Annotated in this window: 46 protein-coding genes and 3 tRNA genes (2 of these 49 running past the window's edge); 31 read left to right on the forward strand and 18 right to left on the reverse strand. The window is 65.8% G+C overall.

Going from position 1 to position 57,671, the window contains the following annotated elements; translation table 11 throughout:
* From VN706_22310 to VN706_22330, 5 genes are all read left to right on the forward strand, one after another.
* Nucleotides 1–1,301 carry the 3' portion of a M20/M25/M40 family metallo-hydrolase gene (locus VN706_22310; protein ID HXT18380.1) on the forward strand. It extends 883 nt beyond the left edge of the window, so the window shows 1,301 of its 2,184 coding nt (coding positions 884–2,184); its start codon lies beyond the left edge, outside the window; its stop codon occupies nt 1,299–1,301.
* A gap of 36 nt (nt 1,302–1,337) precedes the next feature.
* On the forward strand, nt 1,338–2,876 hold the full coding sequence (gene purH / locus VN706_22315) for a bifunctional phosphoribosylaminoimidazolecarboxamide formyltransferase/IMP cyclohydrolase (protein ID HXT18381.1): 1,539 nt from the start codon (nt 1,338–1,340) through the stop codon (nt 2,874–2,876).
* A gap of 110 nt (nt 2,877–2,986) precedes the next feature.
* Nucleotides 2,987–5,359 carry a DUF2723 domain-containing protein gene (locus tag VN706_22320; GenBank protein HXT18382.1) on the forward strand — a complete coding sequence of 791 codons (2,373 nt, stop codon included), beginning with the start codon at nt 2,987–2,989 and terminating at the stop codon, nt 5,357–5,359.
* A 78-nt stretch (nt 5,360–5,437) separates the two neighbouring features.
* Nucleotides 5,438–5,520, forward strand: a tRNA-Ser gene (locus VN706_22325).
* A gap of 41 nt (nt 5,521–5,561) precedes the next feature.
* On the forward strand, nt 5,562–6,107 hold the full coding sequence (locus VN706_22330) for a hypothetical protein (protein ID HXT18383.1): 546 nt from the start codon (nt 5,562–5,564) through the stop codon (nt 6,105–6,107).
* Between the two features lie 31 nt (nt 6,108–6,138).
* Here the strand turns inward: VN706_22330 and VN706_22335 are convergent, their stop codons facing one another.
* Both VN706_22335 and VN706_22340 read right to left on the reverse strand, forming a co-directional pair.
* Nucleotides 6,139–8,025, reverse strand: coding sequence for an ABC transporter ATP-binding protein (locus VN706_22335; protein ID HXT18384.1), 1,887 nt, complete (start codon nt 8,023–8,025; stop codon nt 6,139–6,141).
* Nucleotides 8,026–8,040: 15 nt separating this feature from the next.
* Nucleotides 8,041–11,064 carry a fused MFS/spermidine synthase gene (locus VN706_22340; protein HXT18385.1) on the reverse strand — a complete coding sequence of 1,008 codons (3,024 nt, stop codon included), beginning with the start codon at nt 11,062–11,064 and terminating at the stop codon, nt 8,041–8,043.
* A 179-nt stretch (nt 11,065–11,243) separates the two neighbouring features.
* Here VN706_22340 and VN706_22345 point away from each other — a divergent pair.
* From VN706_22345 to lexA, 3 genes are all read left to right on the forward strand, one after another.
* Nucleotides 11,244–11,334 (forward strand) — tRNA-Ser (locus tag VN706_22345).
* A gap of 130 nt (nt 11,335–11,464) precedes the next feature.
* Nucleotides 11,465–12,910, forward strand: a complete 1,446-nt coding sequence (gltX, locus tag VN706_22350; GenBank protein ID HXT18386.1) for a glutamate--tRNA ligase — start codon at nt 11,465–11,467, stop codon at nt 12,908–12,910.
* Between the two features lie 113 nt (nt 12,911–13,023).
* Complete coding sequence (gene lexA / locus VN706_22355) at nt 13,024–13,689, forward strand: transcriptional repressor LexA (protein HXT18387.1); 666 nt, start codon at nt 13,024–13,026, stop codon at nt 13,687–13,689.
* Nucleotides 13,690–13,770: 81 nt separating this feature from the next.
* On the opposite strand, the gene VN706_22360 is transcribed toward lexA, so the two are convergent.
* Genes VN706_22360 through VN706_22375 form a run of 4 tightly spaced genes read right to left on the reverse strand, consistent with a single transcriptional unit; the run spans nt 13,771 to nt 19,009 of the window.
* Nucleotides 13,771–14,616 carry a hypothetical protein gene (locus VN706_22360; protein HXT18388.1) on the reverse strand — a complete coding sequence of 282 codons (846 nt, stop codon included), beginning with the start codon at nt 14,614–14,616 and terminating at the stop codon, nt 13,771–13,773.
* Nucleotides 14,616–15,839: an aminotransferase class I/II-fold pyridoxal phosphate-dependent enzyme gene (locus VN706_22365; GenBank protein HXT18389.1), complete on the reverse strand. Its 1,224-nt coding sequence runs from the start codon at nt 15,837–15,839 to the stop codon at nt 14,616–14,618. Before VN706_22365 ends, VN706_22360 begins: the two co-directional genes overlap by 1 nt.
* A complete protein-coding gene (locus VN706_22370; protein ID HXT18390.1) occupies nt 15,839–16,456 on the reverse strand; it encodes a fumarylacetoacetate hydrolase family protein in 618 nt (205 codons plus the stop codon). Before VN706_22370 ends, VN706_22365 begins: the two co-directional genes overlap by 1 nt.
* A gap of 54 nt (nt 16,457–16,510) precedes the next feature.
* Complete coding sequence (locus tag VN706_22375; protein HXT18391.1) at nt 16,511–19,009, reverse strand: helicase C-terminal domain-containing protein; 2,499 nt, start codon at nt 19,007–19,009, stop codon at nt 16,511–16,513.
* A 116-nt stretch (nt 19,010–19,125) separates the two neighbouring features.
* On the opposite strand from VN706_22375, the gene VN706_22380 reads away from it, so the two are divergent.
* Nucleotides 19,126–20,100 (forward strand): hypothetical protein, encoded by a 975-nt coding sequence (locus tag VN706_22380; GenBank protein HXT18392.1) that lies wholly within the window; start codon nt 19,126–19,128, stop codon nt 20,098–20,100.
* Here VN706_22380 and VN706_22385 read toward each other — a convergent pair.
* The 7 genes from VN706_22385 to trxA all read right to left on the reverse strand — a co-directional run bounded on the left by VN706_22385 (nt 20,089) and on the right by trxA (nt 29,679).
* Complete coding sequence (locus VN706_22385) at nt 20,089–21,336, reverse strand: hypothetical protein (protein HXT18393.1); 1,248 nt, start codon at nt 21,334–21,336, stop codon at nt 20,089–20,091. The two genes, VN706_22380 and VN706_22385, sit on opposite strands and share 12 nt — an antisense overlap.
* A 36-nt stretch (nt 21,337–21,372) precedes the next feature.
* Nucleotides 21,373–23,100, reverse strand: coding sequence for a hypothetical protein (locus VN706_22390; GenBank protein HXT18394.1), 1,728 nt, complete (start codon nt 23,098–23,100; stop codon nt 21,373–21,375).
* Between the two features lie 24 nt (nt 23,101–23,124).
* Nucleotides 23,125–26,622: a hypothetical protein gene (locus VN706_22395; protein HXT18395.1), complete on the reverse strand. Its 3,498-nt coding sequence runs from the start codon at nt 26,620–26,622 to the stop codon at nt 23,125–23,127.
* Nucleotides 26,619–27,320, reverse strand: a complete 702-nt coding sequence (locus VN706_22400; protein HXT18396.1) for a DUF4159 domain-containing protein — start codon at nt 27,318–27,320, stop codon at nt 26,619–26,621. Before VN706_22400 ends, VN706_22395 begins: the two co-directional genes overlap by 4 nt.
* Nucleotides 27,317–28,222: a 16S rRNA (cytidine(1402)-2'-O)-methyltransferase gene (rsmI, locus tag VN706_22405; protein ID HXT18397.1), complete on the reverse strand. Its 906-nt coding sequence runs from the start codon at nt 28,220–28,222 to the stop codon at nt 27,317–27,319. The genes VN706_22400 and rsmI overlap by 4 nt, the downstream gene beginning before the upstream one ends.
* A complete protein-coding gene (locus VN706_22410) occupies nt 28,222–29,196 on the reverse strand; it encodes a hypothetical protein (GenBank protein HXT18398.1) in 975 nt (324 codons plus the stop codon). The genes rsmI and VN706_22410 overlap by 1 nt, the downstream gene beginning before the upstream one ends.
* A 156-nt stretch (nt 29,197–29,352) precedes the next feature.
* Nucleotides 29,353–29,679, reverse strand: coding sequence for a thioredoxin (gene trxA, locus VN706_22415; GenBank protein ID HXT18399.1), 327 nt, complete (start codon nt 29,677–29,679; stop codon nt 29,353–29,355).
* 152 nt (nt 29,680–29,831) lie between these two features.
* Here trxA and mce point away from each other — a divergent pair, with 152 nt between their 5' ends.
* Nucleotides 29,832–30,269: a methylmalonyl-CoA epimerase gene (gene mce, locus VN706_22420; protein ID HXT18400.1), complete on the forward strand. Its 438-nt coding sequence runs from the start codon at nt 29,832–29,834 to the stop codon at nt 30,267–30,269.
* Nucleotides 30,270–30,323: 54 nt separating this feature from the next.
* On the opposite strand, the gene VN706_22425 is transcribed toward mce, so the two are convergent.
* Nucleotides 30,324–30,773 carry a hypothetical protein gene (locus VN706_22425; protein ID HXT18401.1) on the reverse strand — a complete coding sequence of 150 codons (450 nt, stop codon included), beginning with the start codon at nt 30,771–30,773 and terminating at the stop codon, nt 30,324–30,326.
* Nucleotides 30,774–30,811: 38 nt separating this feature from the next.
* Between VN706_22425 and VN706_22430 the strand changes: the two genes are divergently transcribed.
* From VN706_22430 to ychF, 9 genes are all read left to right on the forward strand, one after another.
* Nucleotides 30,812–31,549 (forward strand): pyridoxine 5'-phosphate synthase, encoded by a 738-nt coding sequence (locus VN706_22430; protein ID HXT18402.1) that lies wholly within the window; start codon nt 30,812–30,814, stop codon nt 31,547–31,549.
* A 45-nt stretch (nt 31,550–31,594) separates the two neighbouring features.
* On the forward strand, nt 31,595–33,274 hold the full coding sequence (locus tag VN706_22435) for an Hpt domain-containing protein (GenBank protein ID HXT18403.1): 1,680 nt from the start codon (nt 31,595–31,597) through the stop codon (nt 33,272–33,274).
* A gap of 6 nt (nt 33,275–33,280) precedes the next feature.
* On the forward strand, nt 33,281–34,294 hold the full coding sequence (locus tag VN706_22440; protein ID HXT18404.1) for a lysylphosphatidylglycerol synthase transmembrane domain-containing protein: 1,014 nt from the start codon (nt 33,281–33,283) through the stop codon (nt 34,292–34,294).
* A complete protein-coding gene (ispE, locus tag VN706_22445) occupies nt 34,291–35,175 on the forward strand; it encodes a 4-(cytidine 5'-diphospho)-2-C-methyl-D-erythritol kinase (protein HXT18405.1) in 885 nt (294 codons plus the stop codon). Before VN706_22440 ends, ispE begins: the two co-directional genes overlap by 4 nt.
* Before the next feature lie 37 nt (nt 35,176–35,212).
* Nucleotides 35,213–35,283 (forward strand) — tRNA-Gln (locus VN706_22450).
* 132 nt (nt 35,284–35,415) lie between these two features.
* Nucleotides 35,416–36,369, forward strand: coding sequence for a ribose-phosphate pyrophosphokinase (locus VN706_22455; GenBank protein HXT18406.1), 954 nt, complete (start codon nt 35,416–35,418; stop codon nt 36,367–36,369).
* Nucleotides 36,370–36,558: 189 nt separating this feature from the next.
* Nucleotides 36,559–37,218, forward strand: coding sequence for a 50S ribosomal protein L25/general stress protein Ctc (locus VN706_22460; protein HXT18407.1), 660 nt, complete (start codon nt 36,559–36,561; stop codon nt 37,216–37,218).
* Between the two features lie 101 nt (nt 37,219–37,319).
* A complete protein-coding gene (gene pth, locus VN706_22465; GenBank protein HXT18408.1) occupies nt 37,320–37,895 on the forward strand; it encodes an aminoacyl-tRNA hydrolase in 576 nt (191 codons plus the stop codon).
* Nucleotides 37,896–37,919: 24 nt separating this feature from the next.
* Nucleotides 37,920–39,020, forward strand: a complete 1,101-nt coding sequence (ychF, locus tag VN706_22470) for a redox-regulated ATPase YchF (protein HXT18409.1) — start codon at nt 37,920–37,922, stop codon at nt 39,018–39,020.
* A gap of 20 nt (nt 39,021–39,040) precedes the next feature.
* Here ychF and VN706_22475 read toward each other — a convergent pair whose 3' ends face one another.
* On the reverse strand, nt 39,041–40,060 hold the full coding sequence (locus VN706_22475) for a hypothetical protein (GenBank protein HXT18410.1): 1,020 nt from the start codon (nt 40,058–40,060) through the stop codon (nt 39,041–39,043).
* 120 nt (nt 40,061–40,180) lie between these two features.
* Between VN706_22475 and VN706_22480 the strand changes: the two genes are divergently transcribed.
* A complete protein-coding gene (locus VN706_22480; protein ID HXT18411.1) occupies nt 40,181–41,908 on the forward strand; it encodes a chloride channel protein in 1,728 nt (575 codons plus the stop codon).
* A gap of 9 nt (nt 41,909–41,917) precedes the next feature.
* Here the strand turns inward: VN706_22480 and VN706_22485 are convergent, their stop codons facing one another.
* Entirely contained in the window at nt 41,918–42,532 is a 615-nt protein-coding gene (locus VN706_22485) for a hypothetical protein (protein ID HXT18412.1), read from the reverse strand.
* 105 nt (nt 42,533–42,637) lie between these two features.
* Nucleotides 42,638–43,297 carry a hypothetical protein gene (locus tag VN706_22490; protein ID HXT18413.1) on the reverse strand — a complete coding sequence of 220 codons (660 nt, stop codon included), beginning with the start codon at nt 43,295–43,297 and terminating at the stop codon, nt 42,638–42,640.
* A 200-nt stretch (nt 43,298–43,497) separates the two neighbouring features.
* Here VN706_22490 and VN706_22495 point away from each other — a divergent pair, with 200 nt between their 5' ends.
* Nucleotides 43,498–44,517, forward strand: coding sequence for a hypothetical protein (locus VN706_22495; protein HXT18414.1), 1,020 nt, complete (start codon nt 43,498–43,500; stop codon nt 44,515–44,517).
* Here VN706_22495 and VN706_22500 read toward each other — a convergent pair.
* Nucleotides 44,507–44,902 carry a hypothetical protein gene (locus VN706_22500; GenBank protein ID HXT18415.1) on the reverse strand — a complete coding sequence of 132 codons (396 nt, stop codon included), beginning with the start codon at nt 44,900–44,902 and terminating at the stop codon, nt 44,507–44,509. The two genes, VN706_22495 and VN706_22500, sit on opposite strands and share 11 nt — an antisense overlap.
* Before the next feature lie 222 nt (nt 44,903–45,124).
* Between VN706_22500 and rpsF the strand changes: the two genes are divergently transcribed.
* The 10 genes from rpsF to VN706_22550 all read left to right on the forward strand — a co-directional run.
* A complete protein-coding gene (gene rpsF / locus VN706_22505; GenBank protein ID HXT18416.1) occupies nt 45,125–45,493 on the forward strand; it encodes a 30S ribosomal protein S6 in 369 nt (122 codons plus the stop codon).
* A gap of 5 nt (nt 45,494–45,498) precedes the next feature.
* Complete coding sequence (rpsR, locus tag VN706_22510) at nt 45,499–45,720, forward strand: 30S ribosomal protein S18 (GenBank protein ID HXT18417.1); 222 nt, start codon at nt 45,499–45,501, stop codon at nt 45,718–45,720.
* An 18-nt stretch (nt 45,721–45,738) separates the two neighbouring features.
* Nucleotides 45,739–46,884 carry a DUF2232 domain-containing protein gene (locus VN706_22515; protein HXT18418.1) on the forward strand — a complete coding sequence of 382 codons (1,146 nt, stop codon included), beginning with the start codon at nt 45,739–45,741 and terminating at the stop codon, nt 46,882–46,884.
* Between the two features lie 84 nt (nt 46,885–46,968).
* Complete coding sequence (gene rplI / locus VN706_22520) at nt 46,969–47,412, forward strand: 50S ribosomal protein L9 (protein ID HXT18419.1); 444 nt, start codon at nt 46,969–46,971, stop codon at nt 47,410–47,412.
* A 159-nt stretch (nt 47,413–47,571) separates the two neighbouring features.
* On the forward strand, nt 47,572–47,928 hold the full coding sequence (gene rsfS / locus VN706_22525) for a ribosome silencing factor (protein ID HXT18420.1): 357 nt from the start codon (nt 47,572–47,574) through the stop codon (nt 47,926–47,928).
* An 80-nt stretch (nt 47,929–48,008) separates the two neighbouring features.
* A complete protein-coding gene (locus VN706_22530) occupies nt 48,009–51,047 on the forward strand; it encodes a hypothetical protein (GenBank protein ID HXT18421.1) in 3,039 nt (1,012 codons plus the stop codon).
* A gap of 29 nt (nt 51,048–51,076) precedes the next feature.
* Nucleotides 51,077–52,540 carry an SPOR domain-containing protein gene (locus tag VN706_22535; GenBank protein ID HXT18422.1) on the forward strand — a complete coding sequence of 488 codons (1,464 nt, stop codon included), beginning with the start codon at nt 51,077–51,079 and terminating at the stop codon, nt 52,538–52,540.
* On the forward strand, nt 52,537–53,886 hold the full coding sequence (locus VN706_22540) for a hypothetical protein (GenBank protein ID HXT18423.1): 1,350 nt from the start codon (nt 52,537–52,539) through the stop codon (nt 53,884–53,886). The genes VN706_22535 and VN706_22540 overlap by 4 nt, the downstream gene beginning before the upstream one ends.
* On the forward strand, nt 53,886–57,395 hold the full coding sequence (gene smc, locus VN706_22545) for a chromosome segregation protein SMC (protein HXT18424.1): 3,510 nt from the start codon (nt 53,886–53,888) through the stop codon (nt 57,393–57,395). The genes VN706_22540 and smc overlap by 1 nt, the downstream gene beginning before the upstream one ends.
* Nucleotides 57,392–57,671, forward strand: partial view of a hypothetical protein gene (locus VN706_22550; protein ID HXT18425.1) — the 5' end (the start) only. It continues 791 nt past the right edge of the window; the window shows 280 of its 1,071 coding nt (coding positions 1–280); the start codon lies at nt 57,392–57,394; the stop codon falls past the right edge of the window. Before smc ends, VN706_22550 begins: the two co-directional genes overlap by 4 nt.

Below are 57,671 nucleotides of genomic sequence, written 5' to 3' on the forward strand. Positions count from 1 at the left end.
CGCTTCCTGCGCTCGACGTCGGTGCGGTGCTCGGCATCGGCGTACGCACGCGATTCCATGGAACGCTCGCCGAGTCGATTGCGGAGAATGATCTGGCGGCATTGCATGGCGCGGTTGCGCGCGCAGCGGGACTCGGTGGCGAAACACTGGCGGCGGTGCCAGTCGCGCACGGCTGGGCGGCCGCGCCTCCGCTCGTCGTTCGCGATTCCCTCTCCCGCTACGCCGACATGCTCGGCAAGCTGGTCGACGTCTACGCGCCGTCGGGGCACGAGCAACCGATGCGCGACGCAATTCAGCCGCTGCTTCCCGCGTGGGCGCGCGACTCGGCGGTCGTCGACACGGCGGGCAACATCGTCCTCGCGATGGGCCCGGACCGCGACACGACGGTGTTCGTGGCACACATGGACGAGATCGCGTTCGAGGTCACGCGCATAAACCCCGACGGAACGGTCTCGCTACGGCCGCACGGATCGTTCTTTCCGTTTCTCTGGGAAGGACAGCCGGCGCTGTTGCACCGCGCGGACGACAAGATTCCGCCGCGCGACGGAAAGCTAGGTTGCTCCGCATCGCGCGAGGGACCGTTGCGGGGCGTGTTCACGGTTCGTGACAGCTCCACGCAGCGTGAACCGTCGGCGTTGACCGTGTGGTTCGGCCGAAGCGCCGCCGAGCTCGCGACATCGGGCGTGCAGCCCGGTGCAATGTTGACAGGATTCAAATGCTCGGCGCGGCTCGGCGATACGCGTATCACCGGCCGAGCGATCGACGATCGCGCGGGCGATACCGCGCTGTTGCTGGCGCTCGAGGAGATCGATCCCGCGAAGTTGGATCATAAGGTGATCTTCATGTGGTCGGTCCGCGAAGAAGGTGGATTGCTCGGCGCGAAGGCGGTCGCGGCGGCGCTTGGGCCAAGTGTGCATCGCGTGCATGCGGTGGACACGTTCGTATCGTCGGACTCGCCGCTCGAGAGTCATCGCTTCGGCTACGCGGCGCTCGGCACCGGGGCGGTGTTGCGCGCGCTCGACAACTCGAGCGTGACGCCGCCCGATGAGATCGAGCGCGCCGTTCGCCTCGCTCGCGCGAACGGCATTCCGCTGCAATACGGCGTCACGAACGGCGGCAACGATGGATCGGAGTTCGCGCGCTGGGGTGCGATCGATGTCGCCCTTGCGTGGCCGCTGCGCTACAGCCACTCGCCCGCCGAAGTGATGGACCTTCGCGATTTACGATCGCTGACTCGGATGGTGGCAGCGTTGGCCAAAGCGCCGACCGGCGCCGTGCCGCCGGCGCCGCGACGTCCGTAATTTCGTCCAACGCCCAACACCCATCGCCCAACGCCAATGCCCCGTGCTCTGCTGTCGGTGTCCGACAAGACTGGTCTCGCTGATTTCGCCCGTGGGCTCGCCGAGCTCGGATGGGAGTTGATCTCCACCGGCGGCACGTCGAAGGCGTTGCGCGAGGCCGGGCTCACCGTGACAGACGTCGGCGACGTGACCGGCTTTCCGGAGATGATGGACGGTCGCGTGAAAACGTTGCATCCCGCGGTGCACGGTGCATTGCTCGCCCGGCGCGACGTGCCCGAACACATGGAGGCGCTCGCCGAGCACGAGATCACGCCGATCGATCTCGTGGCGGTGAATCTGTATCCGTTTCGCGAGACGGTGGCGCGAAAGAACACGACGCCGGAAGAGGCCATCGAACACATCGACATCGGTGGTCCGAGCATGCTGCGCTCGGCCGCGAAAAATCATGCCTCGGTGTGGGTGATCGTCGACCCGAGCGATTATGGGCGCGTGCTGGCGGCGCTCCACGATCACGACGACGATCTCGACCTCCGGACGCTGCTCGCCGGCAAAGTGTACGCGCATACCGCCGCGTACGACGCCGCGATCGCCGCGTGGTTCGCCCAGCAGCGCGAGGACAAGTTTCCGCCTACGATCGTGGTCTCGTTCGAGCGCGCGCAATCGCTGCGCTACGGCGAGAATCCCGACCAGGCGGCGGCGTTCTATGTCGAACGGCCGGGCGGCGGCCTCGCGGGACTCGCGCAGCGCGGTGGAAAAGAACTCTCATTCAATAACTTGCTAGACCTGGAAGGCGCGTTGCTCGCGGTCGACCCGTTCGGCCAGGAGACCGCGTGCGCCATCATCAAGCACACGACGCCGTGCGGATTGGCGACCGGCGGCAGCGCGGTCGATGCCTACCGCAAGGCGCTGGCGTGCGATCCGGTATCAGCGTTCGGCTCCGTCATCGCGTTCTCGGTGCCGGTCGATGACGCGACCGCCGACGCCGTTTCGAGCTTGTTCGTCGAGTGCATCGTGGCGCCGGCGTTCAGCGCCGGCGCCGTCGAGATTCTCGGCCGCAAGCGAAATTTGCGCGTGCTCGAGGGACGCGCCCAGTGGGGCGACGGCACGAACAATTTGGATTTCAAGCGCGTGCGCGGCGGCGTGCTGGTGCAGGAGCGGGCACGGACGTACATCGATACCGAGGGCTGGACTGTCGCCACGAAACGCAAGCCAACGGACGTCGAGTACAAGGATCTGCTCTTCGCGTGGCGCGCGGTGGCCTCGGTCAAGTCGAACGCCATTGTCCTCGCGCGCGACGGCGCCACGATCGGCATCGGCGCGGGGCAGATGTCACGCGTCGACGCCGCGTTCATGGCGGTGCACAAAGCGGAATCGGCGGGACACGCAACACAGGGTGCCGCGCTCGGCTCTGACGCATACTTTCCGTTCCGCGACGGCGTCGATCAAGCCGCGGCGGCGGGCGTGACGGCCATCGTGCAGCCGGGTGGATCGGTGCGAGACCCGGAAGTCATCACCGCGGCGGACGAGCATGGGATTGCGATGATCTTCACCGGGCGGCGGCAGTTCAGACACTAGCAACCCAATTCCAACCTCGTAGCCGCCCCATTCCCTAAATCCTTCCAATCCATCATCTTTCCTGTCTCCCGCCCCGCGCCCCGTCGGGGCGGTTTGTTGTGTAACAACTCATGGATCGCATGGCGACCTCAACGATCACCGAGCTCGATTACCGGCCGTCGTATCGCGCCGCGTTAGCCGTTTCGCTCGCGACGCTCGTGCTGTATCTGCTCACGCTCGCCCCGTCGACCGCGATGTGGGACACGAGTGAATACATCGCCGCGGCGTACACCCTTGGCCTGCCGCATCCGCCGGGCAACCCGCTGTTCGTCATCATCGGCCGCGTGTTCTCGATTCTGCCGATCGCGACGACCGTCGCGGTGCGAATCAACATTCTCGCGGCGATCTGCAGCGCGGTGTCCGCGGGCATGTGGTTCCTGGTCACCGAACGCATTCTCGTCGCCTGGTTTCCGAAGTATTGGCAGCGCGTACTCGGCGCAGTGCTCGGCGCGCTGATCGGCGCCACCGCGTTCACCGTCTGGAACCAGTCCGTCGTGAATGAGAAGGTGTATACCGTCTCGCTGGTCGGACTTGCGGTCATCTCGTGGGTGATGATCCGCTGGTCGGATGATCCCGACGGAAGGAAGGCGGATCGCTTTCTCGTGCTCGTGGCGTACATCCTCGGTCTGGGGTACGCGAATCACATGGCCGGCATGCTCGCGGCGCCGGCGGTGGGCCTCGCCGTGCTGGTGCGGCGCCCGCGTACGATCTTCCGCTGGAAACTGCTGCTCGCGTGTGTGGGCGCGATCGTGCTCGGCCTCACGCCGTTCGCGACGCAGCCGATTCGCGCCGCCTACTTCCCCGCCATCAACGAAGGCGAACCGACTGCATGCCGCACGAAGCTCGAGCTCTCGTGCACGTTCTCGAAAGGCACCCTCGATGCGTTCGAGTACAACTTCAACCGCGGCCAGTACGGCAAGCCGGACTTGAGCGAACGGCAGGCGCCGTTCGTCGACCAGCTCGGCATGTGGTGGATGTACTTCAAGTGGCAGTGGATTCGCGACGCGCACGATCAACATCAGTTCATGCAGGCGTTGTTCGCGGCGGCGTTCCTGGTGCTTGGCTTGTTCGGCGGGTGGGTTCACTTCCAGCGCGATCGACGAAGTTTCTGGTACTTCGGTTCGTTGATGTTCACGATGACGCTGGCGCTGATTTATTACCTGAACTTCAAGCTCGGCGCGTCGCAGGATCCCAACTCGCAATTACCGCACGAAGTGCGCGACCGAGACTACTTCTTCATCTGGAGCTTCTCGGCGTGGGGCGTGTGGGCGTCGCTGGGTTTGCTCTTCGTGTGGGAGTCGCTCGCGTCGATGTTCGGCACCGAATCGGTGAAGGTTGGACGCGACACCGTCACGATGCCGCGGGACACCGCGTGGCGATACAGCTCGCCCGTGCTCCTGCTCGCGATCGTACCGCTCTTCGCGAATTGGCATTGGGCGTCGCGCGCGGGACATCGTGATACGGCGGATTTCGCCGCGGACATGCTCAATTCGGTCGAGCCATACGGTGTGCTGGTCACGGTGGGCGATAATGACACCTTCCCGCTCTGGTACGCGCAGGAAGTCGAAGGTATTCGGCGGGATGTCATCGTTGCGAATACGTCGCTGCTGAACACCGACTGGTACGTGCGGCAGATCATTCGCCGTCCGCAGTTCGACTACGATGCGGCGAAGGGGCCGGCGCTGTATCGCAATCAGCAGTGGGTGAAGCCGAAGGGTCCGCCGATCAAGATGTCGATGCTCGAGGCGGATTCCGTTCCGGCCTACTATCCGCTCAACAGCCCCATGTCGTTCACGTCGGGCAATCTCAAGGCGACGATCAATCCGCAGAACCTCGATCACGGCGTGCTGCAGCGCGCCGACCTGTTCGTGCTGCGCATGATTCAGGACGCGTGGCCGGAGCGGCCGATCTACTTCGCGCGGACGTCGGGCAGCTACGCGCGATCGCTCGGGCTAGGCGACAACACGTTGACGCAGGGTTTGGCCTCGAAGCTCATCATGCCGCCGGCTGCCGGTGCCGCGAAGGACACGGTGTATGTGCAGGGCGACGGTTGGCTCGACGTGCCGCGCAGCGACTCGCTGTGGCGGAGCGTGTTCAAGGGCCCGCAGTCGGTGATCAACAGCGGGGACTGGATCGATCGCCCGTCGGTCGGCATTCCGTATCTCTATGTCGCGACCGGCATCGAGCTCGCGGAAGCGCTCAAGTCCCAAGGGAAGCTGCAGGAAGCGCAGAACGTGTTCGGCATGTCGAAGCACATCGCGACCGTCGTGCGTCTCGACGACCTGCTTCGTCCGGCCGAAGCCGAGTTCTCGTTGCCGGTCGGCGATACGACGCGCTCGCAGCAACTGCCTGCCCCTGCCGCGCCGCCGGCGGCCGCCAAGACGGATTCGCTCAGCAAGCCCGGCGCAAAAGCGGGAACAAAGGCCGGCCCGAAAACGAAGTAGGATCGCCGTTCGAGGGCCCATGGACGATCGCCGCGCGGCTTCGCAGCTTAGCGCGGCGATCATTACATTTTGGCGGTGGGAGCGCTGGCAGAATGGCTATTGCACCGGTCTTGAAAACCGGCGTCCGCAAGGACTTGGGGGTTCGAATCCCTCGCGCTCCGTGGCTCGCGCACCTTCTTCCTCTCCCGAACCGGAGCTTCGCATGATCCGAAAGGCTCTCCTATTCGCCGCGCTCGTCGCGCTCCCCACTGCCTCCTTCGCACAGAAAGGCGGCCGCTCGCAGGCCGACAAGCACACGCCGCTCATGGACGACAAAGACAACACGCCGAGCGGACCCACGCTCCGCGTGCGCGACGTCGAAGACGTGAGCCCGATCAAGCGCCTGATCGACAAGCACAAGGATCTCAAGCTGAGCGACGAACAGATGAACGCGCTCAAGGAGCGCGAGAATGCGCTCCACAAGCAGAACGAACAGCTGCTCAAGTCCGTGGACTCGCTCGTGCACGAGATCAAGCAGGCTTCGCAGAGCACGTCGGATGAGTCGCGCGGCAAGGTGCGCGAAGCCGGATCGCTGCTGCACGCCACGCTGCAGCAGATCTCCGCGAACTACGACGCCTCGGCCACGGAAGCCACCGCGTCGTTCACTCCCGAGCAGCAAGCCAAGGCGAAGGAAATTCTGGCGAAGCTCAAGGAAGACACGGACAACATGATGCGCGAGCGTATGGGCGGCGGCGATCGTCGCGGCTGATGTCTCCCGTCTGATCGCGATCGATCAGTGCTCAGCGATACCCGGCGGCCTGCATGTGGAACAACTCCGCATACAGGCCGCCGTTCGCTTCCAGATCCACGTGGGTTCCCTGCTCCACGATCTCGCCGTTCTTCAGCACGATGATGCGGTCCGCCATGCGCACCGTCGAGAAGCGATGCGAGATGACGACGGCCATCCGGCCCGCCATCAGCTGATTGAATCGCACGAAGACGTCATACTCGGCGCGCGCGTCGAGCGCCGCGGTCGGCTCGTCGAGAATGAGCACCTGTGCATCGCGCATGTAGGCGCGCGCCAACGCTACCTTCTGCCATTCGCCGCCGGACAAATCCACGCCGCGCTCGAACCGGCGGCCGAGCATCTGGCGGTAGCCTCCGGCCAGACGCGGCAAGAGCGACGCGGCGAGCGACTTCTCGGCGGCAAGTGTAATCGGTCCCGGCGGCGGTTCGTCGGTGGACGTCGTCTCCGCGTCGAGATAGCTGCGCACCGCTTCGACTTCGCCGACGCCCACGTTCTCGTCGAAGCGCATGTCGTAGCGCACGAAGTCCTGAAAGATGACGCCGATCGCCTGGCGGACGGTCGCGAGGTCGTACTCGCGCAAATCGACACCGTCGAGCAGCACGCGACCTTCGCTCGGGTCGTAGAGGCGGGCAAGGAGCTTGGTGAGCGTCGTCTTGCCGGCGCCGTTCTCGCCCACCAGAGCCACCCGTTCACCGGGACGCAGGGTGAACGTCAGATGCCGAACCGCCCAACGCTCGCTCCCCGGATACCGGAAGCCGACGTCCTGAAACTCGAAGCCCTGACGAATCGGCCGCGGCACGGCTGGCGCACCGGGGCGATTCACGACGGTCGGCCGCATTTCAAAGAAGTCGTATAAGTCTTTTAGATATAACGTTTGCTCATAAATACCACTGGCCGACATCAACAGACCTTGAATCAGGTCTCGGCTCTGGCGGAACGAGGACGCCAGAAACGTGAGCGTGCCGATCGAGATCGCACCCGCCACGGCCCGCACGAGCACGATCACGTACGCGCCGTAATAGCCGAGCGTGCCGATCAGCGACAGCGCGGAGCCGACCAGGGCCCGCTGAACGGCCAGGGATTTATTCTCGTCGTAAAAGCGATCGGCGAGAGCCCGATATCGCGCGATGAGCCACGGCGCGAGCCCGAAGAGCTGCACCTCCTTTGCCGTCTCGTCGCTGGCGCCGACGTAGCGCACATAGTCCAACTGCCGGCGCGCCGGCGTACGCCGAAACATCAGCGAATACGACATCGCCGCGAATCGTGTCTCACCAATGAAACTCGGCATCACGGCGACCACCAGGAGCGCCAATAACCACGGCGCCTGCGCCGCGATCGCCACGCTCAACGACGACAGCGTGAGGAAGCTCTGCGCCATACCCAACAACTGCGCCAGGAGCGCCATGCGGCCGGTTGTCCCCTGCCGCGCGCGCTCGAGATGGTCGTAGAACTGCGGATCCTCGAACTGATACAGGTCGAGCGTGGCCGCATGCTCCATGATCCGAATGCTCACGCGATTCGTGAACAGATCGCCCAGCAACCCTTCGATCAGTCCCGACAGGCGTGCGAGCAGCTCGCTGACCACGACAATGCCCATCTCGAGCGCGACGAGCATCCACAAATGCCGCGTCGGGCCGCCGCGCTGCGCGAGCATGATCACTTCGTCGATGATCAGCTTCGCCACCCACAGGTTCGCCACCGGCACCGCCGACCGAACGAGGCGGAGCGCGATCATCGCCGCGGTGTACGGCCGATGCGTCTCCCACACCAGTCGCAGCAGCCACGGCACGAGACGCAGCGCCTTGAGCCGCTCGCGCAACGCGGGCCGCGGCGCGTTGGGATCGCGCGGCGGCCCGAAGAACACTGCCGGATGTGCCATGCCGAAACATAGAGACTACCGCTGCGCCACCGTCGACGCGCTGGTATCGGCGATGTACGAATAGAGCAGCCGCGTTCGCAAGTCCGTAATGCTTCGCGACGAGCTCCGCATCAACAGCTTGAACGCGTCGGCCGCCGCGCGGCGATTGCCGACGCGCAACTCCGAGATCACGACCCCGTCACGCAGATCGTCGGGATTGAGCCAGAGATCGCCGTTCGCGGCGGCGGGCATCAAGACATCAGCGGCGCGCGCCGACTCCGCGAAGTCCCACACCGCCAGTCCGTGGAGGAAATCGACCGCGGCGCGCGGGGGCGGCGGTGCGTTGGTGCGCGCGAGAAAGGCCCGCGTCCGAGCGTAGAACGCCGAATCTGCGACACCCGCCATTCCGCCGTGCACGGCCGCTTCGACTTGCTCGAAGGAGGCTGTCCACGCACGCCAGTCGAGCGGCACCTGGCCGGCGGCCATGGCCTCGTCGAACGCTTGCAGTCGCGATGCCGCGGCCGACGCGAGTGGGCCCGCACGCGGATCTCGATTGCGCATGGCCGCCGCGATCGCCATCGCCTGGAGGCGCGGCACGCCATCCACCACGGCGTACGAGTCGCCGAGACCGATGCGCCGGCGGTCCACCATCGCCGCGATGTTGACTCGGCCCGCCGGCAATCCGGCGAACCCCGTCGCCTGACTCTCCATGAACCGCGCGCGCTCGGCATTGAGATCGAGCGTCGGATAGAAATCCGAGTTCGCGTCGCCGGCCTCGCGCACGAGTGGGGCGAGCGAGTGTTCGTCGGCCATGCGCAGTGTCTCCATCGTCAGCGGCGTGATCGGCCACACGTGACGAAGATCCTCCTGCACCATCGGAAATTTGAAGATCGACCAATCGGGCGCCGGCAGCTGCTTTTCAGTCGTCGCCACAATCAGGATGTCGCGGCCCGAGATCTGAAAAATCGAATAGGTCGGGAAGTGCTGCGATAGCGCCGTGAGCACGCCGAGCACCAAGCCGTCGTCGATCTCGTAGAGGTGCAGCCACTGCGCGAACACGCCGCCCTTCGCGAGGTACGTGCTGATGCGGCCGTAAAACTCCGTGGTGAACAGCCCGGATACGCCGGACACCCACGGGTTGGACGGCTCGGAGACGATGAGATCGAACTTGCGGCCGCTCGCCGCGAAATAGGCGCGCGCGTCATCGATCGCGAACGTCGAACGCGGATCGTCGTACGCGCGGTGATTCGCGCGATAGAACTCGCGCGAAGCGTGAATCATCTCGGGCTCGATCTCGATCGTTACGACCTGCGTGAGCGCGGGACTGCCAAGCAGCGCGTGCGTCGTCATCCCCGTGCCGAAGCCGATCACCGCGGCGGTGCGTGCCCGCGGTGCGTGCGCCAGCGCAACCAGCGGAACGAACAGCTGCGTCGGCGCATCGTGCGTGAACGGACCGATCGGATATGTTCGCGTCGTGTCGAGCCACTCGGGCCCCAGCGAGCCGTCCGGTTTTCCATTCGTGCCGAGCGTGTAGCCGCCCGTCTCGGGAATGCGGCGTACGCTCACCGTCGCCGTGCGTCCGTCCTTGTAGAAGAGAATCGTGCGCGAGTGCGGCGCCTGCACGCCGCCGTAGCGGTACACGCCGCTCGTCAACATCGTCGGATCGAAGTCCGCGCGCACCGCGATCGCGACGAGCGCGAGCGCGGCCGCACCCGCCAGCGCGATCCTCGGCATCCACGTCGCGCGCGCGGTGCGCATCATCCCGCGCCACTCGGTAGCCAGCAGCACCACGCCGAGCGCGAGATCGATCGACGCGCCGGCGACCAGCAGCCACTTGAGGCCGAGCAGCGGCATCAGCACCAATCCCGCGAGGCCCGCGCCGACGATGGAGCCGAACGTGTTCACACCATACACCTGGCCGATCGCGCGCTCGCCCACGCCGACACCAACGAGCAAGCGCGTGATGAGCGGCAGCGTCATGCCCGCGCAGAACGTTGCCGGCAGCATGACCGACAGACACAGCGCGTACCGCGCGATGCTGAAGAACGTGTATCCCTGCGGCGTCTTCGCGAACGCGGCGATGAGATCCACCATCCAATAGAACGAGTGCAGATACACCGGCAGCGTCGCGATCGCGAGCGACCCCATCGCCAGTTGCACCATGCCGAGCAGACGGAGCGAATTTCCTCCCGCGTCCGCGCGGCGACGCACCCAGAAGGCGCCGAGCGCGAGCCCGAGAATGAACGCCGACAGCATCAGTTCGAACGAATGCGTCGCGCTTCCCAGCACGAGCGCCAGCATGCGTATCCAGCCGATCTCATAGATGAAGCTCGAGAGCGCCGTGCCAAAACTGACGATGAGCAGCAGGCGCCAGAGCGTGGGCCGCGACGCATCGTTCGTCGCGCTCGGCGCCACCGCGGGCGGCAGCGCCGCGTCGCCTTCCGTCGCGCGCGAGCGAATCGCGACGATCACGACACCGGCGACCACGATGTTGATCATCGCGGCGACGATCAGCGTTCCGGGCAACCCGGCGACGGCGACCAACCAGAACCCCGCGAGCAGCACGCCACCCGCGGCGCCGAGACTATTAGCAAAGTATAACATCGACAGCGCGCGTCCGGCCGATTGCGGAATGCGACGCACGACGCCCGCGCTCATGAGCGGGAACGTCATGCCGAGCAGAATCGATTGCGGCAGAATCAGCAGCGCTGCGAGACCCCATTTGGCGATCGTCTGCATCGGCCCCAGTCCCGCGGCCGGAAACACGGTCGCATACGCAAAGCCGGTCACGGAGACGAAGACGTCGTGAAAAACGAGACCGATGAGGCCCGTGACCAGCTCGACGATCGCGTACCAGTAGAGCGGCCGCGTCAGCCGCTCGCTGCGGCGTCCAACGAGCAACGCACCGATCGACATGCCGCCAAGGAAGATGACGAGCACCAGGACCTGCGCGTACGCGCTGTGCCCAACAAACAGGCCGAGGTAGCGGGTCCAGATCGATTCGTAGATCAGCCCCGCCGCGCCCGACAGGATGAAGACGGCGTAGAGAAGTCTCAGCATATGAACGGTCGACTGGTCGCGCGCGGGCCTCGTAACACCCGGCGACACCCGGCGACACCCGGCGACACCCGGCGACACCCCGCAACACCCCGTAACACTTGTGCGGACTCCGCCACGACCGATAAATTGCTTCAGCGGCAAGCACTTGCGAGCCGTCTAGCCGCGCAGAGCGTGGTCGGGGGGAGGTGGCCGAGTGGCTGAAGGCAGCGGTTTGCTAAACCGCCATACGGGCTTAAACCTGTATCGAGGGTTCGAATCCCTCCCTTCCCGTCCTTTGGAGCAGCACGAACGCTGATATGACAACTCGAAGAGCCCGCCGCCGGCGGGCTCTTCGTGCTTCGGCCGCGTGCGACGCCCAAACGCCACGCTGACCTGACAGGACGCTGATAGCTTTCCCGCCATGACGCACCGACTGCGCTTCGCACCGTCGCCGACCGGCTACCTCCACGTCGGCGGCGCTCGAACGGCCCTCTTCAACTGGCTGTACGTCAAGCACTATGGCGGCCAGTTCTTGCTGCGCATCGAGGATACGGACCGGGCCCGAAGCACCGAAGCAAGCACCCGCGCCATCTTCGACGGCATGGAGTGGCTCGGCCTCTTGTGGGACGAAGAGGTCGTATACCAGGGCGCGAACCTCGCGCGTCACCAGGCCGATGCGAAGCGCCTCCTGGACGAGCGGAAAGCGTATCGGTGCTTCTGCACTCCGCAGGAGCTCGACGAGCAGCGCAAAGCGGCTGAGGCACGCGGCGATGCGTTCCGCTACGACGGACGATGCGATCGCCTGGCTGCCGACGACGTCGAGCGCCGCGTCGCCGCGGGAACGCCGTTCGTCATTCGGTTTCGCATGCCAGGCGGCGTCACGTCGTGGACGGATCTCGTGAAGGGCAAGATCACGTTCGCGAACGCCGACATCGGCGAAGGGGATTTCATCATCCTTCGCTCGGACGGGACGCCGATTTACAATCTTGCAGTGGTATCGGACGACATCGCCATGCGCATCACGCTCGTGATGCGCGGCGACGATCATGTGTCCAACACGCCCAAGCAAATCCTGCTTTACGAAGCCCTCGGGGCGGCGCTGCCGGAATTCGCGCACCTGCCGAACATTCACGGATCCGATGGCAAGAAGCTGAGCAAGCGCCGCGGCGCCGTCGCGGTGAGCGACTATCAGAACATGGGCATTCTGCCGCAGGCGATGCTCAACTTCATCGCGCTGCTCGGATGGTCGCCCGGCAATGACATCGAGGTCATGACGGTGCGGCAGATGATCGATCTGTTCAGCACCGAGCACCTGTCGAAGAACGCCGCCGTGTTCGACATGCAGAAGCTGGAGTGGATGAACGGGCAGCATCTCGCGATGATGCCCGCGTCCGAGCTGCGCCCCTTGTTTCTCCGGGAGCTCGGCGACTCGGATCTCGGGGAACAGGCTCGGTTATTGGACGAAAGGGATCTGGACGCGCTCATCGATGTGTTGAAGGTTCGATCGCGCACGTTGCACGACATGGTTCGGCAGTCCGCACCCTTTCTCAGCGTATCGATCACGTACGAGCCGGAGGCAGCCGCGAAGGCGTGGAAGGACCGGGACGCGAGCGCGGACGTGTTGCGGGCGGCGGCTGCGACGTTGGAATCGCTGGATGATTGGTCGGCCCCGAGCCTGGAAGGCGCCCTGCGATCCCTGGCTGAATCGCGCGGACTCGCCGTGGGAAAACTGTTCGGCCCGCTCCGGGTCGCTCTGACGGGCTTGAGCGCCAGTCCCGGCATCTTCGACGTATTGACGTTGCTCGGTCGAACACGCTCTTTGGAACGGATTCAGACCGCGGTGCGTTACATCACTGGAAACGCTTGACGAGGAGCGTTGACCGCGGACGGCACGCTACCGTACATTAGGGCCACGAGCTACGCCGGGCCCTCCGATGCAGAGGCCCGGCGTCTTCATAGTGGTACGACGGGGGCAAGTCCATGGCGGAGCCACTCACGCAGCTGGAACGGAAAGTCTATCACTACATGATAGACTTTCTGGCTGAGAACACCTATCAGCCAAGCATCCGCGAGATCGCGCGGAAATTCCGGATCAAGTCGACCAAGACCGTCTCGGACCTGCTCCATTCCCTCGAGAACAAGGGATTCATCGAGCGCGACGAGTCGCGTTCGCGCGGAGTGCGTCTGATCGGCTTCGCGGCGGCCGGAGCGACACAGCCGATTCCGTATTACGGGAAGATTCACGCCGGCGAGCCGACGCTCATGCCGGAGAATCGGAAGGGATTCATCACGGTCGACCGGCGTTTCCTGCCGGGCGACGACGTGTACTTCCTCAAGGTGAAGGGCGACAGCATGGTCGGCCGCGGCATTCTCGAGGGCGACTTCGTGATGGTGAGCCCGCGCGCCATTCCGAAGGACGGCGACATCATCGCGGCGCGCCTGGGCGACGACGCGACGATCAAGACGCTGCGCCACCAGGGCTCGGCGGTCGTGCTCGAGCCCGCGGACGACGGCGAGCGGTCGATCGAAGTCGGGCCGCACGACGACTACGCGGCGCTCGGCGTGGTGTGCGGCGTCTTCCGTCCGTTCTGGGAGCAGGAGCCGCCGCCGTCGATGCCGGCCGAGGACGCGACGCCCGTTTCCTGAGTCATGGTTAGAAAATGATAATGCCAGTTCTCATATATGAGCACTGGCATTTTTTCACGTCGTGGGAAACGAACCTGCCCGTCACGGCACGATCGGCTGCGCCTTGGCTTTCGCCTCTTCCGCTTCGCGCTTCTCGCGGTCCTTGCGTTCGCGAATCCGCCGCACGGCGGCCCGGAAGTCGTCCTCGCTCAAGCCCTGCGAATGCGTGTAGATGTCGTTCCGAATCCACTCCGCATTGCGGCTGCGCATGATCTCGGCGCCGTCGGCGCCGCCGAAGTTGAACGGCAGCGCGGCAAGGATCGCCGACGGAATCTTGAAGCGGCCAAGGTAGATATAGGACGAGTCGAGCCCGTACTTCCCGCCGTTACGCTCGAACGTCCAGTCCTTGGGACTGCGGCCGGCGTGCGCTTCGGCCTCGACCTCGGCTTCGCGGTACGCGAGATAGATCGCCTTCACCGCGCTGTCGTTGCGCGCCGCCATCGACATCGGCACGCGAAGCGTGTTCGGCCGCAACTCGATGCGCGGATCGGGCATCGCGGGCTCGACGCCCGTGGCCATGCCCGCGGGCGCCGTTCCCGTCCCGCCGACGACACCCAATGGGTTGCCGGCAGGCGGAGTCGCCACAGCCGGCGCGGGAGGAATCTCCGTCGGAATGCTGGTCGGCGCGACGAGCGGCGGCGGCGCGACAACTACTTTCTTGGGCTTGGCCTTCACCTCGGTCGTGCCGAGCGGCGCCGCGGGCGCCGGCCGAACCTGCAGATAGTGAATGCGTTCGGCCGGTGTGAGATCGCGATTGTTGAACAGCGAGGCGATCGGGTACGTGAAGGTGATCGACGCGATGAGCGCGATCACGACCACGTGCACCACGACCGACACGACGATCGACGTCTTGCGATCTTCTCGCGGTCCGAACAGCCGCGCGTTCATCAGACGGCGGCTCCGGCGGCGGCAGGCTCGTGGCCGGTCACGCCCGTTACACCGGTCATGGCCGCGAGTATCCGCCCGGCGCGCCGCGCCGCTTCGGCGATGCGCTCCGGCGACGTGATGAACGAGATGCGGAAGAATCCTTCCCCGCCCGCGCCGAAGCCCGATCCCGGCATGACGACCACCCCTTCCTCGTCGAGCAGGCGATCGGCGAACGCCGCGCTGGCGATTCCCTCGGGCAGCGGAATCCACAGATACATCGTGGCGCGCGGCGTTTCACAGTCGAAGCCCGCGGCGCGGAACGCCTGGACGGCGGCGTCACGCCGCGCCTGGAACGTGGCGAGATTGCCCGGCAGAAATTCGTCGTAGCTCTCGATGGCCGCGACGCCCGCCGCTTGCACCGCCATGAATTGGCCGGTGTCGGTGAACGACTTGACCTTGGTCAGCACCGACGTGATCTCCGGCGCGGCGGCGGCCCAGCCGCAGCGCCAGCCGGTCATATTGTACGTCTTGGACAGCGAATGGAACTCGATCGCGACGTCGCGCGCGCCGTCGATCTCGAAGATCGACGGGGGCACATAGCCGTCGAACGCGAGCTCGGAGTACGCGTTGTCGAACACGAGCAGAATGTCCCGCTCGCGGCACTGCCGCACGATCCGCTCGAGATAGTCCCGCGGGGCGATCGCCGCCGTCGGATTATTCGGATAATTTAAATAAAGAACTCTCGTCGAGCGCAGGACGTCGGCCGGGATCTCGTCGAGATCGATCAGGAAGTTCGTGCGCGGCCGCAACGCGTAGCGATACGGCGTGCCGCTCGCGAGCATCGTTCCGCCCTGATAGGCGTTGTACCCGGGCTCGGGGATGATGGCCGTCGTCCCCGGCTCGAGATACGCGAGCGCCAGGTGCGAGATGCCTTCTTTCGAGCCGATGAGCGGCACGATCTCGGTCATCGGATTGAAGGAGAGCCCGAAGCGCTTCTGCATCCACGCGGACACGGCCTCGCGATAGGCCACGAGGCCCATTCCGAAGCCGTAACGTTGCATCGCCGGCGTTTCCGACGCCTTGGCCAGCGCCGCGATCGCCTTGGGCGGCGGTGCCAGGTCCGCATCGCCCGCGCCCAGGTCGATGACGTCGACGCCGCGCGCGAGGAGCTCGCGCTTCTTCTGCGGTATCGTCGCCAACGGATACTCGGGCAACGTCTGAAAACGACCGGCGAGCTTCGGCACTACGCGTCCTTGGCGACTGGGTTCTTCACACGGCTCACGCCGACGATCTCAACTTCTACCTCGTCCCCCGGCGAGAGTTTCCCCACGCCGGCCGGCGTACCCGTGCAGACGAGATCGCCCGGCTCGAGTGTCATCACGTTCGAGATGTAGGCGAGCACGTCCGGAATGGAGAAGACCATGTCCGATGCCTTGCCTCGCTGACGTTCCACACCGTTCACGCGTGTCACCACTTCCAGGTCACGAAAATCTGCGGGGGGAGCCGCCGGTTCCCCGATGGGACAAAAGGTGTCAAACCCCTTGGCCCGCGTCCACTGCGACTCGGCGCGCTGAAGATCGCGTGCGGTCACGTCGTTGACGGCCACGACGCTCTGTATGGCCCCGCGCGCGTCCTCAGAGTTTACGCGCCGCAGACGCTTTCCGATGATCACCGCGATCTCGCCCTCGTATTCGATCTGCTGTGATTCAGGCGGCAACACGATGGAATCGCCGTTCCCGATCACGCTCGAGGGCGGCTTGAGAAAAATTAGTGGCTCTTTCGGAACATCATTGCCCAGTTCCTTGGCGTGGTCGACGTAGTTGCGGCCGACACAGACGATCTTGCCCGGACGATTAGCCATTGTTCCTCACCTGGGCGTTACGCGCCTGCGCTCGGAATTCCGCGTTTCTGAGGATCATTGCTGGTAGAAGGAGTTGATGGTTTCGAGGAGCTCGGTCCAGCGTCCCACGATGCGCCGCGCCGGCGGCAGGCCCTCCAGCAATCCGCGGCCGTAATTCTTCGTCACGACACGCGGATCGGCCAGCACCACGACGCCCCGATCGGCCGCGGTGCGCACGAGACGGCCAAAGCCCTGCTTCAATCGTAACGCGGCGTGGGGCAGCATGTATTCCTTGAACGCATCGCCGCCGCGCGACTCGATCGCCTCGCAGTGCGCGGCCGTGATCGGCTCGGTCGGCACGCGGAACGGCAGTTTCGCGATCAACAGCGCCCGCAATGCGTCGCCGGGTACGTCCACCCCTTCCCAGAACGACGCGGTGCCGAGCAGGACGGCGCCGCCCGAATCGCGAAAACGCGCGAGCAGTTGGTCGCGCAATTCTTCACCGTGCACCAGGAGCGGCCAGCGGCGGTCGGCGCCCCGCGCCCGCAGCTCGCTCGCCATCGCGCGCACGTCCTTGTGGCTGGTGAACAACACGAACATGCCGCCGTTCGCCGCGTTGGCGAGATCGAACGTCGCACGCGCGACGGCGGCAAAATGTGAACTCGGATTCACATTTGGCGCGGGGATGTCGCTCGGGATGGCGAGCAGCGCCTGATCACGATACTTGAATGGCGATGGAAACACGCCGGTGCGCGGCTCGAGCTCCGGATCGTTCAGGCCGAGCCGCGCGCTCAGGAAATCGAACTTGCCGTCGGCCGTGAGCGTGGCGCTCGTCACCACCGTCGTCTCGGCGCGCTTGAACAGATCCTCGCGCAGAATCGGCGCGAGATCGAGCGGCACGGTGGAGACGCTGACGGCGCGATCGCGGCCCTTCGCTTCAATCCAGCGAACCGTGCCCGCGCCGGGACCAGGATCGAGTGCGGCCTTGAGACCATCACCCGCCAATTGCAGCCGGCGCGTGACGGCGCGCATCTCGTTCAACAGCGGCATCACGGAATCGTCGGGCCGCTTTCCTCCCTCGATGCGCTCGCGCACGAGCTGCAATCCTTCGGCAAGGAGGTCGATCTCGTTCGTCGTGTCCTGCAGCGCGACGCGCAAGCCGGCGCGCCAGATCGGATGGCCGGCAAACTCCTCGGTGAGCCGCACGACGGACTCGCCGCTCTCCTGCAGGAACGTATCGAGCAGATCGAAGAGCAGCGCGCTCTTGTCGCGCACCGCGTGCACGCCCGGCGACAATCGCGAGCCGACGAGATCGAGACTGGCGACGCTGAGCAGATCGTTCGACGACGACAAGCGCGCGATCAGTGCGCTGAGCAATCCCTTGCCGCGGCGATCGAGCCGATTGAACAGTCGCTGCAGCGAACGGCGAGACACCGTCGAGCCAAGGTGCGCGGCGGCGGCATCCTCGAGATGGTGGCCTTCGTCGATCACCAGTCGGGTGTACGCGGGCAGCACCGCGGCTTCGCCCCAGTTGCCCGACACGCGCCGCACCGCGAGATCAGACAGCAGCAAGTGATGGTTGACGACGATCACGTCCGCTTCCGCCGCCTGCTTGCGCGCCTGAAACAGGAAGCACTTCGAGTACACGGGACAGCGCGCGCGCTGGCAGATGTCCGGCTCGGCCGACACTTCGTCCCACACTTCGGCGCGCGGGGCGACCGTGAGATCGCTCAGCGAGCCGTCGCGCGTGCGCTCCGACCATTGCTGAATGGCGTCGAGCTCCTGCTGCAGCCCGTCCTCGAACAGCGCGTTGCCGGAGGCGCGCGCCTGCTCGAGCCGCACGAGGCACAGATAGTTGCGCCAGCCCTTGAGCAGCGCGAAGCGCACCTTCTGATCGTCGAGCGCGCGGGCAAGAAACGGCAGATCCTTGCCGACGAGCTGCTCCTGCAGGTTGATCGTGTTCGTTGACACGATCGTGCGCTCGTTGTTCGCGTGTGCCCATCGGAGCGCCGGAACGAGGTAGCCGAGCGATTTGCCGACGCCCGTTCCTGCCTCGAGGAGCGCGACGCCGCCGTCGTTGTAGGCGCGCGCGATTTCGGCGGCCATGGCGCGCTGGCTTGGACGGTCCTCGTACCGCGCGTGCTGGCGCGCGATGAGCCCATCAGGTCCCAGATCACGCGCGATGGCGTCCGGCGCGATGGACGATAGCGAGCGCGCCGCCGGCACTTCGACGACGACATACAGCTCGGTTGCGCCGTTGTCGACGATCGCGAACCCAATCCCGTCGTCGTGAAGTCGCGCGGCAACATCGAGGTCGGGCCCCGATGGCGAGAGGTTTCCCGACGGGTGGTTGTGGATGAGCATCTCGCCGCGATTGGCGAAGCCGGGGAGCGCGAGCACGCAGCTCGAATCGCCGCGCGCCACCGTGCGAACCGTCTGCACGACGCCTTCGCCGTCGATGGAGCCGACGAAGCACACCTCGCGGCCGCCTGCCAGCCGAATGGCCGCGCGAACGGCGACGGCAGCCTTGGGGCTCAGCCGGGCGGCTGGATCGGCTGCGACGGAGGGGGGCATACACCCGAAAATTAACCGATAGCGCACCTCGCAGATAGCGTGATCTGCCCATGTCACGACGGACGCGGCCGTCCGACTATTCCGCATCACTCACCGGTTCGATGCCGGAGGAAATCATGCGTGCCGTCCATGTCGTGCCGCTTGTCCTCGTTGCCGCACTCGCCGCCTGCGGCAGCCCCTCGCCCACCCCTGACGTCGCGCATCCGGTGGTCACCGGCAACGCGGCGGAGCTCAGCCGCATCGTGACGGGACCGCAAGCACACTTCTGGCCGCGCCCGTCGCCGGACGGCAGCATGCTGCTCCTGCACGTGCGCGACGATTCGAAGCTCGGCGACGACCGGTTCAGCATCGTCAAGGTGGACATCAACAAACCAGGCCGCACGCTGGTCTCGGAGCGCGCGGCAGGCGAAGCGTCGTGGTATCCGGACAACTCGAACTTCGTGTACGTGACGACGCGCACGGGCACCTCGCGTCTGGTGCGCTCGTCGATCGCGGGCAACGCGTCGGGCATGACGTTTCTCACGCCGAGCACCGCGGGCGAGTACGAGACGACGCCCGACGTCAGCGCCGATGGAAAGAAGATCGCGTTCGTGACGACACTCGATCGGCCAAAGCCCGGTCAAAAGGATTTCGTCGGAACGCACACGCTCGCGACCATCAACACCGACGGATCATCGTTCACGATCTTCGCCGAGGGCGAGTACCCGCGCTGGTCGCCCGATGGAAAGCGACTCGCGTACGAGCGACTCGTGGGCCAGCATCGTCAGATCTTCACGATCGATCTGAGCTTCGGCGGCCAGGTCACGCAGCTCACGTCGGGCGAGGAGTTCAACAATGAGTTTCCGGCGTGGTCGAGCGACGGCAAGTATCTGGCGTACGTCTCGACGCGCGACGGCGCGCGCAACATCTGGGCGATGCACTCGGACGGCACGCAGCAGACCCAGCTCACGCGCGGCAAGAACGACGACGATCATCCGTCGTGGTCGTCCGACGGCTATCTCTACTTCAGCTCGAAAGCGGCCGGCAATTACGAGATCTGGCGCATTCGTCCGCTGCTTGGCGGACCGGTGGCGTCGGGCTCAGGTTTTTAACGGCTTCTTCTTCGCCGCGGGGAACAGCACGTTGTTGAGAATGAGCCGGTAGCCCGGCGAATTCTTGAACAATGAAAGATCCGTTGGCGGATTGCCGATGGCGTGACGCGGGTCTTCGGGATCGTGGCCGCCGTAAAAGGTCCACGTTCCCTTCCCGTAGTCGCCGTGGATGTACTTGACCCACGGCGCACCTTCCTCGTTCGCCAGGATGATGTCGCCGGGCTTGAGGACCGCCTTGTTGAAGCTCGTCGTCACGCCGTAGAAGTCGTTGATCACGGCACGATGATTCTGCACCAGCATCGACGGCACCGGATCGAACTTCGCCGAGAAGTTGAAGAGCGTGAAGGTGCCGAGGGGCTGCTGGCGACCGGGGACGTTGACCTGATGGCCGTCGATGTCGCTCATCGCGTTCACGAACGGCGACTGCTCGAGGTGGGCGTCGCGGAACGCCATCGCGCGCTTCCAGTCCATCTTGCGGTCGGCGTCGGGATCCATCGGTGTCCCGTCGAGAAAGCTCTGGGCGATGTCGACGTTCTTGCCGGCGATCGCCAGCTCGAGCGTCTCGGTGGCGCCGCACATCGCGAACAGAAAACCGCCGCGGTCCACGAACTCACGAATCTTGTCCGCGACGTCCTTCTTGAGCGCCGGGATGTTCGCGAAGCCGAGCCGCTTGGCTTCGGCCGTGTTTTTCTGGAGCAGGTCGATGAACCACGGGGCATCGCGATAGCTCAGATAGAACTTGTTGAGCTGGCCGGTGAAGTCCTCGTGATGAAGGTGCAACCAGTCGTATTTCGAGAGGTCGCCGTGCTCCACCTCGTCGTCGTAGACGGAGGTGTACGGAATGCCGGCATAGTTGAGCGCGAGGGTCACCGCGTCGTCCCACGGCAATTCTTCGGACGGACGATACACCGCGATCTTCGGCGCTTTCTCGAGCGGCACTGCTTCCATGTTGTTCGACGCGATCTCGGCCCGAATCTGACCGAGGCGGCCGTTGTCGATGGGTTCGATCGTGATGCCGGCCAGTCCCGCCTGCCGCCGAAGCTCCGGCGTGTCGGCGAGGAGGAAGGAGCCACCGCGATAGTTGAGCAGCCATTCGGCCGACGCGCCGGCTTTGATCGCCGTGTACGTGAGGCCGTACGCTTTGAGATGATTCTGTTGCGCGTCGTCCATCGGCACGAGCAGGCGTTGCGCGCGGGCGGCGTTCGCGGACAGCGCAAGCGCCGCCAGCCCGAGCATTATGAAACGATGAAATTTATACAAGATGATGAATCTCTAATTCGGCGGAATGGCGGCTTTCGCGAGATCGAGCTCGCGCCGCGCCTGAGGCACGAGCGCGCTGCCCCCGTAGGTGAGAATCAAATGCTCGAGGTGCGCGGCGGCGCCGGACGCGTCGCCGGCGCGGCGCAGCGTTCGCGCCCACTCGAGCTCGGCCTGCGGTGCCTCCGGAGAGTCGTTCTCGGTGTCGAGAATGCGCTTCCACAGCGCGATGGCGTCAGCGTCGTTGCCGCGCCGCGACTGAATCTGCGCGGCGCTGAGAAGCAGGAGCGAGCGAACGACGGGCGTTTTGTCGGCGGCGTCCACGAACTGGGCGGCCGCCGCGGTGCTATCGCTTCGCGCGAGCGCGAGGAACGCCTTGCCGATCGCCGGGGCCGTGTCCGCCTTGATGCGCGCGATGAGCGCAAGCGCCATCGCAAGCTCGGGTGAGCTCTCGGTGCCGCCGCGCAGCAGCACACGGGCCGTTTTCAGATTCCCTTCATACAACGCGAGCCAACCCGCCGCGTCGCTCGAGTCGCCCTCGGCTCCCGTCGCCGCCAAGGCGGCGCGCGCGCGATTCATGTCGCCGGTGCGCACCCAGCCCCAGGCAATCGTGCGAATCAGCGAGTTGTGCGCGCCGGGCGAGATGAAGCGATCATACGCCGCCACCATGCGCTCCGCTTCCGCCGGCCGGCCGAGCGACGACAGCGCGCGGGCATAGAGCGGCACGTAGGATTTGGCGATGAGCGCCGAGTCACCGTTGGCATCCGCCAGCGGTGCGAGCCGGAGCGCGGCCGCCGCGTCGCCGCCATTGAGCGCGGCCGTACCGGCGCGCAACGCAACGTCCGGCGTGTGCTTCCAGCGCAATGCCGCCTCGAGCGCCTCGCGGGCGAGCGTCCAGCGCTCCTCCGATTCGGCGCGCTTGGCGAACTCCGACCACGCATCGGCCGCGGCGCTGTCGGGCGGAATGGACTTGAGCGCATTCCAGCCGTCGCTCGCCGATCCCCAACTGGTCTCGAGATCCGCCAGCGCGCGTCGCGAGGAGACTTCGATCGGCAACGAAAGAAAGATCTCCCGCACCTGCGGTCGCGACGACATCGGCGTCGGCGCGAGCGCGTATGCCGCGGCCTGCTCGAGGTAGTCCGCCTTGATGAGCGCCTGGCGCCATGCCTGCGCCGATTCGACCCACTGCCCCTGCGCGGCGCGCGCTTGAGCAACCTCTAATTGCAGATCTTTAGTCGATCCAAGCGTCATGTTCGCGCGCGCGAGCACGCTGTCGGCGGCCGCGGAGCGGTTGCGCTGCAGCAGCAAGTCGGCGTACTCGCGGTACGGCGACGGACTGTCCGGCACGTCGTGCACCCACTTGTCGAACGCCGCGCGCAAGGCGGCCTCGCGGCCGAGCGATTGCAGCGTGCGCAGCTGTACGGTGCGATACGTCTCTTCGTGCGGGTTGGACGCGATCAACGTATCGAGCGTGGCGACGAGCGAGTCGGACTGGCCGATCTCGGCGAGCACTCGTTCCAGACCGAGGAGCGCGTTGACGCTGGCGGGCGTATGCAGCGCGACGCGAAAGAGCGGCGCCGCCTCCTTGTACTTGCCGGCGGCCTCGAGATCGAGGGCCTTGTAGAAGGCCATCGTGTCGGCGGGCGCTTGCGCGGCGATGGTCGGTGGGCGGCGGGCGATGGGCGCAATGCCGATGGCGACCATGAGAAGCGAGCGCCGAACGCGCGCGGCGTTCACGCCCATCGCCCAGCGCCCATCGCCCAGCGCCTACGGCGTCCCAGCATTGATCTTCTTAAAGTACTCTAATATCGCGCGCCGCTCGTCCGCGCTCAGACCGCGCAGCTCGTCCCACGTGGGCTCGCGGAACTTCGTGGCGGCGCGGCCGCTGGCGTTCGTGTTGTCGGGCTTGAGCTCATTGCCGCCCTTGGCGGACGTCGCCTCGCGCTTCTTGTCGTCGTCGCGTTCATCCTTCTGCAGCGACCGGCCGGCATCGAGCAAGCGGCGGAACAACTGCTGTTGTCTCGCGATCGTCGTCGCGTCGAGGCGGCCGCCCTCGAGCGCTTCGGCGAGCTGCTTTGCTTCCTTCGCGAGCTGCGCGGCGCGATCGCCGCCGACGCCTTCACCCAGTTCATCGAGTTGCTGCGAGACCTGACGCTGTTCGCGGGCGAGCGCCCGCGCGGTCGCTTGCATCTGCGACGACATCGGCTGGCCCATGCCGGGCATGAGTCCCTGGGCCTGCGCGTTGATCGAGCCCTGCTTCTTCGCCATCTCCTGCAATTGCTGCATCATCTCGGCGAAGCCGGTCGCGGAGCTCGAGGTGTTGGCCTTTTCGCGATCGCGCGCAAGCGACGCCGCGGCGCGATTCAACGCGTCGGCCGCGTCGCTCATCGCGCTCGCGGCTTGCTGGCCACTGCGCGAGTCGGCGGTGGATTGCATCGCCTCGGACACCTTCTGTTGCGCTTCGCTCACCGAGCGTTGCGAGCGACCGGATAGCAACGACGTTTTCTGGCCTTCCTGCTGAAGCTTCTGCGCCGAGTTGTCGAGTCCTTGCTTTACCGCGCTCTGTTCGCCGCGCAGCTCTTCGGGCTTCGCCTGGCCGGAGCGCGCCTTCTGCTCGAGCTGCTGCTCTTGCCGTGCCATCTGAAGCATTTCCTGCACGGCTTGATCGAGCGCGTTAGTGAGCTCGGACTTCCATTCGTTGACTTGTGACTCGCGCGCATCCTTCATGGCTTGCGATGCGCGGTCCATTTGGGAGGCAGCGTCGCGTGCGTTTTGTTCGACGCCTTGCTGGCCTTGCTGGCCTTGCTGGCCTTGCTGGCTTTGCTGTCCCTTCGCGTTCTGTTGTTGGCCGTTCTGTTGTTGACCGCTTTGTTGCTGGCCGTTCTGTTGTTGGCCGTTCTGTTGTTGACCGTTTTGCTGCTGCCCTGATTGTTGCTGTCCGCTCTGCGGCTTGGCATTCTGGGGCTTGCCGGTCTGCTGCTGATTGCCGGCTGCTTGCTGTTGCTTCGGATCCTTCCCGCTCGAGCGCAGCGCTTCCTCGGCGGCATCGGCGTGCTTCTGTGCTTCCTTCGCGCCCGAGGCCCCCGCATCGGCCTTGTCCTTCTCCAGGCGATCCTGAAGCTTCTTCACTTCGTCGGAGAAGCGTTGCGACCGATCCGCGAGATTCTTCGCATCCGACTTCTGCTCGTCGCTCGGCTTCGCCGATGCCGAGTCGGCGAGCTTGCGATCGTGGTCGGCGATGTCCTTCGCTTCGTCCTTGAGCGTCTGCATCGACCCTTCGAGCGCGGCACGCTTGAGCATCTCCGCGCTCTTCTCGAGCTGCTCGCGAAGCTTCTCCTGCATCGCCTGCAGGTCCTTGAGCGATTGCTGCGATTGGTCGCGCGAAAGCTGTTGCGTCGCGTTGTCGAGTTTCTGCATCTGCGCCAACAATTCCGGCGACAATGCGTCGCGGAGGAGCGCCTGCGCTTCCTGGAGCTGGCGCGCCAGGCTGCTGTCGAGAGCGCCCGCCTGCTTGAGCTGATCCTCGAGCGCTTTGGCGGTTTGCTGCAGCTGCTTCACCTGATCGGCCAGCGCGCGCTGATCCTTCGCCACGGCTTTCGCCTTCTCGGCGGCGTCGTAGCTCATGTTGCCTTTCTGATCGCCGGCACCGCTCGCATTGCTCGGCATGTCGTTCGGGCTGCGCTGCGCGCGATCGCGCGCGGCATCGCTCGTCCGCTGCTCGAGCGACTTCTCCGCGGCGGCGGCCGAACGCGCCTGACTGACGGCCGAATCCATCGCGTCGCGCGCGATGGCGCGGCGCTCTTCCATCGTGGGAATCTTGAGCAGCAGCTCGCGGCTCTCGCCGCGCTGCGCCCAGGGCGAGTTGTCGACGGCGACGATCTTGACGTGCAAGGCGTCGCCTGGCTTGAGGGCGCGCGGCGCGAGATCGAGGATTGCCGTGCCATCCCACACGTTCGTCAGCGCATCGGCGATGCGCTGAGTGATCGCCGTCTGCTGGCCACCGGTGCTTCCCTGCTTCCAGCTCATGATTTCCACGCGCGCGAGGCCGTGATCGTCCGAGGCGGTCGCGCGCAACGGAATGCGATCGTCGCCCGCGACGAGCGTGTCGGTCGCCGGAGAAACCAGCTCGACTTTCGGCGCCGAATCCGGCACGACCTCGAGGTCGATCGGTTGCGGCACGTCGGCGATCGGGCCCGACGCGCCGGTCGCGAGCCACGCATACTTCCCGCTCTTCGTCGGTTGCATGCGCCCGGCGAACGAATGGTCGTTCACGCGCAGCGCGACCGTGTCGCTACCGTTGCCCAGTCGAACGTCGCGCAGCGCGGTCGATGCGCGACCGCTGATGTCGATGACGGTTCCCTGTGGTACGCGCACCGCATCGCCGACGGCAAGCGCCTCGGCGGCGCGACCGAGATACGCCGGATAGACTGCGCGCATCTGCACCGCGCCAACGAACGGGCGGTCCGTAACCCGTACGACCGCGGTGTCGCTTCCCGACCGTCCGTCACTCGCGACGATCGTCAGGTCGCCGCGCAGTGGACCAACCTCGGCCACGCCAAGTCCGTTGCGATCGACCGCCACGGACTGCGTCACCCACGCTTCGCCGGGAATGCGCTGCGTCAGCGTCACGCTGCCGCGATGCGGCGCCGCGATTTGGAGTCGAACCGACTCACCACGCAACACGGCGGGCGGCAAGTTCTGGAACGCGATGCGCGGGAGCAGCGTCCCATCCCACGCGCTCACTGGACGCATGATCGCCAGCACGCCGTCGTTGAAATTCGGGACGACGAACGCCAGCGCCGCCACCGCGACCGTCGCCGCTCCCGACGCGCGCACGAAGCCGCGCCGCACGCCACGCTGCTCACCCGGCGCCAGGCGTGATCGCACCGGCGCGAGCTGTTCGCCCAGCCGCGTGGCCGCACGCCGTCCCAACGTGCCGCTGTCCGCCACTTCGAGCGCGCCGCGCAGCGCGCCGGCGCGCAACGACTGCTCGCGCTCGATCGCGGCGGCGACGTTCTGCCGCGTCGTACGGCGCTGGAGCTGCCGCGCCGTCCACACGATCACCGCCGCATCGGCGGCGATGAGCAGCACCCACACCAGGAACGGCACCAAGCGCGGCAACGACATCCAGCGCGCGCCGCCGAGCACCGACGCGCCGAGCGCGAGTACGAGCGCCGTCGCCCCGACGGCCAGCGCCAGGCCGACGAGGACGTGCATGCGCCGCAGCCGCGCGCGTTCAGAATCTACTAATTCAAGAATACTCATGGCGTCGGCCGGCTGGTCACCGCGTACACGAACAGGTTCACGCCCATCCGCAGCGCCGCTTCGTGCAGCGCCGGTGGATCGTGATAGACCTCGGGATCCTCCCACCCGTTGCCGAGGTCGCTCGAGAAGCTGTAGTACACCGCGAGACGGTCGCCCAGGAAAATCCCGAACCCGCGGGCCGGCAGGCCGTCATGCTCGTGGATCTTCGGAATCCCCTTCGGGAAGTCGTACACGATGTGATAAATCGGATGCGACAGCGGCACGTCGACCAGTGGACGATCGGGAAACACGCGCTTGATCTCGCGCCGAAAGCTCGAGTCGATGCCGTAGTTGTCGTCCACGTGCAGAAAACCGCCGCGCTGGAGATACTCGCGCAGGCGCACGACTTCCGCATCGCTGAACTTGATGTTGCCGTGACCCGTCGCGTGAATGAACGGGTAATCCCACAGCTTGTCGTCCATCAACGTGACGCGCGCTTCGGTCTTGTCCACCTGCAGCGACGTGCGCTGACGAATGGCGGCGAGCAGGTTGGGAAGGCTCGACGGATTGGCGTACCAATCGCCGCCGCCGTCGTACTGCAGCCGCGCGATGGTGAGCACGGGCGGCAGCCGGACCGCCGGGCGCGCGCCGACGAGCGGCAGCAACGCCAGCGCCAACACCGCACGCACACGCGCACCCATGCGACTCAGGGCCATCATTCGCCTGCTCCCTCCTCGTGCTCTGCCCCGGCCGTGAATTCCCGCGCCAGGCGGTACGCCACCTTTTTCGACACTCCCAGCTCGGCCGCGGTTGCCGCTGCCGCATCGCGCGCGCTCATTCCCGACGCGCGCAGCGAGTACACCCGCTCGCGCACCACCGTCTCGCTCGCTTCAACCGCCGGCGCCCCGCCAAGGACGAGAACGATCTCGCCTCGCGGAGTCGTCTCCTGATAGTACGCACGGAGTTGGGCGACCGTTCCTCGCCGGACCTCCTCGAATTGCTTCGTCATTTCGCGGGCCACCGCCGCGGGCCGCTCGCCATTGCCGAGTCGCTCGAGCTCGGCGAGCGTATCGCCGAGGCGATTCGGTGATTCGTAGAGCACCGCGGTGTGCCCCAACCTCGTAATCTCGCCGAGCGTCTCACGGCGCTCCGCACCCGAGCGTGTAAGGAAACCGAAAAACGTGAATCGGTCGGCCGCGATGCCCGACGCCACGAGCGCGGCGAGGAGCGCGGATGCGCCTGGAATCGGCGTCACGGTGAGACCCGACTCCGTCGCCGCTCGCACGAGGCGCGCTCCAGGATCGGACAGAAGCGGCGTGCCGGCGTCGGTGATGAGCGCGAACGATTCGCCGGCGCGCAACCGTGCGACGATCTGCGGCGTCATGCGTGCTTCGTTGTGCTCGTGATACGACACGAGCGGCGTCGCGATCTCGTAGCGATCGAGCAAATGCCGAGAATGGCGCGTGTCTTCAGCGAGCACCGCGTTGACCGACGCCAGCGTCTCGACCGCGCGAAAAGAAAAATCCCCCATGTTGCCGATGGGGGTGCTCACGATGAACAACGTGCCCGCGAACAGCGTACCCGCGCCGGCCGGCGATGCATCCGGGCGCGCTTCGGCCATCAGATGACCTTCCAGGGAATCTCGTCGTACAGGCCGGCGCTCTGGAACATGTGCCGCCGCTCCCACGTCACTTCGCGGAGCAGCGCTTCAGGCGCCATCGCGTCTTGATCCACCGCCGCCCACATCACATCGCGAATCCACGCCGCGACCGCCGTCGTCAGTCCTGCCGAATCGGCGAGCGGATCCTTGGTCGGCCGTCCCGCGAAGGAAAAGCCGTCGAGCGCCGGGTACGACGTCACGAGATGCTGGCGCGTTTGCTCGGCGATTTCGGGAGCGCCGTCGCGCCCACTGTCGACGAGGCGGCGCACGAGCGTCGTCGTCAGATCACGATACGCCTGCACGAGCGCGGGCGGGGCCTGAATCGGCAGCGGAACTGGAACGCCCCATCGCGTGACGCGCAGATCGCCCGTACGCCCTTCTCGCGCGAACAACTTCTTCACGCGATCGATGAGCGTTCCGTGATGCGCGGACGAGAGAAACGCCCGCGCCACGCTGCCGTTGCGGAAGATGAGATAGTTGACGTTCTCGTTCGCGATGATCTCCACGACGCCGTCGAACGTCGTCGCCATGAGATACGGAAACAGCGCGGCCGGATCCTGTGCCGACATGCCCGCCGGCCACGGCTCGATCGAGACGGCGTGCGTGGCATACATGCAGCTCAGCTGCTCTTCATCGGCTTCGTGGAAGCAGATGTCACCGTACTCCGGCTCGGACGGAACCAGGTCGAGTGCTTCGGCGATCGGTACCGGCCGTGGTCCGCGGGCGTCGCGAACCGTTGCGTTCACGACTTCGCCGCTCAGCATGTAGAGGATGACCATCTCCTCGGGCAGCGTGATCGCGACATACCCTGAGATCCGCGCCGCACGGTCGCGCTTGGCGTCGGTGAGCAGGTTTCTCAGGTGGATGTACGCGAGCCGCGTGCGGGGCAGGACGACTCGGCTGTGCGGGAACCGAAGGCCGGCGAGGGAGGACACGGCCGTAAGATGGCGATGGGCGCCGACGCGCGGAAGCTTTCGCGATGGGCGATGGGGGATGGGCGATGGGCGTGGAATTCAAAGGGCGACGGATTTTTCTCCGTCGCCCTTTGCCGTTCCGCCCAACGCCCAACGCCCAACGCCCATCGTCCATCGCTACGCGGAATGCTGCTGCAACTTCGCTTCGATCGAGGCGCGCGGCACCGCGCCGATGATCTGATCCACGACCTTGCCGCCCTTGAAGAACAGCATCGTCGGGATGGAGCGCACGTTGAAGCGCGAACCGGTCTTGATGTTGGCGTCGACGTCGAGCTTCGTGATCTTCACTTTGCCTTCGTAGTCGGTCGCCAGCTGATCGAGGATCGGCGCGACCATACGGCACGGGCCACACCACGTCGCCCAGAAGTCGACGATGGTGAGTCCGTCGGCCTTCTCGACTTCCTGCTCGAAGTTCGCGTCCGTTACAGCCATGATGTTCGACATAGGTGCTCCCCTAACCGAATCTGTTGAATGCTTTTGATGCTGCTGAAAGCCGTTGAAAGCGGTTGAAAGCCGTTGAATCTGCGCGCTGCCGCGGGAAAAATTTCGTGCGGCAATCGATGTCTGGCGTTTTCCCAAGTAAGTAGCTTAACCGCATGGAAAAGCCCCACAATTCCAACAGTTCGGCCGCGTCAGGACCGCGCGGCACCACGATCGCGCACATCGGCATTGCCGTGCGCGGCCTGACCGATGGAGTTGCGTTCTATCGCGACATTTTGGGAATGCCCCGGGTCCCGCTCGACGATTCGGACGGCGCGCGCATCGCCGGGCTCGCCGCGGGTGCGTCGCTCGTCGAGCTGCTCGAGCCCGAGACCGACGAGTCGCCGATTGGAAAGTTCGTCGCGAAGCGCGGCCCGGGAATCCATCACGTGTGCTTCGCGGTCGACGACCTCGACGGCACCCTTGCGCGATGCAAAGCCGCGGGCGTGCGCTTGATCGACGAGACGCCGCGGCGCGGCGCTGACGGCAAGCGGATCGCCTTCGTCCATCCGGCAGCGACGGGTGGCGTGCTGGTCGAGCTGACCGAGTATTGAGCGAGTATTGAGCGAGTAGTGAGCGAGTATTGAGCGAGGGGCGCCCGGAGCGCCTCAGGCCTTTCCGCAGGTCGTCAGCACTTTCACATCGACGGATTTCACAAACCAACGGCCGCCGGGCCCCTGCACCACATCGAATGTGCGCGCTCGATTGTCGCCCTTCGAGAACAGATTCACGACGATCGAATGTCCGCCGCTCGGGTTCGGCGCTTCGCCGACGATGTCGTAGCGATCGTGTTTGAGGGTGCACATCATCACGACTTCGCGCTGGAACAGTTCCTCGCGTGGCAGGAGGTCGCGCGCCGGACCGTCGGGCCCGCCCCACACAGCGCCCATCGCCTGGAGGTCCTGATGTTCGACGGACTCGAGATACGCGCGCACCGCCGACGTCGCGTCAACGGCGCCGGGCAGGTTCGACGCGGCGGCCGCCGGCGCGGGGTTCGACGACACGGTCGACGTGTGACACGCGGCGATGAGCACGAGACTGCTGATTAGTTTCTTCACTCGATCTCCCAAACGTTGCACGCGCCAGGTCTCACGCGATGAAACTTCAGAAACATCAACGGCTGTACATCAACATCGATCACGTCGCCACGCTGCGACAAGCGCGCCGCGGCGCGTATCCGGACCCGGTCGAAGCGGTGTCGCTCTGCCTCAAGGGCGGCGCGGACGGCATTACCGCGCATCTGCGCGAAGACCGCCGCCACATTCAGGACGACGACATCGAGCGGCTGGGCACAATGGCCGGTTTGACGTTCAATCTCGAGATGGCGGCGACCGATGAGCTGATCGGCTTGGCGCTGCGGCTCAAACCACACGAGGTCACGCTCGTCCCCGAACGGCGGCAGGAAGTCACGACCGAGGGTGGTCTGCACGTCGCGGGGCATCGAACGCACATCGCGGAGGCGGTCGCGCGGCTCAACGACGGCGGCATCAAGACCAGTCTCTTCATCGATCCCGTGCCGCGGGTGCTGGACGTGTCGCGCGAGATCGGCGCGGCCGCCGTCGAGCTGCATACGGGAACTTATGCGCACGCGCCGAACGATCCGGCAACCCTGCAAGCGCTGCGTGACGCGGCGCGTCACGGTGCGTCGATTGGATTGGCGGTCCATGCCGGTCACGGGCTCGCGATCGACAACATCGCGCCCGTGGCGGCAATTCCGGAAATCGAAGAGTTGAACATCGGCCACGCCGTCGTGGGTCGAGCGGTGTTCGTGGGGATCGAACAGGCGGTGCGAGAGCTGCGCCGCGCCATGGACGATGCACGCGCGGGTTCCTAACTTCGCCATGCAGGATCACGAGCGTCACATGCACGAGGAGTTGGAATGAGCGCAGCACCCGGCGGTGGCGGCGGCTTTCTCGAGTTCTTCATTCTCGAAGCGGGCGACTACGTCGAGCAGCTCGACGGCGTGTTGCTCGGTGCCAGCCGTGGCGCCGGCGGACCCGACTCCGACGCGCTGCAACGCGTGGCCCGTGCGCTCCGCGGCACCGCGACGATGGCCAAGATTCCAAGCTTCGCTGAGCTGGCCGGCAGCGTCGAACGAGTCGGCCGCGCGCTTCAGGACGGCGCGGTGCAATGGAACCCGGCGATCGGCGGCGCGCTGACGTCGGCGATCGACGATCTCAAGATCCTGCTGCGCGCCGCGCGTGATTGGTCGCCGAACGAAGACGAGCGCGCGAGCTCACGAAGCCAGGAGCTCTCGCGCCTCGCTCCGTCGCGAACGCCTGCCACCGCGGCTTCGGCCGCGAGCGCCGTACATGGAACCTCCGGCGCGCCGCCGCATGCATTTCTCGGCACCGAAGCGTCGAACATCGCGGCGGGTCTGGAGTTGCTCACGACGCGCGCGGGCGACGCGGACACCGCGGCCAATGTGCTTCGACGCGTTCGCGCGTTGCGCGGCGTCGCTGGCGTGAAGGAGATCGGACCGCTCGCGGATGTGCTCGAGGCGACCGAAGATGCGTCGCGCGGACTCGAGAACGGACGCGAGCCGTTGAGCAATGAATCGAGGCAGCTCCTCGAGGCGGCGGCCGCGTATCTCCGGGCATTGTCGGGCGCGCTGCGTGGCAACGGCGACGTGAACGCACCGAGCTCGGCGCGCGAGGCTTTTTCGGCCGCACTCGAGTCGTGGCACGGACGCGACGGTGATCGCGAGCGCGTCGTCCCGATTGCCACGCTCTTCTACGCCGACGGCGGTGCCGGCGTGGTCGAAGCGTCGGCGCATCCGCCGACGTCGGCCGCCGAACGCTTTCGTCTGGAGCTGGTGAGTCTCGGCGAGCATTTGCGCCAGGTCGTCGACGCCGCGCGCCGGGCAAGCGATACGTCGTCGACCCTGCGCGCGCGCCGCGATCTGCGGCGTGCGCTCGCGGCGCTGCAGGCCGCCGCGGACAGCTTCGGCGAGCGCGAGGTCGCGGAATTCGTCGGCACCCACATCGACGCCACCGAGCATGTGGATTTTCTGGGGCTCGCGGCGCTCGAGGACTTGGCGTCGCTGCTCACGGAGCCCGGCATGAACGGCGAGCGGCTCACGGCGCGTCTCGAGGAGATCGCGGGCGGCCGAGACTTGAGCAGCGCGATCGGCGAAGGGTTTGGCGAAGCGTTGAGCGGCGAGCACGCTCCCTCGGCACCTGCAGCGGTTGCTGCGGTTGCTGCACCTGTTGCGGCTGCTACGCCCGTTGCACCCGCTGCACCTCCACGGGTCGCGACGCCGCCGATCGCGGCACCTCTCGCGCCGCAGCCGCCGACAATAACAGCCGCAGCGTCGTCTTCATCTCTCCTCGACCAGACGATCTCCACCCTCGAATCCTTCGCCGACACGCCGATGCTCGAGCCGACGCCGCTGCCGGAAGAAGAGTTGGTGCCGATCGCCAACCTGCTGTATCGCGGCCGCTCGGCGATCGAGCGCGCGATCGAGCTGCGCGACCAGCTGCGCCAGCCCGGCAGCGCCAACGATCAGACGGCGCTCGATGAATTGTTCGACCTGCTCGAGCTGGCGCGCGCGGAGTAATCCCCGGTGAAATTCGGGTGGAAGGGCGCGCTGGCCATCGCGATCAGCGTAGCGTGCCTGTATTACGTGTTCCACTCGCTCGAGTGGTCGAAGGCGGCGCATGCGGCTCGCGACGCGAACTACGGACTGCTGCTGCTCTCCGTTATTGCGTCCATCGGGATGTTCGTGCTTCGCGCGCGTCGTTGGCGCACGATCCTCGATCCCGTCGCGCCCAAGGTTCCGTTTGGGCCGCTCTGGCGATCGATTATGATCGGCCAGATGATGACGAACATCATTCCGGGCCGAATCGGAGAGATCGTTCGTCCGTTCGCGCTGACGCGTGAAGTGCCGAGCATTCCGTTTTCGATGTCGCTCGCCTCGGTGGCGGTGGATCGCATCTTCGACGCGATCGTCGTGCTCCTTCTGTTCGGCGTCGCCATGTTGAGCCCAGGCCTGCCTGACACGCTCACGTTTTACGGTACCACGCTCTCCATCACACAGATCGTGCGGACGCTCAGCGTGGCGCCGCTCGCGTTGCTCGTCTGCCTGTACGCGCTCGTCTTCTTTCCCGACCGCCTGATTCGCGTGTTCGAGGCGTTCGCGCGCCCGGTGTCGCGCACCCTCGAGACGAAAGGCAGCGAAATGCTGCGGCGCTTTGCCGAGGGAGTGAGCGTGCTCCGCAATCCGCGGCATTTCGTCGCGGTTTTCTTGTGGACGCTCGCTCACTGGCTGCTTCAGCCTCTGGCATTCTGGCTGTCGATGCGTGCCTTCGGCATCAGCGTCCCGTGGCAAGCGACGCTCTTCGTACAAGGCGTGATCGTCGTTGGTGTCGCGGTCGCGCCGACCCCGGGTTTCTTCGGCATCTTCGAAGCGGCCGGCGCCGCGGCGCTGTCCGCCTACGGCATCGATAAGACGTTCGGCGCCACCTGGGCGCTCGCCTATCACTTCGCGTCGTTCATTCCGATTACGCTGATCGGCGCGTACTACTTCGCGCGTGCGGGCTTTTCGATGCGCGACATCGGCACCGCGAGCCAGGAATGACCGCGAGCGCGCGCGTGCTCGCGCAAGCCAAGATCAACCTGCTGCTTCACGTCATCGCGCGCGAAGCGAGCGGCTATCACTCGATCGAAACCCTGTTTCTTCGCCTCGACTGGGGCGACGACGTGCGCGTCCGCGTCGCGAGCGGCCGCTCGCTCGAGTGCGCCGGATCGGTGATCCCGCCCTCGGGTCTCGGGCCCGTCGAGAAGAACCTCGCGTATCGCGCGGCGGTGGCGTACGCCGACGCGACCGGCTGGCCGAACGGCTTCGCCATCGAGATCGACAAGCGGATTCCGGTCGGCGGAGGGCTGGGCGGCGGAAGCGCGGACGCCGGCGCCGTGCTTCGTGCGCTCGACGCACTATCGCCGCGCCCGCTCGGCCCGCAACTCGTCGAAGTCGCGTCGTCGATCGGCGCCGACGTCCCATTCCTGTCGATCGAGAGCGCGATGGCGCTCGCGTGGGGTCGCGGCGAACGGCTATTCCCCGTGCATCCGCTCGAATCGCGTCCGATCGTGCTCCTGATTCCGGAGGTGGCGGTCGCCACGGCGGAGGCCTACGGCTGGCTCTCGGCGGATCGCGGGCGCTACGAACCGGAGGCGCGCGTTCTGACGCCGGAGTCGATCGCGACGTGGGAAGCGATCGCGGCCGTAGCGTCGAACGACTTCGAGCGCGTTGTCGCGGCGCGGCATCCGGTGATCTCCGAGCTGGTCGACGAGCTGGCGGCGTTCGACGCCGTCGTCTCGATGATGAGCGGCTCTGGTTCGACGGTGTTCGGCATCTTCGGCGAAGCCCCGGATGCCGCTGCCATCGCGCGAAGCACGGGGCGCACGCCAATCGTCACGCGAACGGCGAATCGAGTTGTAAGAGTGCAGCGGGACGAATAGCTTTCCGGCTCGCGGCAGCAGCGCGACCGCCGCGTACTGCCCCCTCGTCCAATGGCAGGACATCGGACTTTGGATCCGAGAATGGTGGTTCGAATCCACCGGGGGCAATCGCGCATTGCGCTGGGCGCTGGGCGTTGAGCGATGGGCGTTGCACGGCGCTCCGAACCACGCCCAACGCCCAGCGCCCAGCGCAATGCCCTACCGTAACTCTTTCCCTTTATTTAGCTTAATGGGCTCCGCATGGACGGCTTAGCAGTACCGAGTCACGGCCTCAAGCTGTTGGCCGGCACCGCCAATCGGCCCCTCGCGGAGGGGATCGCCGGGCACCTCGGTATCGAGCTGTGCAAGGTCAACCTCGGCCGGTTCGCCGACGGGGAGATCTCGGTTCGCATCGACGAGAACGTGCGCGGCAATGATGTCTTCATCATGCAGCCCACGAATCCACCCGCCGAGAACATCATGGAGCTGTTGCTCCTGATCGACGCGGCGCGGCGGGCCTCGGCGGCGCGCATCACGTGTGTCATGCCGTACTACGGATACGGACGGCAGGATCGAAAGGATCAACCTCGTGTTCCCATCGGCGCCAAGCTGATGGCGAACATGATTCAGGCAGCGGGAGTCGATCGCGTGCTCGGGATCGACTTTCACCAGCATCAGTTGCAGGGCTTCTTCGACGTTCCGGTCGATCACCTGTACGCGATGCCGGTGTTCACCACGCACTACCGCAAGATGGGATTGAACGACCCGGTCGTCGTCGCACCCGACGTCGGCTCGGCGAAGATGGCACGGGGATTCGCGAAGCGACTGAACGCCGCACTGGCGATCATCGACAAGCGGCGCCCCAAGCCGAACGTATCGGAGGTCGTGAACGTCGTCGGTGAAGTCGAGGGACACGATTGTATTCTCGTCGACGACATGATCGACACCGCCGGCACGGTGACGGAAGCGGCCCGCGCGCTCGTGAAGTTGGGCGCGAAGGACATCTACGTGTGCGCGACGCATGCGCTGTTGTCCGGGCCGGCACGGCAGCGGCTGGACGATGCGCCGATCAAGGAGCTCGCGGTGACGGACACCGTGGCGATCCCCGAGGAGCGGCGGCCCAAGTCGCTGTACATGCTGTCGGTCGCCGAACTGTTGTCGAAGGCCATTCGCTTCACGCACGCCGAGCAGTCGGTGAGCTCGTTGTTCGATTAATTGTCCGCCTCGCGCAGGCGAGGAGGAGTGATGGTCATCCTCGCGCAGGCGAGGATCTGCTGTTGTGGTCGATCGTGTACGACCTCGCCCGTTCCGGAAATGGTAGGGAGGACGCAGCCTCCCGAGAGTTGACACGGACGACGCGAGCGGGCTGCGAAGATCTGTAATTCAAGCATTGGTATTCACGTCATGGCAACTGTTTCCCTGAGCGCTCAGGTGCGCACCGAGACCGGCACGGGCGTCGCACGCAAGCTCCGCGTCGCCGGCCAGGTTCCCGCCGTCATCTACGGCCACGGCCGCGCGCCGCAGTCCCTCGCCATCAACACCCGCGAGATCGAAAAGCTCTTGAGCACCGTGTCGGCCGGCAGCACCGTGATCGAGCTCGGCGTCGACGGCCGCACGGCCCGCACGCTGATCCGCGAGATCCAGCGCCACCCGACCAAGCGCAGCATCGTCCACGTCGACTTCCAGGAGCTCGTGGCCGGTGAGAAGATCACCGTCAGCATTCCGCTCCGCTTCACCGGCACCGCCGACGGCGTGCGCAACTTGGGCGGCATTCTCGAGGAAGTCATGCACCAGGTGCACCTGCGCCTGGATCCGGCGAGCATCCCCGACCACGTGGACGTAGACGTCACGCCGCTGACGATCGGTCACAGCATCCACATTCGCGAGTTGAAGCTGCCCGAAGGCGTCACGGTGCTCGACGATCCGGGCGCGACGGTCTGCGTCTGCACCGCGCCGAAGGCGGAAGTCGCCGCCGTCGCGGCGGAAGGCGTCGAGGGCGCCGCCGTGCCCGAGCCGGAGCTCATTCGCAAGCCCAAGGCTGAGGGCGAGGAAGAAGCGAAGTAGCGCTCGGTGCCGGGCGCTGGGCGATGATCGCCACGCGATTTCGAGCGCTTCTGTCCGCGCTCTTCACTCGCCCAACGCCCAGCGCCGAACGCCCATCGCCAATGAAAGTCATCGTCGGCCTGGGCAATCCGGGCAAGGAATACGAGCGCACGCGACACAACGTCGGCTGGTGGGTGGTCGACCACCTCGCCGACGTTTGGCGTTTCGACGGATGGAAGAAGGACGGCGAAGCGCGCGTCGCGAACGGCACGCTCGGGAACGTGAAGGTGCGGCTGGTGAAGCCGCAGACCTACATGAATCTGAGCGGGCAGGCGCTGCGCCCCTATGCGCGGCGGCCGTTCTGGTCGGCGGCGACCGATCTGATCGTCGTCGTCGACGAAGTGCAGCTCCCGATCGGACGCTTTCGCTTTCGCGCGAAAGGAAGCGCCGGCGGGCACAACGGCCTCAAAAGCATCGAACATCATCTCGAAACGCAGGATTACTCGCGCCTGCGCATTGGCGTGGGGCCCGAGGAAGGCCGTGAGCGCGGCGCCATTCTCAGTGACTACGTGCTCGGCGACTTCGGCAAGCACGACGCCGAGGTGGTGCGGAATCTCCTGCCCGAGCTGACCGAGGCGCTGGAGGTGTGGGCGAAGGACGGTATCACGCCGGTGATGAACCGATTTCCCGGTCATTAGTAAATACTCATTAGTCTTTTATAAATGCTCAGACTCGGCATCGTGGGACTGCCCAACGTCGGCAAGTCGACGCTGTTCAATGCGCTGACCTCGGCCAATGTCCTGGCCGCGAACTATCCGTTCGCGACCAAGGATCCGAACGTCGGCCGCGTCAACGTGCCCGACCCGCGCCTCGACGTGCTCACCGGCATCGTGAAACCGGAGCGCACCGTCCCGGCGGCCGTCGAATTCGTCGACATCGCGGGACTCGTCAAGGGCGCATCGCAAGGCGAAGGGCTCGGAAACCAGTTCCTGGCCAACATTCGCGAGACCGACGCGATCGTCCACGTCGTCCGCGCCTTCGAGGACGACGACGTGCTGCACGTCATGGGCGGCATCGATCCGGCGCGCGATCGCGAAGTCATCGAGTTCGAGCTCGCGCTCGCCGACCTGTCGGTGGTCGAGAAGCGTCTCGACCGCGTGAAGCGCGCCTCGAAGACCGGCGACAAGGAAGCACTCGCCGAGCTCGGTGCGCTCGAGCGCGCGAATGCCTCGCTGGCCGAAGGCAAGCCCCTGTGGCACGCGGGCCTCTCGGCCGGCGATAAGGAAACGCTAAAGCCGCTCTCGCTGCTCACGCTCAAGCCGATTCTCTACGCGGCCAACGTCACCGACGCCGAGCTGTCGGGCAAAGAAGGCAAGTACCTCAAGACGCTGCGCGACACCGTGGCAAAGAGCGGCGAGATCGCCGAGGTCGTTCCCTTCTCCGCCAAGATCGAAGCCGAGTTGGCCGAGCTGCCGGCGGACGATCGCAAGGCGTTTCTCGAGTCGCTCGGGCTGGAATCGGCGGGACTCGACCGCCTCATTCGCGCCGGCTATCACCTGCTCGGCCTGCAGACGTATTTCACGGCGGGCGAGCAGGAAGTTCGCGCGTGGACGATTCACCGCGGCGACACCGCGCCCGTTGCCGCCGGCGTGATTCACACCGACTTCGAGCGCGGCTTCATTCGCGCCGAGACCGTGAGCTACGACGACTTCGTCGCGAACGGTGGCTGGAAGGCTGCCCGCGAAAAAGGCGTCGTGCGATCGGAAGGCAAGGAGTACGTCGTCCAGGACGGCGACGTGATGCTCTTCCGGTTCAACGTCTAAGTCAGCGTGTAACTCGACGTCTACGTCAGCGACGGCAGCGTAATCGAGTCGTTGCCGTTCCGATTGCTCGGCGGCGGCGTGTGGATCGCCGGCATCGTCGGTTTGGGCACGCGAATCTGAATGCCCAGGTCGCACTTCGACTTCACCGGCATGACCCAATGCGCATCCGCATCGATCGCCGTGTGGTCCGAGATGCGGTTGTGCTCCGCCAGCAACACGTCGTCCGACGCGCTGGGATCGTAGTTCACGAGCTCGCGGAAAATGATCTCTCGCTGCTCGTCGGTGAGCTGCACCTTGTACGCCTTGTTCGGGCGGTCGAACAACTTGGCGAAGGTGCCGCGCGGAAACACGAGGTTCTTGGCGTTTTCGTCGAGCGCGTCCACGAACTCCTGCGGCACGATGTGGTTCACCACGGCGCTGAACCACTTCTCCGGATTTCGCATCTGCGTTTGCGTCGTGTACGCGTTCGTCTGCGGCTTGATGGCCGCCGCATCCTTGCCGCGAATCTGCTTCATGCCGGCGTTACCGCCGTAATACGTGTTGCAGAACGCCTGTGCGGCCTCGACGGAGCCGAACAGTGTCACCGTGAGCACGTAGTGCCGTTCGCGATACGCTCCGGAGACCGACGTCTTGCCGTACATGTTGATGTTGTCGAAGCTCGCCTGCGCGTTCTGGCCGCGCTCGCCCGGCCCGAAGCGCGACGCCTTCCAGTGCACGGGAGAATCGATGGCCAGGTAGATCTTGTCGTCGGACATGTACCACAAGTCCATCGCGGCGGCCTGATATCTCTTGTCCGCGAGCAAGCCCGCCACGTACGTGTATACCCACGCCGGCAGCTTGCGGCGCTTTGGAAACTCCACCGGCCGCTCCGTGTCGCACCACTTCTTGAAGTACGCCAGGTCCGACGTCGGAAACGCCGTGGCCGCGACGAATTTCCGGGCTGGAATCACCGGAATGAACACGTTGCTGATGACCTTTCCCTTCAGCAACCCGCTCGGAATCTTGTCTCGCTCGAGAATGTCGTACCGGGAAATACCCATGATCTACGCCTGCGCCGACTACTGGTTTCCGCTATTGCGTCTGTGATGCGACGTCGCAGCCGCTAACATGATTTCCGTGCACCAGCTTACGCAACCGTTTGCCGCTAGAATTCATTGGTCGTGCAACGGTTTCTTGACTGGCTTCAGCAACGCGATTGGGACGAGGGTGCCACACTCATGGTGTTTGGCGCCCTCATTGGCGTTGCCGGCGGCCTTTCCGTCGTTGGATTCTACGGTCTCATCGACCTGGCGCACTTCGTCTTCATTCGCTTCACCGAAGTGCGCCTGCCGCGTGTGGCGCAGGCGTTCTATCGCCCGCTGCTGACAGGCGTCGGCTTGTGGTCCGCGTGGTTCGTCGTGCGCCGAACGCGCATTCCCGACGGACAAAACGTTCCGGATGTGCAGTTGGCGATCGCGAAGCGCGACGGCGTCATTCGCACGAGACCCGTCGTCGTGCGCACGATTGCGTCCGCGCTGACGCTCGGCTCGGGAGGATCCGCCGGCAGCGAGGGACCGGTCGCGGTGCTCGGCGCGGGACTCGGCTCGACGATCGCACGACGCCTTCGCTTTCAGGCCCGCCACACGAAGATCCTCGTCGGATGCGGCGCCGCCGCGGGCATCGCGGCCGCGTTCAACGCGCCGTTCGCCGGCGCCTTCTTCGCGCTCGAGGAAGTGCTTGGCTCGTTCTCGGTTGGCGCGTTCAGTCCCGTGGTGATCGCAAGCGTGGTTGGCTCACTCACCGTGCGTCCGTTCCTGGGCGGGCATCCAATCTTCAACGCGCGGGTGCCGGGGAGCACGCATCCCGCCGAAGTGCTGCTCTATCCCGTGCTTGGCATCGCCTGCGGGCTGGCGTCGGCGTTCTACTCGCGCGCGTATCTGCTCGCGAGCTCGATCGGCGGTCGCGCCCCTCGGCCACGCTGGTTGTGGCCGATCGTCGCGGGCGCCGTCGTCGGCGCGATCGTATTGCTCTCGGGTACGTTGCTCGCAGGCAATGGGCACCTCGCCATTCCGGAGCCGATCTTCGGGGGACTGGCGTGGTACACGCTGCTCGCGATCGCCCTCGCCAAGATTGTCGCGACCGTCGTCACGCTCGGCTTCGGCGGCTCGGGTGGAGTGTTCACACCGACCCTGTTCATCGGCGCCGCGCTCGGCGGCGGACTCGGTGTGCTCGGCAACCAGCTCGTACCATCGCTGATCAGAGCACGTGCGTGGGCCTTCGTCGGCATGGGCGGCATGGTGGCCGGAGCGACGCGCGCGCCACTGACCGCAATGTTCATCGTATTCGAGATGACGGACGATTACACGTACGTGGTGCCGTTGATGATCGTCGGCGTCATCGCCTTCACGTCGGCGCGACGCTTTGCGCCGCACGGGCTGTATGACGGATGGCTCGCCGCGCGAGGCGAACACGTCGCGCACGGTGTGGATCAGTCGATCATGGATCGGACGCACGTCGCCGACGCGATCGATCATGACGTCGGCGCCGTGCCCGAAGGCGCGTCGATCGACGAACTGGTGACCGCTGCCGCGGCGACGCGACACGGCGTGCTGCCCGTGGTCGACGCGAGCCGCAGGTATGTGGGCTTGATCACCCACCATCGGCTCCGTGACGCCATCGTCGCGCGCGATACGTTGGGCGCCGTAGTGCTCGCGGCGGATCTCGCCGAGTGGACGGAGCCGGTGTTGCCGCACAATTCCCTGCGGCAGGCGCTCGCGGTGATGAATGCACGCGGCGTCGATGCTCTTCCGGTGACGTCAGCTGCGACCGACGGCGCCGAGTTCGCGGGACTACTCAGCCGTCACGACGTGCTGCTCGTGTACGAGCGCAGCCTTGCCACCTCGGTGTAGTCGGCGCGATCAGCAGGCCGGCGAGTGTGCGAGCGTCACGAGATAACTGACCAGGACAGTGCTGTCCGCCGCCGTGGCCGTGTATTGAAGCGCGCCGGTCGTCGAGCTGGGCGTGGCGTCGATCGCCAGATCGAGCATTCGCGCGAGCGACACATCGACGGACGGGATCTGGATGAAGTACGGATCGCTCGTCGAGGTGCGGGTCACCGCCTCGGTGGCGGCGGTCCGCGAAGGGGCGTCGTTCACGCGGCCGATCGGCGTCCACAAACCGCCCGCAGGAACCACGAACGGCGTAAATGGAGCGTGCGTTGCCCAGGCGGTGATTGCCGTCTGGTTGTAGCTCTGCGTCGTGCATCCGGCCGGAGCGATGCCGACAGTCGTCGTCAGGTCCGATAGCAGCGCCGGCGTCGTAAACGACGCGCCGCCACGCTTGACGTAGAGATTGAACGAATCAACCCCGAGGCCGAGCTGCGTGAGTGTTTCAGCCGCGGAGTTGACACGGCTGACGTCGTTGACTTGCTGCAGGGAGGGAGCAGCCGCAGCAGCCAGCACTGCGATGACGCCGAGGGTGAAGATCGCCCAGAGATAGGCGTAACCCTGGCGCAGACGGGAGGGAGAGTACATGCGCGGGCCGAAGGATGGGAGTAGAACCTATATACATTGGTCCCTATCCTATGGTTCCGCAAGTATTTCATTTGTTTTTGCGTGCTTATGTACGCTGGGACTGAATCAACAGTTGTTGAACTGCCCCGCTAGGAACAGCCGCATCCGAATGGTCACCGTGTCGCCTGAACCGGCCGTGACAGTCACCGTATCTCCGGCCGTGGTCGCGTTGGAATCCACGAGCGCCTTGAACAACGCCGCGTCGCTGCGCTCCACGCCAGGCATCTCGATGAACATCGCCCCGTTCGCCACGCGCGACGGGATCGAATCGCGCAGCAGACCGATCGGTGTCCAGAGGCCGTGTCCAGGACTGACCATGAACTTCAGGAAAGGGCCGTTCGTCGTCCAATCCGTCGAATCGTGCGCGGTCATGTTGCCCGCCGTTCCGCTCCAACAACTGTTCTTGTCGATCGTTGGGCGGACAGGCGTAGCAAGCTCCGAGATTTCGCCTGGAAAATTGTTGGTGCCGGTGTTGGTGGTGCTGTGGATTGCGGTACGGAACGCGATGATCGCCGTGCCCACCGTCCGCAGCGTAGAAATCGACTTCGTCACGCGATCGATGTCATTGATGCGCGCGAGCTGAGGCGCCGCCGTCGCGGCAAGCGCCGCGGCAACGGCGACGGTGACGATCGCCCAGAAGTACGCGAATCCGCGACGATGAGGACGATGCGGGAGATGCAAGCGAGGGGAATCGAGGCGGCGAGGCATGATGCAGTAGACGAGCATTCGAGCTCTCTGTTACGCAAAGAGTGTCGACGCCTTGCGCGTGTCTGCAACGCTTGGGATCCCGTTCAGAAAACTTGATTGGCTCCTGATGAATCATTCTCCCGCGAGACGCGTATGATCAGCAGACTCGGCATCGCCGCCGCGGTCGCTGGTGCACTTCCCTTCGCACCTCACGTCCCGTGTTCGTCCCTCTTCCAGCGTTGTCGACCGTCTGGCGCGGAGCGATGCTCGCCCTGGGCTTCGCCGCGGTAGTTCCCGCTCGCACCGGCGACGTTGCGTCGCATCCCAATCCCGCACACGGATTCGCCGATGCATCGCAACGCGCGCTTCGTTGGATCGCGGCAGACGAGAATGTCGTCGCGGACGGCGGCGCGACGATTCTCCGCTCGCACGGTCAGCGTACCGCGCGCGCCGTGGTGCTGTTTCACGGCTTCACGGATTCACCGCGCCAATTCGCCGATCTCGCCGATTCACTCTACGCCGCGGGCGACAACGTGCTCGTGCCGCGGCTCCCCCATCACGCCGAGCGTGGCAAGAGTGTGCGCGAGCTGGCGCGACTCACGGCGAGCGAGTTGTGCCGCGTCGCGGATGAGTCGATCGACATCGCGTCGGGGCTGGGCGATACCGTGGTCGTCGCCGGCTTGAGCGCGGGCGGGACGATGGCGGCGTGGAGCGCCGAGCACCGCGCGGAGGTGAAGCGGGCCGTCGTGATCGCGCCGCCCTTCGAGGTCGCGCACGTTCCCTCGATGCTCGAGCGGCCGCTGGTCAATCTCGGTGCGCACGTGCCGAACGTATCACGGCGCGCGGCGCCTGACAGCGGGCGCCCGGATCGCGACCCGGGATTCGCGACTCACGGACTGGCCGCGGTGCTTCGGCTCGGGATGGCCGTGCGCGGCGACGCCGAGCGTCACGCGCCGCCGCGGGCCGAGGTGCTGTTCCTGATAAACGCGCACGACGGGACCGTCAAGACGCCGCCCGTGCTCGATCTCGCGCGCACGTGGCACCGGCGTGGCATTCCAGTTTCAGTATATGAGTTTCCTGATTCGCTGCGCCTGCCGCACAACGTGATCGACCCGTTGGGGCGGGCGACGGACCGTGCCATGACGCTCGGCGTCATCCGGACGCTCGTCGCCGGCGGCGAACCGCCGCGCTGGATGGCGCGGCGAACCGCCGCGCTGGATGGCGCGGCGGTGACCCACGGCAGTCCGCCTAACGAATGAAGACGGTGCTGTTGCGCAAGACCGATCCGATCGTGAAGTCGACCGTCTGTCCGGCGCTCACCGCGATGTTGCCCGTGGAGGCGCGTCCGTTGCCGCCGATCGGCGACGCGACGATGCGGAAGTCCTGATTCGCCATCGACGCGTCGACGACGAAGTCCCGCGACGAACTGCCCGTTACGGTGCCGATGCGCGTCGCGAGCCCGGACGACACGGCGTAGACGTCCATGTCCAGGAAGTTCTGATTGGTGACGTGCACGACGATCGCGTTCGCCGGAACGACCTGACCGCCCATTTCGTACGGGTTGTGTGAACACGCGGCGGTGCTCAAGACCGCCGTCGCCGACAAGATCGAGAGTGCGCCCGCCACCAGTTGTTTGCCTCGCATATAGCCCTTCCTCCACCCCAGAGACCGGTTCGAATTTCGAGTACGCCCTTCGTCCCAGGAGTAAAAGCAGATGCGATGCCAAGACTAGCGCCCAGCTTGAGTTAATCTGTTGCGGCGGCTATGATTAAAGGCTGTTCAAAACACACGAAGGACACATTCACCCTCCTCTCGCTCCGGCAACCAACGAGAGGCGGACACGACCAAAGGGAGGATTGCCAACGCATGACGCGTCAATATGAGGCCGTCTATGTCTTCGACTCGACGCTCGAGGATACGGCCATCACCGACAAGCTGAGCCGCCTGCATGGCCTGCTCGGCAACCCAGGCGACCTGGAAGTGAATCATTGGGGCCGCCGCCAGCTCGCCTACGCGATCGGACGCCGCGAGAACGGCTACTACGCCATCGCCAAGTTCACGGCCGATGCCGCGACGCTGCCCGAGTACGAGCGCGCGATCAAGCTCGACGACAGCATCATTCGCCATCTCATCACGCTCTACGAGCACGAGCTCGGCGCTCCGCCGATGTCGGAAGAAGAGCTCGCCCTGGCCAACCGTCGTCGCGAGCAGGATGACGACGAGGACGAGGAATAAACACCATGCGCAGACCACAGAAGACCTGCCCGTTTTGCGAGACCCGCGTCCGTTTCATCGACTACAAGGATGATCGCACGCTCGGCCGCTTCATCACCGATCACGGCAAAATATTGCCGAGCCGCCTGAGCGGCACCTGCTCGCGTCATCAGCGCCAGTTGTCGACGGCGATTAAGCGTGCCCGCTATCTCGCGATCATTCCCTACATCCGCGGAATGCAGGCGTAGTTCCGGTCGATACGCAGCATGACTGACCCAGGCATCGCACCGCCGCCCGATACGCCGACCCCGACGGTACCTCCCGTGCCGCCGGCGTCACCCGTGCCGCCCGTGCCGAACGCTCCCGTGGTGTCGGCGCCGGCGGAGCGCGGATGGGGAAAGCTCCTCATCGCGATCGCGGCGTTTCTATTCATCCCCACGATCCCGCAGATGCGGGCGTTGCTGCCGCTCGAACAGACGATGACGCTGTTCGTGCCGGCCGTCGCCGCGTGTGCGCTCGTGGGTTGGTGGGCGGGAGGGCGCGCGTTTCTCGCGATTGCTTGGGTCGCGATTGCCGTGCTGGTCACGGCGCCGTCGCCGGCGGCAACGGATCCGTTCTACAATCTCGCGCGCGGTTGGAGCTTGCTGCTCGCCGGGGCGTTCGGACTCGTCTGCTTGTTCGGGACCCAGCGGCCGCTGTTTCCGCGAGCACTCGTCGCGCTCGGCGTGACGTTGGCGCTGGCGATGGTCATGAGTTTGATCGGACCGGTGACGCTGTCGCAGGCGGCCACGATCATCGCGGGAGAATTCGCACGGCGCAATCGCGAGACGATGGACGTGATGAATCAGTTCATCGCGGGCCACCCGAAGGAATGGCAGCAGTTCACGACGGCGGTGCCGCAGTTCGCGTCGCTGCCGGCGGAGACCGAGCAGGCCCTGACACTGCTGAGCAAGGCCGGCCTCGCGGTCTTTCCGGCGTTGCTCGCGCTGCAATCGCTGGCGGCGATGGCGATGGCGTGGGCAACGTATCATCGTCTCGGGCGGGCGCGGCTTGGTCCGCCGCTTCGTCCGCTGCGCGAATTTCGTTTCAACGATCAGCTGGTGTGGGGCCTCATCGTGGGTCTCACGATCATGCTGCTGCCGACGCTTACCGCGCTGAGCGGTGCGGGTCGGAATCTGCTCGTGTTTTTCGGTGCGCTGTACGCCGTGCGCGGCCTGGGTGTGTTGTCCTGGTTCTCCAAACCCGGACGGCTGCGCTGGGCGGCCATCATCGGATTCGCATTGCTCTTCGCGCCCATCGTCAACGTCGCCGCGTTGCTCGGATTCCTGATGCTTGGCGTCGCGGCGTTGGCACTTGGGTTAGGCGACACCTGGGCCGACTGGCGCGGGCGTGCGCGCTCTAGTCCTCTCTAATCCGGACAAAGTTCTTCGCTGCGGCGCTTCGCGCCGCTCGCACCACCGCTCGGAATACCTTTAACTCAGTGTTTGGGGTTCACCATGGAAATCATTCTCCGCCAGGCGATCGAGAATCTCGGCAAGCCGGGCGACGTCGTGAAAGTGAAGTCGGGCTACGCTCGCAACTATCTGCTCCCGCACGGTCTCGCGTACGAAGCGACGGCCGGCAATCTCAAGCGCATTCAGCAGGAGCGCGACCGCCTCGAAGCCGCCGAGAACGAGCGTCGTCAGGCGGCGAGCGGCATCGCCGAAAAGCTGGAGCAGGTCTCGCTGACCTTCTCGGCGCGCGTGGGCGAAGAGGGGAAACTGTTCGGCTCCGTCACGGCGGCGGACGTTGCGCAGCAGCTCGAGGCGCAGGGCTTCCACATCGAGAAACGGCAGATCGACCTGCACGAGCCGATCAAGGCGCTCGGCGTGTATCGCGTGCCGGTCCGCCTGCATGCGGATGTGAAGCCGGAAGTGCGTGTTTGGGTGATTAAGCAGTAAGAACCGGCCCGACGCGGTACCGAGAAACGGAAACGGCGGCACTTCGGTGTCGCCGTTTCCGTATTTGGGGGGTACTACGACCGGCCGCTCCAGACTCTTACCAACCCCAGCACAGCGGTTATCCTACTAGAGGAACCAACGAGCACCCCAACACACTTCATGACATCGACTCCAACGACCAACTCGCTGGCACTCGCGCAGCGCGCGGCTCAGATCGCGATCGACAACAAGGCGCAGGACGTGGTGCTGCTCGATCTGCGCGGCGTCACCGACATGACGGACTTCTTCATCATAGCCAGCGGCACGTCGGACACGGCGACCCGATCCATTGGTGAGCACGTGTTGGAGGAGATGAAGAAGGAAGGGTCGCCCGCGCATCACATCGAAGGGTTGGAAAAGGGCCGGTGGGTGCTGCTCGACTTCGTTGATTTCGTGGTGCACGTGTTCCATCCGACCTTGCGCAACTTCTATCAGCTCGAGCGGCTGTGGGCCGACGCGGAACAGATTCCGATCTAGGCGTTGGGCGTTGGGCGCAGGGCGCTGGGCGGATCGTCTCGGCCAGCGTCTGGCGAGCAGTGCTCATCGGCATACTGGTTTTGCCCATCGCCCAGCGCCCATCGGCCATCGCGGCCCAGAATTACTTCGGCCAGAATCAAGTCCAGTACGACACGTTTCATTGGCAGATTCTCGAGACCGAACACTTTCAGATTTACTACTATCCGGATGAGGCGCGCGCAGTCAACGACGCGGCGCGTCTCGCCGAGCGCGCGTACGCGCGCCTGTCGCGCGTGCTGGACCATCAGTTTCGCGAGAAGAAACCGATCATGCTCTTCTCGTCGCGCACCGATTTCGGGCAGAACAACGTCACCGGCGATCTCGGCGAGGCCACGAGTGGAGTGACCGAGGCCATGCGCCATCGCATGCTCCTCAACTTCACCGGCGACTACAAGAGCTTCGAGCACGTGCTCACGCACGAGATGGTGCACGCATTCCAATACGACATCTTCGCGCACGGCAAGGCGGGCAACGGGCTGCAGGCGCTCGCGCAGTACATGCCGCCGCTCTGGTTCGCCGAGGGGATGGCGGAGTATCTGTCGCTCGGTCCGAACAGCACGGTGACGACGTCGTGGATGAGGGACGCGGCGCTCAACGGCCGCATTCCGACGATCAAGGAGCTGACCGACGATCCGGACAAGTACTTCCCGTATCGCTACGGCCACTCGCTCTGGACGTTCATCGGCCAGAAATGGGGCGACGAGGTCATCGGCCAGATCATGAGCTCCGTGCCGGCGGTCGGAGTCGAGCGCGCGTTCCGGCGCGAGCTCGGCATCACGCTCGAGGATCTTGGCGAAGAATGGCGCGAAGACGTGCAGACACGCTTGTTGCCCGCAGTGGCGACGCTCGACCGGCCGCGCAAGTTCGCGCAGCCGCTGTTGAACAAGGAGCGGAGCGGCGGCGACGTGTTTCTGGCGCCGACGCTCTCGAGCGATGGACGCACGATCGCGTTCCTGTCGAACGGCAGCGTGCGGCGCGGCGAAATATTCATCGATCTGTGGCTGGCCGATGGCGAGAACGGCCAGCGCCAGGGCCGGCTGGTCAAGAGCACGTTCAGTCGCGACTTCGAGGAGCTGCGGCTGCTCTACGCGCAGAGCGCGTTTTCGCCGGACGGCCGTTACCTCGCCTTCACGGCGCAACAGCGCGGCCGCGACGTGCTGTACATCTTCGACGTCGCGTCGCGGAAGGAAGTGCGCCGCCTCGACAAGCTGGGGCTGGAGTCGGCGACGAGCCCGAGCTGGTCGCCGGACGGAAAGCAGCTCGTCTTCAGCGGCAATCACGGCGGAATTACAGATCTTTATATAGTAAATACTAATGGCACGGGGCTGCGCAAGCTCACCGACGACCGATTCGGCGAGCTGCAGCCCCAGTGGTCGCCGGACGGCCGCACGATCGCGTTCGCGACGGACCGCGACAGCGCCAACCTCGCCCTGCTCCGCTTCAAGCCCTGGCGCATCGCGCTGCTCGACCTTGCCTCCGGAATCGTCAGCGTGCTCCCCGGGCAGAGCGGCCTCAATCTCAATCCGCAGTGGGCGCCCGACGGCAAGTCGATCGCGTACGTGTCCGACCGATCCGGCTCGCCGAACATCTTCCTGTACGACCTCCCGACGCACGAGCACTTCCAGCTCACGAACGTCGTCGGCGCCGTCTCGGCGCTGACCGAGTACAGTCCGGCGATCACGTGGGCGAGGCAGGCCGACCGTCTCGCCTTCACGTACTTCGATGACGGCGAATACACCATCTGGAGCGTCAACAACCCGCGCGCGCTGAAGCGCCTGCCGTACCAGGATCGGCCGGCGACCGTCGTGCAGACCGGAAGCGACAGCGCGTCCAAGGCCGTGTCGATCGTCGCGCTGCTCGATTCGTTCAGCCTCGGTCTTCCCGACACGACCAGGTTCCGCACCGCGCCGTATCACGTGCGCTTCCAACCCGACTTCTCGGCGCGGCCGAGTATCGCGTATTCACCGGATGCGTTCGGCCGGACGATCTTCGGCGGCACAACGCTCGTGATGAGCGACATGCTCGGCAACAACCATCTGGCGATCGCCGGGGAGATCAACGGGCGCATGAGCGAGGCGCGCGCGTTCCTTGGCTACACGAACATCGCGCATCGCTGGCAATTCTCCACCGGCTTGTCGCAGACTCCCTACTACTTCCTGTCGTCCGACTCGCTCTCGAGCACCGGTGCGACCGGCCGCTCGCTCGAGAATCAGCAGATCACGACGTACGTCGCGCGCCAGGCGTTCGGCGTCACCGCGTACCCGATCGACCGATTCACCCGCATCGAGTTCGGCGCGGGATTCAACAACATCGATCGCAGCCGGTTGTTCGTCACGCGAAACCTCGTCGGTGGAACGGCGGCGACGGGCTATTCCGTCGACAGCACGCATCGCGATCCCTCGCTCAACTACATCGACGGGCAGATCGCGCTCGTCTCCGACAACACGCTCTTCGGCTACACGGGACCAGTGATGGGCCGACGCTTTCGCGTGCAGCTCACGCCGGTCGCGGGCACGTATCAATGGAAGGAATACCTCGTCGACTATCGCCGATACGATCCCGTCATCTTCAACTATCTGACGATCGCGTCGCGCCTCTACACCGACCTGTCGATCGGGCGAGACGAGGAAGCGTTTCCGAAGTACATCGCGCGGCCGGATTTCGTGCGCGGATACGATCGCAACAGCACCTTCTATCTCGCGTGCCCGGTGATCGGCGCCAATCCCACCAATTGCAGCGCGGTCCAATTGCTTGGCAGCCGAGTCGCCGTGGCGAACGTCGAGGCGCGCTTTCCCCTCGTTCGGCGCCTCGAGCTCGGCTTTCTGCCGTTCGACTTACCGCCCGTGGATGGCCTGTTTTTCTACGACGCGGGCCTCGCCTGGTCGGCTGGCCAGACCGTCTACGGCTCTCGGCCCGAGGGCTATGACGTGAACACGCAGCGGTACCCGCTCCGCAGCTACGGCGCGGGGATTCGGGTCAACCTCTTCAATTACGCCATCCTGCGCTGGGATTACGCCGTCCCCGTCGATCAGCAGGGGCACAAGGGCGTCTGGACCTGGTCGCTCTGGCCGTCGTTCTGACCAGGGACCTCACCGCTTAATTTCATCGCGTGCGCCGCCTTCTCGCGTTCGCGATCGCAACGATTCTGATCCTCGCGTGTCGGGGCGATGAGCAGTCGAATCCCCCGCCCCCGCGCAACGCGTCCGTGTCGCCCGCGCGGGGGCCGGACGCGCTCGTGCTGCGCGTGAAGCGAAGCGGCGGCGTGCCCACGGTCGTCGCGTACCCGCGGATCGATTCAACGGTGTGGACCGCCACCGACGCCGCGCCGGCCATCGAGCGTGTGCTGGCCTTTGACCAGGACGCCGGACTCATCGCGGCGGTGGATTCGCGCCAGCTTCCATTCTGGATCGATTTGAATGTCGGCGCGGTCACGATCGGCTCGCGGAAACCGCTGCGCGGCCTGATTTCAGTGGATGGCTCGACGATTTACGGCGTCGGCGCCGACGGCGCGGTTGCTCGCTTCACGCCGTCGGGGAACTGGACGTTCAAACCGCGGCTTCCGGCGCGCGCCGTCTTTCCCCAGACGAACGGCACCGTGCTGATTCTTGGCGGCCGCGGCGCGTCGACGCGGGTGTGGCGCATCCATCCACCCGAGACGCGCATCACCGACAGTGTCTTGATTCCCGAGGTCCTTTCGGGCGTCGGCGCTCCGTTGGGCGATCGCATTTATTTCACGACCGCCGATCATGCATTGATCGGCTTGCGCGCCCGCACGCTGGCGCTCGGCCGGCGCATCGAGTTCGACCATCCGATTCGCGCCGTCGCGACGACACCGAGTGGCGATCGATTCTACGTGCTGACCGATTCGTCGACTACGCTGTACGTCATCGACAGCTTTCAGGATCGCATCGAGGCGCGGCCCGAGCTTCCGGGTCAGGCGCGCGATCTTCGCGTCGACGCGTTCGGGCGCTACGTGCTCGTGCGTCCCGCAAAAGGCGATTCGGTGTGGGTGCTCGCCATTGGCACGAATCAGATCGTTCGCACGGTCGCGTCCGAGTGGCGAGGCGACGCACCGTTCGTGTCGATCGACGGCGCGATTGCCGGGGTCGTCAATCAGAATCTCGTCATCACGGGCGGTTCGAGCGCGACCACGCGCACCCTTGCGGGAGGGGCATCAGAGTTCTGGTATCCATTCACGTGGAACGGGCTTCGCCCGCGTGCAGCGGCATTGGACCAGCCCGTGAAGCTGCCGGGGGACAGTGATACGACGCACGTCGGCTCGCCGACGGCGGAGACGACCACGGTCGTGCATGCCGCGCCGCCGCCCGCGCGACTCGATTCAACGAAGCTTGGATTCTCCGTGTCGTTCGCCGCACTGCTCGATGAAACGCGCGCGCGCGAGGCGGCCGCGAAAATCACGATCAATGGACAGACCGCGCGCGTCGTCGCCGGCATGGCCGGCGGCACCGCGGTGTACAACGTCATCCTCGGCCCCTATCCAACACGCGACGAAGCGGAGCGCATCGGCAAAGCATCGGGACAGAGCTACGTCGTCGTGGTGGGGACGCCGTGACGTTTCCATCGATGCGCCGCGCGTTCGATTGGGAGGCGGCGGGCTTCGCGCTCGGTGAAACGCTCGGTGAATATTGCGCGATCGTCGTGATCGGAACCGATCCGGTGACGACGGGGCGCGTTGCGGTGGGCGTCGGTCGCGCGCAGGCAACGAAGCGCCGCGTGGCGGTCGGCGATCTCTTCGCTGAATCGCCGCCGATTCAGGAGCTCGTGGAGACGGACGATCCGCACGGACTCGTCGACAGCTTTCTCTATGGCGTGTCGCTGAGCAAGATCGCGCACGAGGTTCGCGACGCCGGCGAATTATACGTGATGCCGAGTGGCACGGAGCCGCCGACCTACGAGGAGATACTTCCCAATCCGCGCTGGCACCGGCTGACCGCCGGCTTCCGCGAGGTCGGCGCGCTGCTGGTGCTCGCCGCGCCGGCGAGCGCGCCGCACATCGAGGATCTGGTAGCCGCCACCGATGGCGCGGTGCTCGTGGGCGAAGCGGTACCGCGCAAGCTGCCGGTGGCGAACGTGATTGGATCGGTACGCGAGCCGAAAGCCGATGCGGCTGCCGAGGAAGAGTCGGTCGCCGTTCCACCGGTGGAGCGTCGATGGACGCGCCGGCAGCGGTTCGCCGCGGGCGGCGGCGTGCTGCTTACCCTTGCGCTGGCGTTCGTCGCGTTCTGGCTGGCGACGCGGCCAATCTCGGTGATGACGCGTGGACATACCGCAGTCCCGCAGAAGCCCGATACCTCGCGAGCAAAGACCGTCGCCGGGCTTGGCCGCGACAGTCTGACAGCCGATTCCGCACGCGACTCGCTGCGCGACACTGTGCCGGTCGGTGCCGTGGTCGCGACGCCGGCGATTTCCGATCCGGCAGATTCCGCGACGGCAGCCGCATTCGCCGTCGAGTTGAGCATCGCGAACACCGAGGCAGGCGCTATCTTGAAGCTGCAGGAAAACGGCAAGAATCTGCCGGCCGCGACGTTTTCGCCGGTCCTCATTCAGGGATCGCGGTGGTTCAAGGTGGTCGGCGGAGCGTTCATCAATCGCGGGAGCGCGGATTCGCTGCTTGCGGTGTTGCGCCAGCGGAAGATCGTGGAACCCGGCAGCGGCAGTGTGGTGCGGTTGCCGTTCGCGTTCCTGATCGAAGTAGTGACCGCGGCGGCGGTGCCGGGCATGCTCGCGGCCCACGCCGATCATGGAATTCCCGTCTACGCACTGCGCCAGGACGACGGCTCGGCCTGGCTCCTGGCGGGCGCGTTCGAGACGACGGATCAAGCTTCATTGTACGCCGAATCACTGCGGGCGTCGGGAATCACGCCGAAACTCGTGTATCGCAAAGGGAGAATGTTCTAGTGCGGCTGACCAAGCTGGAGATGCAGGGCTTCAAGTCGTTCGCGGACAGCACCGACATGCTGTTCAACCCGGGCGTCACGGCCATCGTCGGTCCGAACGGCTGCGGCAAGTCCAACGTCTCCGACGCGGTGCGCTGGGTACTCGGCGAGCAGCGCGCGCGGTTGATGCGCGGCGCGAAGATGGAAGAGGTGATCTTCCAAGGCTCGTCGGCGCGGCGCGCGGTGAACGTGGCCGAAGTCTCGCTGCACTTCTCCAACGAAGACGGCACGCTGCCGGTCGCGTTTCAGGAAGTCGTGATCACGAGGCGTTTGTCGCGGTCGGGCGAAAGTGAGTATTTCCTCAATCGCGCGGCGTGCCGGCTGCGCGACATCTCGGATTTGCTGCGCGGCACGGGGCTGGGCGCGGGCACGGGCGTCGTCATCGAGAGCAAGATGATCGATGCGCTGCTCTCCGACCGTCCCGACGATCGCCGCGAGTTGTTCGAGGAAGCCGCGGGCGTTGGTCTGTATCGCGATCGCCGCCGCACGACGGAACGCCGCCTCGAGGAGACCACCGTCGATCTGCAGCGGCTCGACGATCTCATTGCGGAAGTGCAGAGTCAGGTGCGCTCGCTGGCGCGCCAACGCAAACGCGCCGAGCGATATTCCGAGCTCACGGCGCGCCGCTTCACGATCGAGATCGCGCTGGCCAAGCGCGAGATGGTCGCGTGGCACGACGAGCTCCGGCGTCTCGACGCGCGCGTGCGCGAGCTGCGCGACGCGCTCCCGCAAGTCGAAGAAGCGGTGGGCCTCGCCGAACAGGCGCGGGACTCCGCCCATGGCAATCGTGCGGCGAGCGAAGCGCAGCGCACGGAATTGCTGCGCCTCGTCTCCACGCAGCGCGAGCACGTGCAACAGATTCGCGGTGAGATGGCCGTGGCCGAAGAACGCCAGCGCAACGCGATGGCTCGCCGCCAGCGCGCGGAGCTCGAGGCCACCGAAGGCGAAGCGTACGGTGAACGGATATCCAGCGACCGTGAGCAGGCTGCCAACGAGCAGGCGGACAACGAAGAGCAACTGCGCGTCGCGCGCGAATCGCTGGCCGTGCGCCAGCGTGAGGAAGAGGAGTCGCGCCACAACGTCACGCAGGTGCGCGGCGCGCTCGAGGACGCGGAACGCCGCCAGCGCGAGCTGCAGGACCGCGCCCGGCGCGTCGAGATCGATCGTGAGCGCGCGCGACACGAGAGCGAAGAGCTCGCGCAGCGCCTGGAGCAGCTCGGCGAAGAGCGCGCGCAGCTCGTCGACGCGCTGAACACCGTGCATCGCGAGCTCGAGGAAGCGGCGGTCGCCGTCGAAGCCGCGCGCGTGCAGGCGACCCAGCTCGCCGAAGCGCTCGAGGTGGCGCGCGTCGAGGACCGCGACACGCGCGAACGTGAATCGGCCGCGCGCGCCGAGCTGTTCCGGGCAGACGAAGCACACACGTCGCTTCAGGGAAAGGTCAACGCGCTCGATGCACTCGAGCGCGAGCGCGTCGGTCTCGCACCCGCGGCGGCACGCCTGCTTCGCGAGCGCGAGCAATTCGGCGAAGGCGCCATTCTCGGACCGCTGTCCGATTTCATCAGCGCCGATCAGGCGTCGGCACTACTCGTAGAACGCTTCCTTGGCGCGACCGTGCACGCGGTGCTCGTGCGCGATCGCGAAGTCGCACAGGCAGTGCGCGAGTGGCATAACACCGCCAACCCCGGTCCCCTGCTGCTGCTTCCCCTCGACGCACTCTCCGACGCGCAGGTCGGCGAGGTGCTGCCCGACGCGCTTTCTCACAACGTCGATGCACAAGGTCCGGGGCGCGCATGGGTCCGCGCGCTGCTCGGGCATGCGCAGGCCGTCGATGGCGGAGCCGCATTCGTCGATGCACGCGGCGCGGTCTGGCTGCCCGGCAGCATTGCCGGTCCTGGTCCGCTTCGCCGTCGCGCCGAGCTGTTTGCGTTGCGCTCGGAGCTCACTGCCACCGAGCAGGCGCGCCAGCAAGCAATGGTCGCGGCCGACGCGCTGCGCGCCGCGGTGCAGGAATCAGAACGTCGCGTGCTCGAGGCGTCAGGCGCGTTGGAAGCAGCGCAGGTCGACGCACGCCGCGCCGCCGAGCAGCACGGTGAGCTCGAGCGCCGGCGCCAGCGCGCCGAGCGAGAGGTGAACGACGCCGATGCACTCAGCGCGCGCCTCGGCGCACGCCGCGACGCATTGACCGAACAGCTCACGCGTCTCGATGAGGAAAGTCGCACGCTCGGCGAATCATTGACGGAACGCAACGACGCGGTCGCGCAGGCGCGCGAGCAACTCAGCGTCGCCGAACGCGCGCACGAGGAAGCGCGCGAAGCGCGCACCGCGGCGCAGGTCGAGGAAGCGCAGGCCCAGGCGCGCGTGCAGGTCGCACACGATCGCGTTCGACGGTTGTCCGAGGAGCATCAATCCGCCTCGGCGCGACTCCATGCGCTGCGCGCCGAGTTGTCCGAGCTCTCGCACTCCGATTCGGCGCTCGCCGAGCAGATGGCGAACTGGCAGCTCGATCTCGAAACGCGCGAGGCGACGCTCGCCGACGGCGAGGCGCGGCTCGAGCTCGCGGAAGCGGCGGTAAGAACGGCGGACGACGCGCTGACGAACGCCGAGCATGCGCTCGACGAGTCTCGGCGCCGGCTGCAGGGTCACAGCGACGAGCTGCATCACGCCGAGCTGCGGCACACGGAGCTCGGCGGACGGCGCGCGGCGATTCGCGAGCGCCTGGAGACCGAATGGCGCCGCCCGCTCGACGACATGCTCAACGAAGCGGTCGACGTGGAGCTCGATGACGACGGATTGCGCACCGAGGCCGAGTCGCTCCGTCAGGAGCTCGAGCGCCTGGGTCCCGTGAACGTGCTCGCGATCGAAGAACATGAGGAAACGCAAAAGAGACAAGATTTTCTCACCTCTCAGCGCGCCGACCTGGCCGAGGCGAAGGCGTCCCTCCAGCAGGCGATTCGCGAGATCGACAGCACGGCCCGCGAGCTCTTCCTGGCGACATTTACGCAGGTGCGCGAGAACTTCCGCCAGATCTTCATGTCGCTGTTCGGCGGCGGCGAATGCGACCTTCGTCTGGAGAACCCCGACGCGCCGCTCGACTGCGACATCGAGATCCATGCGTCGCCGCGCGGCAAGCGCACGCAGCGCATCAACCTGCTCTCGAGCGGCGAGCGTGCGCTCGTGGCGCTGTCGCTGCTGTTCGGCATCTTCCTCACGAAGCCCAGTCCGTTCTGTCTGCTCGACGAAGTGGACGCTCCGCTCGACGACGCGAACGTCGGCCGCTTCGTCCGCATGCTCACGCAGTTCAAGTCGCGGACGCAGTTCATCGTCATCACGCACAATCCGCGCACCAGCACGGAAGCCGCGGACGCGGTGTACGGCGTGACCATGCAGGAGCCGGGTGTCTCGTCGCTCGTCAGCGTGCGGATGCGCGGCGCCGCGCCGGTCGACGAGGACGCAGTCGCCGCGACGGTATGATCGTCGTGTGCGGTCGGGCGATCGTTCCGGTCGCGTGGCTCTGCGCCAGTCTGCTCGCGATCGGCGGACGCCCGCTGGCCGCGCAGGACAACGGTTCCGTGCACTTGAGCGTGCCCGCGATCGCCGGCGCGGGCGACAGCATCAGCCCGGCACCGGCGATGTCGCTGATCGCAACGCCCGTACCGGCGGAGGTGCAGCCGTCGTCCGTCCAGCTCACGCTGTCGCTCGATCCGCAGTTCGGATCTCCGCTCTTCGTGGGCTCGACGCAGAATCTGT

It is taken from the genome of Gemmatimonadaceae bacterium (assembly GCA_035606695.1).
Taxonomy (GTDB): domain Bacteria; phylum Gemmatimonadota; class Gemmatimonadetes; order Gemmatimonadales; family Gemmatimonadaceae; genus JAQBQB01.

Excerpts from the sequence above, each read along its gene's own strand:
- purH (HXT18381.1), top strand. The coding sequence starts at position 1,338 with ATGCCCCGTGCTCTGCTGTCGGTGTCCGACAAGACTGGTCTCGCTGAT.
- VN706_22320 (HXT18382.1), top strand. The coding sequence starts at position 2,987 with ATGGATCGCATGGCGACCTCAACGATCACCGAGCTCGATTACCGGCCG.
- VN706_22330 (HXT18383.1), top strand. The coding sequence starts at position 5,562 with ATGATCCGAAAGGCTCTCCTATTCGCCGCGCTCGTCGCGCTCCCCACT.
- VN706_22335 (HXT18384.1), bottom strand. The coding sequence starts at position 8,025 with ATGGCACATCCGGCAGTGTTCTTCGGGCCGCCGCGCGATCCCAACGCG.
- VN706_22340 (HXT18385.1), bottom strand. The coding sequence starts at position 11,064 with ATGCTGAGACTTCTCTACGCCGTCTTCATCCTGTCGGGCGCGGCGGGG.
- gltX (HXT18386.1), top strand. The coding sequence starts at position 11,465 with ATGACGCACCGACTGCGCTTCGCACCGTCGCCGACCGGCTACCTCCAC.
- lexA (HXT18387.1), top strand. The coding sequence starts at position 13,024 with ATGGCGGAGCCACTCACGCAGCTGGAACGGAAAGTCTATCACTACATG.
- VN706_22360 (HXT18388.1), bottom strand. The coding sequence starts at position 14,616 with ATGAACGCGCGGCTGTTCGGACCGCGAGAAGATCGCAAGACGTCGATC.
- VN706_22370 (HXT18390.1), bottom strand. The coding sequence starts at position 16,456 with ATGGCTAATCGTCCGGGCAAGATCGTCTGTGTCGGCCGCAACTACGTC.
- VN706_22375 (HXT18391.1), bottom strand. The coding sequence starts at position 19,009 with ATGCCCCCCTCCGTCGCAGCCGATCCAGCCGCCCGGCTGAGCCCCAAG.
- VN706_22380 (HXT18392.1), top strand. The coding sequence starts at position 19,126 with ATGCGTGCCGTCCATGTCGTGCCGCTTGTCCTCGTTGCCGCACTCGCC.
- VN706_22385 (HXT18393.1), bottom strand. The coding sequence starts at position 21,336 with ATGCTCGGGCTGGCGGCGCTTGCGCTGTCCGCGAACGCCGCCCGCGCG.
- VN706_22390 (HXT18394.1), bottom strand. The coding sequence starts at position 23,100 with ATGGGCGTGAACGCCGCGCGCGTTCGGCGCTCGCTTCTCATGGTCGCC.
- VN706_22395 (HXT18395.1), bottom strand. The coding sequence starts at position 26,622 with ATGAGTATTCTTGAATTAGTAGATTCTGAACGCGCGCGGCTGCGGCGC.
- VN706_22400 (HXT18396.1), bottom strand. The coding sequence starts at position 27,320 with ATGATGGCCCTGAGTCGCATGGGTGCGCGTGTGCGTGCGGTGTTGGCG.
- rsmI (HXT18397.1), bottom strand. The coding sequence starts at position 28,222 with ATGGCCGAAGCGCGCCCGGATGCATCGCCGGCCGGCGCGGGTACGCTG.
- trxA (HXT18399.1), bottom strand. The coding sequence starts at position 29,679 with ATGTCGAACATCATGGCTGTAACGGACGCGAACTTCGAGCAGGAAGTC.
- mce (HXT18400.1), top strand. The coding sequence starts at position 29,832 with ATGGAAAAGCCCCACAATTCCAACAGTTCGGCCGCGTCAGGACCGCGC.
- VN706_22430 (HXT18402.1), top strand. The coding sequence starts at position 30,812 with ATGAAACTTCAGAAACATCAACGGCTGTACATCAACATCGATCACGTC.
- VN706_22435 (HXT18403.1), top strand. The coding sequence starts at position 31,595 with ATGAGCGCAGCACCCGGCGGTGGCGGCGGCTTTCTCGAGTTCTTCATT.
- ispE (HXT18405.1), top strand. The coding sequence starts at position 34,291 with ATGACCGCGAGCGCGCGCGTGCTCGCGCAAGCCAAGATCAACCTGCTG.
- VN706_22455 (HXT18406.1), top strand. The coding sequence starts at position 35,416 with ATGGACGGCTTAGCAGTACCGAGTCACGGCCTCAAGCTGTTGGCCGGC.
- VN706_22460 (HXT18407.1), top strand. The coding sequence starts at position 36,559 with ATGGCAACTGTTTCCCTGAGCGCTCAGGTGCGCACCGAGACCGGCACG.
- pth (HXT18408.1), top strand. The coding sequence starts at position 37,320 with ATGAAAGTCATCGTCGGCCTGGGCAATCCGGGCAAGGAATACGAGCGC.
- ychF (HXT18409.1), top strand. The coding sequence starts at position 37,920 with ATGCTCAGACTCGGCATCGTGGGACTGCCCAACGTCGGCAAGTCGACG.
- VN706_22475 (HXT18410.1), bottom strand. The coding sequence starts at position 40,060 with ATGGGTATTTCCCGGTACGACATTCTCGAGCGAGACAAGATTCCGAGC.
- VN706_22485 (HXT18412.1), bottom strand. The coding sequence starts at position 42,532 with ATGTACTCTCCCTCCCGTCTGCGCCAGGGTTACGCCTATCTCTGGGCG.
- VN706_22490 (HXT18413.1), bottom strand. The coding sequence starts at position 43,297 with ATGCTCGTCTACTGCATCATGCCTCGCCGCCTCGATTCCCCTCGCTTG.
- VN706_22500 (HXT18415.1), bottom strand. The coding sequence starts at position 44,902 with ATGCGAGGCAAACAACTGGTGGCGGGCGCACTCTCGATCTTGTCGGCG.
- rpsF (HXT18416.1), top strand. The coding sequence starts at position 45,125 with ATGACGCGTCAATATGAGGCCGTCTATGTCTTCGACTCGACGCTCGAG.
- rpsR (HXT18417.1), top strand. The coding sequence starts at position 45,499 with ATGCGCAGACCACAGAAGACCTGCCCGTTTTGCGAGACCCGCGTCCGT.
- VN706_22515 (HXT18418.1), top strand. The coding sequence starts at position 45,739 with ATGACTGACCCAGGCATCGCACCGCCGCCCGATACGCCGACCCCGACG.
- rplI (HXT18419.1), top strand. The coding sequence starts at position 46,969 with ATGGAAATCATTCTCCGCCAGGCGATCGAGAATCTCGGCAAGCCGGGC.
- rsfS (HXT18420.1), top strand. The coding sequence starts at position 47,572 with ATGACATCGACTCCAACGACCAACTCGCTGGCACTCGCGCAGCGCGCG.